The organism is Marinovum algicola, from assembly GCF_900109145.1.
GTDB classification, from domain to species: Bacteria; Pseudomonadota; Alphaproteobacteria; order Rhodobacterales; family Rhodobacteraceae; genus Marinovum; species Marinovum algicola.
This window is the reverse complement of record NZ_FNYY01000017.1, coordinates 57,672-99,336: the sequence shown is the minus strand read 5'-3', so window position 1 is coordinate 99,336 and position 41,665 is coordinate 57,672. Positions and strand designations below refer to the sequence as shown.

Below are 41,665 nucleotides of genomic sequence, written 5' to 3'. Positions count from 1 at the left end.
TGATGCAGCCATAGCCGCGGTTGTCGGTCACCACCACGGTAAAGGCGATGCCCATCATCGCCGCCGTCGCCATCTCGGAATTGGCCATCATGTAGGTGCCGTCGCCGGTAAAGCAGATCACGTCGCGCGCCGGGTCCGCCATCTTGATGCCCATGGCGCCGGCGATCTCGTAGCCCATGCAGGTGAAGCCGTATTCCATGTGGTAGCTGCCCGGGCGCCCGGCCTTCCACAGCTTGTGCAGCTCGCCCGGCATGGTGCCGGCGGCGCAGATCACCACGGTGTCCTCGTTCGCCGCGCGCTGCACCGCGCCGATCACCTGCATGTCGGTCGGCAGCTGATTGCTGTCCTCAGGCGCCGCGGTCAGCGGGTCGACCTTGCCGAACCAGTCGGATTTCAGCCCGTCGGTCTTGCCCGGCGCGGTATAGCCGTCGAGTGCCGCGCTCAACTCCGTCAGCCCGACCAGGGCGTCCGCCAGCAACGGCGCGGCGCCGTGCTTCATCGCGTCATAGGCCGCGACATTGAGCGAGATCAGCCGCCGCCCGGGATGGGCAAAAAGCCCCCACGACCCGGTGGTGAAGTCCTGGAACCGCGTGCCGACCCCGAGCACCACATCGGCCTCGGCGCAGACCGTATTGGCCGCCGCGCCGCCGGTGACACCGACCGGTCCGAGGTTGAGCGCATGGTCCCAGGGCAGCGCCGATTTGCCGGCCTGGGTCTCGGTCACCGGGATGTTGTGCGCCTCGGCAAAGGCGTGCAGCGCCCCGGTGGCACCGGCGTAATGCACCCCGCCGCCGGCCACGATCACCGGACGGCGGGCGGCGCGGATGATCTCGGCGACCTCGGCCAGCTCGGCCTCGTCGGGGCGGATGCGACGCGGGCGCCAGACCCGGGGCACAAAGAAACTCTCGGGATATTCAAAAGCTTCGGCCTGAACATCCTGACAGAAAGACAGGCAGACCGGGCCGCAGTCTGCCGGATCGGTCAGGACGCGAAAGGCCCGCGGCAGCGCCGTCAGAAGCTGTTCCGGGCGGGTGATGCGGTCAAAATACCGCGTCAGCGGCCTAAACGCATCATTAACGGTTGCCGTGCCATCCTGGAAGTCCTCGATCTGTTGCAGCACCGGGTCGGGGCCACGGGTGGCAAAGACGTCGCCCGGGATCAGCAGCACGGGCAGCCGATTGACATGCGCCAGCGCCGCGGCGGTGACCATGTTGGCCGCCCCCGGACCGATCGAGGAGGTGACCGCCATCGCCCGTTTGCGCCCCGATTGCTTGGCATAGGCAATCGCGGCATGCGCCATGGTCTGTTCGTTGTGGCCGCGCCAGGTGGGAAAGCTGTCCTTCACGGCATGCAGCGCCTCGCCGAGCCCGGCCACATTGCCATGGCCGAAGATCGCCCAGCACCCGGCAAGGAAAGGATCGCCATCCTGGTTTTTCTGCGCCGCGATATAGCGCACCATCGCCTGTGCGGCGGTCAGTCGGATCGTTGCTGTCATGTGGCCTCCTCCATGGCCCGGGCGCGGGCCTTGTCCCAGATGGTGCACAGGCGGCTGTAGTTCTCGGCCATTTCGGCCACCGCCTCGGCATCGGTGATCTCGCCGGCCAGCCAGCGCCGCGCGGCCGGGCCAAAGATCGTGCGCCCCACGGCAAAGCCCTTGACCAGCGGCTGTTTCGCGGCCAGCGCAAAGCTCTCCGCCAGCGCCTCTTCCGGCGCGTCGAGCCCCAGCACCACGATGCCGCGGCTGCGCGGATCGTTGCGGGTGATGGCTGCCACCGCATTCGCCCAGGCCGCCTCGGTTCTGAACGGCTCCAGCTTCCACCAGTCGGGAAAGACGCCGGCATCATAGAAGCGCTGGATCAGCCTGGCCGAGGTCTCGTCATCCACCGGCCCGACCTTGGACGGGATGAGTTCCAGCAGGAATTCCAGCCCGTTGCGCCGCGCCGCCGTGAACAGGCGCGTCACCTGCCCGACCTGCGCGGCCATCGTGTCGGCAGCGTCGTCGGGGTGGCAGAAGACCAGCAGCTTGACCACATTCTCGCGGGCCCATTCGCGGAACTGGCCGAGATCGGCGCCCAGTTCCGGCTCGAAGGCGATCGGCCGCGAGCCCGGAAGCTCCGTCGGCCGCCCGATCCACAGCCCGCTGCCGGAGGCCCGGTGCAGCGCCGCGCGCCCGATGCGGTTGTCGCAGAGGATGCCGTAGCCCGGCCGGCCGGCCTGCACCCGCAGCGCGGCCTCAAGGCAGAGTTCCTTGAACCGGCCGCCCTTTTCCAGGGTATAGCCGTCCATCTCCTCGAGCTGAAGGCGGTGGTCGAAGGCAAAGGTCTTGACCTGCGACCAGTCGCCCCCCGATCTGGAAGAGCGGGTGGTCGCCCAATGCACCTGCTCCAACGCGGCATCGTTCCTGAGGTCGGGCCGTTGCAGGCCCCGGTCGAAGAAGAATTGCAGCTCTTCCCAGCTGGGATAGGCCGGGGTACAGCCATGGCGGCTGACCGCGAAAGCGCCGCAGGCATTGGCGTATTTGAGCGCGGTGGGCCAGTCCTCTCCATCGAGCCAGCCCTTCAGCAACCCCGACATGAAGCCATCGCCCGCGCCCAGCACGTTGAACACCTCGATCGGGAAACCGGGGCCTGTCTCGCCCTCATCGAGGCTGTCGGGGATCGCGCCGGTGAAGGCCACCGCGCCCGAAGCGCCGCGTTTGCAGACCAGCGTCGCACCCGAGACCGCCCGCACCGCGCGCAGCGCCGCGACCGTGTCGGTCGAGCCGCCGGCGATGTGGAACTCTTCCTCGGTGCCGACAATCAGGTCGAACAGCGGCAGGCTTTCCTGCAACTTGGCGGTCACCGCGGCGCTTTCGACAAAGCGGCGCTCGCCCGCGCCATGGCCCGCCACCCCCCAGAGGTTGGGCCGGTAATCGATGTCCAGCGCGCATCTCGCCCCCGCCGCCCGCGCGATCTCCAGCGCCTTCAGCGTCGCCGCCTCGACCTTGGGGTTCGACAGATGCGTGCCGGTCGCCACCACCGCCCGCGCCCGGCGGATGAAATCGGGGTCGATGTCATCCTCGGTCAGCCCCATGTCGGCGCAATTCTCGCGGTAGAAGATCAGCGGAAACTGCTCTTGGTCGCGGATGCCCAGGAGCACCAGCGCGGTCAGCCGCTCCGGGTCGACCTTGACGCCCTCGGTGCTCACCCCCTCACGCGCCAGCTGCTCGGTGATGAAGCGGCCCATATGCTCGTCCCCCACCCCGGTGATCACGGCCGAACGCAACCCCAGCCGTGCCGTGCCGCAGGCGATATTGGTCGGCGAGCCGCCAATGTACTTGTCAAAGGACCCCATGTCCTCCAGCCGCCCGCCAACCTGCGCGCCGTAAAGATCCACCGACGACCGGCCGATGGTGATCAGGTCAAGTGTCTGTGTCATATCCGTTCCTTCCCGGTCGCCCGTGGCTCACGCGCCGTCGAGCACCTCGGCGAGTTTCACCGCACGGCCCTCGGCCACCGATTTCAGCGCCGCCTCCGCCAGCGCCAGCGCCATCAGCCCGTCCTGCCCGGTGGTGGGCGTCGCGGCACCCTGGGCCACCGCGGCGACGAAAGCCGCGATCTCGTTGGCATAGGCCTGGGTGTAACGCGACATGAAGAAGTTGAGCAGCGGCGGGCGGTGGAAGCCCTCGGCATCGGCGATCTCGATATTGGCCTCGCGGTGGTTCTCGGCCGAGACCGCACCCTTGGAGCCCAGAACCTCGATCCGCTGGTCATAGCCATAGGTGGCGCGGCGCGAATTGGTGATGGTGCAGTGCTTGCCGCTGGCGGTGGTCAGGATGACGTTGACGCTGTCGTAATCGCCGAGCGTGCCGATTTCGGGATCGGTCAGGACCGAGGCGGCGGCCTGCACGGTCTCGATCTCTTCGCCGAGCAGCCAGCGCGCCACGTCGAAGTCGTGGATCGTCATGTCGCGGAAGATGCCGCCGGAGACCTTGATGTAATCGGCCGGCGGCGCGCCGGGGTCGCGGCTGCTGACGGTGACCATCTCGACCGCGCCGATACGGCCCTGGTCGATCGCGGCTTTCAGCGCCATGAAGTCGGGATCGAAGCGGCGGTTGAAGCCCACCATCAGGGTGGCCTTTTCCGCCGCCACGGTGTCGAGGCAGGTCTTCACCCGGTTCAGGTTCAGGTCGATGGGTTTCTCGCAGAACACTGCTTTGCCGGCGCGGGCGAACTGCTCGATCAGGTCGGCATGGGTGTTGGTGGGGGTGCAGATCGCCACTGCCTGCACGTCGTCGCTGGCGGCAATCTCGTCGATGCTGCGGATATCGCAGCCATAGGCCTCGGCGACTTTTCCGGCGGCTTCGGCCATCGGGTCGGAGATGGCGACAAGGCGGGCGCCGGGGGTGGCGGTGACGGCGCGGGCATGGACCTGTCCGATGCGGCCGGCGCCGAGAATGGCGAAGTTGACTGTCATGTTGTCCTCGTTGGGCGTAATCGCGGACGGGCCGCATCTGTTATGCGCGACCGGCGGAAGAGGGTTCGCCGGCCGCGTCGGGAAGAGGGCGGATGCCGGGGGCCGATGCAGGGAGCATTGACCGGCCCCGGAAGCGTCAGGCGGCCTCCTCGTATTCGGGCTGGGTCTTGGCGCCGGTGATATAGGCCACGACATCTTCGCCGTTGGTCTCTTCCTTGCGGAGGTTGGCGCAGATCCTCCCGCGGCGGAACACCACGATCCGGTCCACCAGATCCATCACCTGCCGCATGTTGTGGCTGATCAGGATCAGCGGCTCGCCGGCTTCCTTGAGCGTGCGGACGATGTTTTCCACCTGCGCGGTCTCCTGCACGCCGAGCGCCGCTGTGGGCTCGTCCATGATGGTCAGCTTGGAGTGGAAGGTGGCGGTGCGGGCAATTGCCACGCATTGCCGCTGGCCGCCCGACATCCGCTCGATCGAGCCGCGGATGTTGGGGATCTTGACGCCGGTCTTGACCAGCGCATCCATGGTGCGCTGGCGCATCGCCTTGTAATCCAGCATCCGGAAGGGGCCCAGCCAGTTGTACTTGGTGATCTCGCGCCCGAGAAAGAGGTTGTCGGGCACATCGAGCTGATCGGCCAGCGCCAGGGTCTGGAACACCGTCTCGATGCCGGCATTGCGCGCCTCGAGCGGGCCGGCAAAATGCACCGGCTTGCCGTCAAAGATGATCTCGCCCCGGGTGCGCTGTTCGACGCCGGTGATCTGGCGCACGAAGGTCGATTTGCCGGCACCGTTGTCGCCCATGATGGCCACGTGTTCGCCACGCCGCAGGGTGAAGTTGGCACCTTCGAGCGCATGCACGCCGCCGTAGTGCTTGGTCAGATCGCGGGTCTCGAGGATGATATCGCTCATGTCGGGTCTCCCTATGCTCTGGCCGCGGCGCGTTGCTGCCGCCATTGGTCGAGGACCACGGCCCCGATGATGATCGCCCCCATCGCCATCAGCTGATAGAAGGCGTCGAGCTTGATGAAGGTGAAGCCGGACTGGATCACGCCGAAGACCATGGCGCCAAGCACCGTGCCGATGATCGAGCCGCGCCCGCCGGTCAGGCTGACCCCGCCGATGACGGCCATGGCGATGCCATAGAGCTCGTAGAACTGGCCCATGCCGGCCTGCGCGGTGAGGTTCTTGGAGCTCAGCACGATAGCGGCAAAAGCGGCGAGGATCGAGGCAATCATGTAGACCATGACCTTGTGCCGGCGGATGTTGATGCCCGACATCCGCGCCGCATCCTCGTTCGAGCCGATGGCATAGGTGTGTTTGCCGTAGACGGTGTAGCGCATGATCAGTTGCAGCACGACCGCAAGGCCGATGAACCAGACCACGGGCATCATGCCGCTACCGATCCAGGCATAGCTATCGGTCGGGAAGGACACCGGCTGGCCCTTGGTCCACCATTGCGAGATGCCGCGGCAGACGAGGAACATGCCCAGCGTGGCGATGAAGGGGGGAATGCGGGCGAAGGCCACGAAGAACCCGTTGATCGATCCGATCAGCGCGCCGAAAGCAAGCCCGACGATCACCGGCACGATCACCGGCAGATCCATCGCCCAGAGACCGAAGACCGCCTTGGGGTTGGGGTTGCCATTGACCAGCTCGGTCTGGGCGAACGACATGGCGATCATCGCCGTCGCGCCGACCAGCGGGCCGGAGGACAGGTCGATGCCGCCCGAGATGATCACCTGGGTCACGCCCAGCGAGATGATGCCGATGATCGCCACCTGAAGGATAATGATCTTGATCCGCGCCATGTTCAGGATGGTACCGTCGCGGGCCTCGTTGAAATCGAACAGCATGCTCTGGCCGTTCATGTAAGGCAGCACCTGGCCCAGCACCTCGAACAACAGGGTGATCAGGATCAGCGCCAGAAAGACGTTGAATTCATTGGGCCAGGCGCGCTTCTTGTGGTCGAAGGTCAACCCGCCTACGCCTTGCGATGTCTGGTCGGACATGTCCCGTCTCCTCCCGTGGAAAGGGCGCTTTCACAGTCGGGAACGGCGCGTCGCGCGCCGCTCCCGGGGTTTGGTCTCGTCAGGCTCAGTTCTTCGACATGTAGCTTTCCATGTTGTCCGGGGTCACCAGCTCGAAGGGGATATAAACCTTCTGGTCCACCGCCTCGCCCCGCGCCAGTTGCAGTGCCGCCTGAAGCGCGCCGCCGCCTTGGGCCGCCGCATTCTGGAACACGGTCACGTCCAGCTCGCCCGCCTGCATCGCCGAGAGTGCATCCTGGGTGGCGTCGACGCCGCCGACAACCACGTCCTCCATCGCGATGCCAGAGGCCTTCATCGCCTGGATCGCGCCGATGGCCATTTCGTCGTTGTTGGCGATCACCGCGTCGAAGGGCTCTCCCGAGGACAGCCAGTTGGTCATCAGGCTGGTGGCCTGTTCGCGCGACCAGTTGGCGGTCTGACGGTCGATTTCCTCGATCTCCACGGCGCATTTACCGGCGGCGATCACGTCGTCGATGTCCTTGGTCCGCATCACCGCAGCCTGGTTCGACAGCTCGCCCATCAGGATGTAGACCCGCGCCGGATCGCGGCCCATATTGGCCAGGATGTTGCAGATCTCGATGGTTTCCAAAGTGCCGGATTCCGCCTCGTCAGAAGCCACGAAGGCCTGGCTGTCGGGCAGGGTGTCGACGTTGATCGGCTCGCGGTTGACATAGACCAGCGGCACGCCGGCGGCCTCGGCGGCCTGGGTCATCGCCTGGGTGGCCGAAGTGTCGACCGGGTTGACGATGATCGCGTCCACGCCGGAGGCTACGAAGTTGTTGATCTGGTCGAGCTGGCGCGCCACGTCGTTCTGGGCGTCTTCGATCTGGACATCGACGCCTTCCATTCCGTCGGCCTGTTCCTGAATGCCGTTGCGCAGCACGGTCAGGAAATTGTCATCAAAGAGCGCCATCGACACGCCAATGTTTTCGGCCATTGCGGTGGATGACATGAGCACGGTCAAGGCCGCGGCAGTCAGGGTCTTTTTCATTGGGTTTCCTCCCTTGTGTGGTGTCCGGCGCACCGTTCTCCTGGCCGGAAGCCCCGTTGCGGGGCCCGTCTTGCGCAGTCAGGCGGCGCGCGCCTGAAGTTGCGATGCGATAAAGTCGAACGAGCGCCGGATCTCGGAATAGGGATCCGGCATCGCCTGGGTCTCGGGCGAGAAGCATTCGTAGGAAATCGGTCCGTCATAGCCCGCCGCCAGCAGCGCCGCGATCTGGTCGACATTGCCCAGCCGGTCCTGGCCATCGACCAGCACGCGGTGTTCATCCTCCATCTCGTGGACCGCCAGCGCCGGGTCGGTCACTGCCGAGATATGCACGATGCCGGTCTGCTCGGGATAAAGCGGCCCGCCCTCGGCCAGCTTGTGGTGGAAGGTGTCATGCACCAGCTTGAAATGGTCTTCGCCACCGATCGCCGCGATGGTCTCGACCAGCTCGGCCTTGGAGCGCAGCGAAGAGCGCTGAAAACCCAGCGGCTCGACCAGCGCGGTCATCCCGGCGGCCTGAAGCAGCGGCAGCACGCCTTTCAGCGCGATGCGCAGATTGGCCTGGCGTTCGCCGTTGCCAAGCCCCGTGCCGTCGTTTCGCGGGATCAGGCTGATGGTCTCGGCTCCCGCCGCCTTGGCGATGTCGATCAGCGCCTGCACTTGGGCTTCACGCTCGGACGTCCAGTCGTTGAACGGGTAGACCTGGCTCAACCCGACCAGTCGCAGCCCCTTGTCGCGGGCGATCTTTCCGGCCTCCTCCGGGGCGATGCCGTCGAACAGCGGGCGGGCGATGTCGTTGCGCACCTCGACGCCGATGCAGCTCAGCCGCGCGGCAAGATCGAGAAACTCGGCATAGCCCAGACCGGGCACCGTCATATGGTTCAAAGTTGTCTTCATGGTGTACCCCCCCGCCGCAGGGCTGTCAGCGCCCGTCGGATGCGCTCACTTGCGCAGTTTGGGGAGATTCGGTCAATCTGAGCTGGCAGATATCGCGTCATTCATGACGCATTCATTCGGTACTTGATGACGTATTTATGTCATCACACCATTTCGGGCAAATAGAGCCGTGGTTCGAGGAAATGCTGCCCCGCCACGCCGTCGTCATCGGCGCCCACCGATTTCACCATCATCTCGATCAGGTCCGTACAGAGGTCCGTCAGCGGGGTGGAAATCGCCATGACCGCATAGCCGTCGATCAGCGCCGCGCGGCTGTCCGCCGTCAGCTCGTTGACCGCCAGCGAGATCCGCGGCGCGGGGTGTTTCTCACGCAGCGCGGCAATTGCGCCCTCCATCCCGCCGCCGGCGACATAGATGCCGCGCAGGTCCGGGTGACGGTCGATCAGGTCAAGCGTCGCCTCGTAGGTCAGCTGCCGGGTCTCCAGGTTGACCAGCGTGTCGAGCACCTCGAACCCGGCACCGGCGCCGCGCACAAAGGACCGGAACCCGACCTCGCGCAGGTCATGGCCGTGCCAGCGGTTGCCGCCAACAAAAATCGCCAGCTTTCCGGGGCTTTTGACTGTCCGCGTGATCAGCCAAGCTGCCAGCCGCCCGACCTTGATGTTGTTGAGCCCGACGTAATTCTTGCGGATGCCCTGGGCGAAATCGTTCAGCAGGGAAAACACCGGGATGCCGTCATCCTTGAGGTCCTGCACGATGCGGTCGAGCTTCTGGTCGTTGACCGCAGTGGCGGCGATCACGTCGCAGCTTTTGCCCAGATCGGTCAGCAGTGCGGCAAATTCCGCCGGCGATTGCGAGGTGGAATAGCGGATCACCGCGCGGCCGCGAATGTCGGTCCTGGCGGCAACCGCGCGTTCGATCTCGGTGGCGAAGTTGCGATAGAACTCCTGCGCCTGCTTCAACAGCACAAAGCCCAGCGTCACCTCGGGTAGATGCGCGGTCAACCGGCCCTCGAACAGCCCCTTGCCGTGATAGCCGATCCGATGCGCCGCATCGGCGATCTTTCTCAGGGTCTCGGCGCGCACCTGGGCGCGTCCATTGATCGCGCGATCGACGGTCGTGACACTAACGCCAGCCGCCTTTGCGACATCTTTGATGGTCGGTCGGTGCGCCAAGGTGACCCCATTATGGCGGTTTTTCGTCAGCATAGGCACTCGCGTCTGCGGGTGCAATTGTCTTATGTTGTCAAAGTGAGCCGGGACGCCATCGCTGACGGTCTTCGCATAATCCGCCGGCGCGTCCTGAACCTTGGTCACGCGGCGTAGCTGCGCCAGGGTCTTTGTCTGTGTCTCTGGCCGCATCGACCGTCACAGCCCAGGAACCCGGGAAAAATCTGACGTCGCGATCTGACGCTGCGGGTGTTGACCGCACGGTCCGGGCGCCAGGATCGGACCCGCCCCACCCATGCCGCATTGCAGTACATGCATGGCGGCATGGCGGAAACTGCGCGTTGTTAGCGCAATCATTCGCCATTATCTGAGTGTCACTGAGGAAACAAAACCTCACCGGGGAATACGCCCGACACATCAAAGGACGCTGAACATGGCATACGCACTGTCCAATACCCACGCCCGATCCAATCTGTCGGCCACGCTGCACCGCGCGGCCGAGACCTGGAAAACCGCCCGCGCCAAGCGCGCAATTTTCGACCGGACCTACAACGAGCTGAACGCGCTCGACGACCGCGACCTGACCGATATCGGAATCGCGCGCCGCGACATCCGCGCCTTGGCGCAGGACGTCGCCAACAAGGCGGTCTGATCCCGGAGATTTCACGAGGGTGCCCAAAGGTGCACCCCGAAAACGCGGGCCGTCCCACCGGCCCTATATCACCCCCAAGCCTTATCCAGGCCGATACTGGCTTTCCACGCCAAGCGGCTTGGGCGTCGCGTCGCTCCAGGCCACACCGCTCGCCACAATGCAGGTCAGCCCTTCGGGGGTCACGACGAGAATTGTCCAATTGCCTTGCTCGCTGGCGCGCCAGACTTCGACCATACGCGTGGAGGACTGAAGGCCGCGGCCAACCAAGCTTTCTTGGTAGACAGTTTCCAGCGTGCCCCGGATGGTCTCGCGAGACCCGCAGGTCATCTGAGCGGAGGCGGGGGGGCCAAGAGCTGCCAGTCCAAAGGTCAGGCTCAGGCTGATCAAACGCTTCCACATGGTATTTCTCCTTCCCCTTGCTGGGGCGGAGAACATGAAAGCTACGACCCCAGCTCCAAGTTGCTTTGTAAATATGGTATCTCAAACCTGCTCGTGCACTATTCGTTACCGAGGAATTGAACGCCTTCGGGACTATGCTCGGGCGAAACTCCAATAGCCTCTTACGGGGGTGGCACCAGTTACAACTGAATCTAATCAGCCATGTGTGCACACCTGCACGAATGCAACGTCATAGGCGGCGCTCATGTGCGGAATAGCTCAACGTCAAGGACGCGTTGATCGAGGCTGACATTCCTGATGCGCCGCATCGCAGCCGAAGCGTCTGCGTCAGGGCTTCGGAAACAATGCCACGGTGAACGGCGTTTCGTAGCACATCGTGCAGAAATGGATGGGCCACGCGCAGCTTACCATGACGGCGATCTATACCGACCCCGTGGGCAAAGAAGAGCAGGGTATCGCCTCGAGGCTGTGTGGGGGTAGGCTGCGGCGAACTTCACCTTTGCGTAAGATCAAAAGAATGCGACCCGCAGTCCACACCCCACATGGCTTATTGTTGCCTCCACCGCGAAAACTTTGCGGATCAGCTCTTCATCCAGCACGTCCTCTGGCGCGCCTTGTTTGACAAGCTGACCGTGATGCATGACAGCGATTTCGTCGCAAAAGGCGGCCGCCTGATTGAGGTCATGCAGGGCAACGACGATGCGGGTGCCTAAGTTGCCAAGGAGGCGCATGAGGTCCAGCTGATGGCGGATATCCAGATGGTTTGTCGGTTCGTCGAGCAGAAGTTCCTGCGGCTCTTGTGCCAAGGCCCGCGCAATCAGGATTCGCTGTCGCTCGCCGCCGGACAGCGTGGACCATGGCTGGGCGGCACGGTCGATCATGTCCGTGCGCTGCAACGCCGAGGCCACGGCATCTTCGTCACGAGTTGACCAGCCGTTCCAGGCGCCTCGCAAGGGAAGGCGCCCGAGCGCGACCACCTCGCGCGCAGTCAAGGAGATGTCAATGTCCGACTGCTGCTCGACATGGGCAAGGCGGCGGGCAATCTCTTTGCGACGGAGGCTCTCGATGGGGCGATCCTCCAAATAGATCGCGCCTCCCGTCCCTCGGCGCAATCCTGCGAGTAGCCGCAGAAGACTGGATTTACCCGATCCGTTCGGCCCGACAAGTCCGAGAACACCTTGTTCGGGCAGTCGCATTGTAACCCCACGCACAATCGGGGCGCCTCCGGCCGCCCAAGACACATCTTCCGCCCTGAGCGTCATCTCCCCCTCCGAGACTGCCAAAGGATAGCAGCAAAGGCCGGAGCACCAAACAGCGCAGTGATGACACCAATGGGCAGCACCTGTCCCGGCAAAACGATGCGAGACAACACGTCCGCCGCGACCATGAAGACTCCTCCAGCCAAGGCTGAAGCCAGTATCAGGCGGCCATGTGCAGGGCCGACCAGAAAACGAGTCGCATGGGGAATGACCAGCCCGACAAAGCCGACAGCACCCACCATGCTGACCACCGTCGCGGTCAGAAATGCGGTGACCGCAAAGAGTTCAAGGCGAACGCGCGCGACGTCCACGCCCAGCGAAGCAGCGGCGTCCTCGCCGAAGGCGAAGGCATCAAGCGCCCGGGAACGGTAGAGACAGATGGCCAAGCCAATGACCATGATCGGGAAGGAAAGCCAGGCATCCGGCCAACGGATGCTGCCAAGGCTTCCCAAAAGCCAGAACAGGATCCCTTGCGTCTGTTCGGCATTGGCCGAAGACGTGACGATGAAGGAAGTTACCGCATTGAAGAGCTGCGAACCCGCAATACCCGCGAGTATAATGCGCTCGGTCCCGCCACCGGTTTCACGCACCAGGATTGCGACGAAGAGAATGGCCACCGTCGCGCCCACAAAGGCACCTGCGGAGACGGACAGCGCCCCCGCGCCGAGCGCCAGAACAATCACCGTGACCGCGCCGGTCGATGCCCCTGCCGAAATACCAAGCAAATATGGTTCGGCCAGCGGATTGCGCAATAGAGCCTGAAGAACGGTGCCACAAACCGCCAGAGCCGCGCCGACACAGATCGCAACGGCGGCACGGCTGAGACGGTAGTGCCAGATGATGCCTTCCCGGATCGGATCGACTTCCAGATCCAAGCCCAGAATACGGTTGGCCAGCGTTCGGGTCACGTCACGGGGCGTTACCGCAATCTCGCCCAGCAAAATGGCCCCCGCCGTAGCAAGGACCAGAGCCACGGCCGAGAGCAGCAAAAACGGCCCAAGGGCCATCCTGCGCGACCTGGGCGCGGGGCGCGCCTCGGCGATCACCGTGCTTGGCCGAAGGCTCGTAGGCCGGCGGCAAGCGTTTCGACCCCATCTACCGCTCGCAGAGTCGGGTTCATCGACTGAGCGTCCATTTCAATCAACCGGCCATTGCGCACTGCGCTCAGCTGACTGGCCACAGGATCGCTTTGCAGGAACGCGCGCTTGGCGGCGACGTCATCGGCCGGCAGACGGCGCCGATCCATCTTTCCCAGCACGATTACATCCGGGTCGAGGCCCGAAATTGTTTCCCATCCCACCAGCGGCCATTCTTCTTCCGAGGTGATGACATTGCGAACCCCGACGACATCCGAGATCCAAGCCGGGGCCCCGTAACGGCCGGCCACATAGGCTTCTCCCTCGGTCTGCGGTGAGGAAAACCAGAAGAGAACCGAAACGTCGCGTGCTTGCAGCCCGCGTACATGTGCCTTTGCGGTTTCGATCCGCGCCGCGTTGCGTTCGATCAGAGCCGCACCGGCGCCCGACACATCGAAAATGCCGGCAAGCTCAGCAATCTCGCGGGATAGTAGGTCCATGGACCAGGCCTGAGACCGGGCTCCGTCACCGCTGCCGGTGCTGAAATCGCTTTTGGCGCATTCGGCCGGCGACACATAGGTGGCAATGCCGAAATCTCCGAACTGGGAAAAGGTGCCGACCCGCGCCTGTTCGGGAGCGATGTCGTTGATCCACTGACTCGCGACGAAATCGGGGCGGGTGTCCAGCACCGCTTCGAAACTGGGCGAGTTATCCGCCAGCCGCGGCAAGGCTTGGCCCTGCTCGGCCAATTCCTCTGGCAAAGGCGCCAGCCAGATTGCGCTACCGACGATCTTGTCGGCCAGGCCGAGCGAGAGCAGGATTTCGGTTGTGCCCTGTCCGATCGCCACCACGCGCTCCGGAACTGCATCCAGGATCAAGTCCCTCTGGCAGTTGCGGATTTCAAGAGGATAGGTGGTTGCCTGGGCCTGAACCCGCAAGGCAGTTGATGCGAGAATGGCAGTTGCAAGCACACAGAGGATACGACCGCGGCCGCGAGCTATTTGGATCATTGACGCTCCTTTTCCGGACACCCCGTCCGGTGCGCATTGAAATTTCGGCTCTGCTCCATCGCAGGCCGGAACGGCAGGTCTCCTGACTCGCGGCCATCGTTCCAACCCGCCTTCCCGTGCCCGTTCTGTGACACAGTGGCATCGCCCGACGGGCGAATGGGTCGAAACGGCCGCCTACAGTTGCGGGGGCAGTCCCGGAGTTCAAGCCAGAAGGCTTGGCACCGGGTTCCCTTTTCATCCCGATTGGGAACCGTTCGCGCCGGAAGTTCTTCTTCACAACCTGGTTTGTCAAGCCGGATTATTCCGGTGGCGAATTCAATCACCTGCCTGCAAAGGCGCGCCATTTTAAATCACTGTTTTTGAATGCCTTTTTGCGTGCTACTCCCCCATTTGACAATTGTCGGGGAGTAGCGGCTGCCAACCTGGCAGTCCCGAAACGCTTGCTCTGCTTTTCAACCCCGGCCGCGATAGGGCGGCACGCCTTGATCGGGCAGCCAGAGGCCCTCGGGACGCGGGGCGGTCTGCCAGAACACGTCGATCGGAATGCCGCCGCGCGGATACCAGTAGCCGCCGATCCGCAGCCATTGCGGTTCGAGGAAATCGACCAGGCGGCGCGCGATAGAGATCGTGCAATCCTCGTGAAACGCACCATGATTTCGAAAGGAGGTCAGGAACAGTTTCAGCGATTTCGATTCCACCAGCCAGGCGCCGGGTACGTAGTCGATCACCAGGTGGGCAAAATCCGGCTGTCCGGTCATCGGGCAGAGCGAGGTGAATTCCGGCGCTGTGAAGCGCACATTATAGGCCACGTCGGCCTGTGGGTTGGGCACACGCTCCAGTTCAGCCTCTTCCGGGCTGGCGGGAATGCGGGTTTCGCCGCCAAGCTGCTTGAGATCGCTGTAGATATTTTCGGACATGGGGGCTCCTTAAGGTCAGACGCCGCGCTTGTTGCCCCAGATCAGGACATGAAGCTGCGGCAGGATGCGGGGGGCGAACCAGCCGTCGGCCATCGCGGTGTCGGTCAGCCATTCCAGCCGGGCGGCCAGGGCCCGCAGGTCGACCGGCGTGTCGGGGTCGACCTCGGCGTTGCCCGGCTGGAGGTAGAGCGGCAGGTCCGGGTGGCGGGCATGGGCGGCTTTGGCCCATTGGTAATCGGTCTCGTCGAAGACGACGATCTTCATCACCGACTGCCGCGCCGGCTTGCCGGCGGAGACACAGCCATCGAAGGCATCCCAGTCCACCGTTTCGCCGCTCGAGGGCGGTTTCGGCGACAGAACCAGCGTGTCGAGCTCCGCAAACCAATCTCTGGCCAAGGAACCTTGTGTCTCGCAGGCGAAGCGATACCCCGCCGCACGTCCCCGCGCGATCACCGGAGCGAAATCCTGGATCGCCGGATTGCCGCCGCTGATCGAGACCGTCAACGGCTGGCCGTTCGACAAACGCAGCACCTCGTCCCAGATTTCCACGTCGCTCAACGGCGCCCAAGTATGGCGATACCGGCTTTCAACGGCATGCAGGCTGTCGCACCAGCTGCACCTGTAGTCGCAGCCCCCGGCGCGGATAAAAACCGTGGGCTCACCGATCAATGCGCCCTCGCCCTGGATCGTCGGCCCGAATATCTCGGCGATGCGCAGGGTCATGGCCGGTACTCTGCCCAGGTCTTCGGCGTCTCGCTGATCATCACGGCGCTGGTCTCGGGCCAACGCGCGGCACACCAGTCGTAAAAATGGCGGGCCATGTGCTCGGCGGTGGAGGGCACATCGAAAATGTCATTCAGATGGCGATGGTCGAATTGATCGTCGATATAGCTCTTGAGCGGTTTCAGATCGTGGTAGTCGCGCACGAAACCGTCGTCATTCAGCGTTTCGGCGGCCAGTTCCACCACGACGACATAGTTGTGCCCGTGCAGCCGCGCGCATTGGTGGTCGGGCGGCAGATGCGAAAGCTGGTGCGAGGCGGAGAAGTGGAATTCCTTGCGGATGCGGAACATCAGGTGGCCTCCCGCTCGGCAATTGCCGTCGCCCAATACTCGGGATCGGCATAGGCGGTAGGGTCCGGAACTCCGGCGATGTGAAACGCCTCGCGGCGCTCGACGCAGGTGCCGCAGCGGCCGCAATGCAGCGCGCCGCCCTTATAACACGACCAGGTCTCGGCGAAGGGCGTGCCGTGGCGGGCGCCCTCGCGCACGATGTCGGCCTTGCTGCGTTCGACGAAGGGCGTGTGGAGGTGCACCTCGGCATAGCCGTCGAGCGCAGCCTGCTGCATGGCGTCGAAGGCGCGGGCGAAACCAGGGCGGCAATCGGGATATATGAAGTGATCGCCGCCATGCACGGCGGTCGCAACAGCCTCATCGCAGTTGGCGGCGGCAACTCCGAAACCGATCGCCAGCATGATGGCGTTGCGGTTCGGCACGACGGTGATGCGCATCGTGTCCTCGGCGTAATGGCCGTCAGGCACATCGATGTCGTCGGTCAGCGCCGATCCGGAGAGCGCGGCACCGATCCCGCGCATGTCCATCAGGTGATGCGGAACGCCGAGCCGCTGCGCCGCCGCGGCCGCGAAGTCGAGCTCCTTGCGGTGGCGTTGGCCGTAATCGAAGGACACCAGCCGGGTGAGTTGATGCTCATCGGCGGTGATATGAGCGAGCGACACGGAATCGAGTCCGCCCGAGCAGATGACGAGAGTTTTCATGTTGGGCCCTTGTTTTGGTGTCCGGGTAGGCTGCGACCGGAATGGGCACCGTTTAGCCGAACCTCGGGTGGATGGCAATCCGAGGGGCGAGGTGGTCTCCCGGCGCTCTGCTCGACGCGCTGGATGAGACCGATCTATTTCTGACCAACACGGTGCATTCCGATCAAGCCTTCCAGTTCACCAGCCGGGAATGGCAGATGTTGCTTCGCCCGCCCAAGCCGAAACTGACATGACCCAGCCCTCCCACTCCTGAGACGGTTGAGCCAGAAGTTCATAGCATCCGCAACTGTAGTACTAGGCGAAGACCTCGCGCGGAAAACGCAAGCCCTTCTGCCGCGGCCCGGACGCATAATCGGTCATCTCAGAACGCCATCCGATCCAAAGTACCATCATCAACCTGGCAATGTCCCTGACACCGCCCTCCCGCGCGGACATTGTCAGCTGGAAATTCCTGTCCAACCCACGCGGACAGGGCCTACATTCCCGGTCACTGGGACATTTTCTGCACAAGGCGGGTTTGCCGAACTGACGATCGGGATCGATGGGACTTGCGCCGGGCTGCGCCTGGCGTCCTCGACGGCCGTGAAGGAGCGCCGAAAGACGATCTTTGGCTCCGCCCCGGACCGCTCGGAGAGGCCCCGGAGGGATTGCCCGAAGCGCTGCGTGCCGCTGGCCATGGGTGGGGCAGGGGGCTGCGGCCCCGGGCCGGGTGGATCAGGGGCCGTTCCTTCGATGGCAGGCACCTAGTGCCATCAGGCCTGTCCCATGTCGCTTTAGGCCCCAAAGCCCCGAAACTGGACTTACCATAAATACAGACTTGGCAGGAAAATTCGGATATTGACGCCTTGTATCGTTATTTGGTAAGACCAAAATGACAGGAGGAGCCAGGTACATGCCCAAGATAGAAGCCGTCACCGCCGAATTGTTCACCTTGCCGCTGGCAGAGGTTCTCAGCGATGCCATGCATGGGGATCATACCCATTTCGAACTGGTGATCGTGCAGGTCCGGCTGGACAATGGCAGCCGCGGGACTGGCTATACCTATACCGGCGGCAAGGGCGGCCACGCGATCCTTGCCATGATCGAGCACGATTTCGCGGGATGGCTGACCGGGCAAGAGGCCGGTGACATCGAAGCGCTGAATGCCGCGATGGGCCGGCACATCCATTATGTCGGCCGCGGCGGCATCGACAGCTTTGCCATCGCCGCAATCGATATCTCGCTCTGGGACGCCAGGTGCCGCGAACTGGGCCAGCCGCTGTGGAAGGTGGCCGGCGGCGCCTCGGACCGGTGCCGGGCCTATCGCGGCGGGATCGATCTGAACTATTCGCAGGACAGGCTTCTGGCCAGCGTACAGGGCTATCTCGATCAGGGGTTCGATGGCGTCAAGATCAAGGTCGGCAAGCCCGATCTGGCCGAAGACCTGGCCCGCGCCCGCGCGGTGCGCGCGCTGATCGGGCCGGATATCGACTTCATGGTCGACGCCAATTACGCGATGACGGTCGATCAGGCCATCGCGGCGGCACGTGGGTTCATGGAGCTGGATATCACCTGGTTCGAAGAGCCCATCGAGCCGGACGATTATGTCGGCTATGGCCACATCGCCGAGACCACCGGCTGCCCGCTGGCGATGGGCGAGAACCTGCATACCGCACAGGAATTCCGCCACGCCTTCGAGAATTCGAAACTGGCCTTCATCCAGCCCGACGCCTCGAACTGCCGGGGCATCACCGGCTGGTTGCAGGTCGCCGAGATGGCGCGCGAGGCCGGTATCCCGGTCTGTAGCCACGGCATGCAGGAGCTTCACGTCAGCCTTGTTTCCGCCCGGCCCAATGCCGGCTGGATCGAGGTGCACAGTTTTCCAATCGACGAATACACCCACCGGCCACTGGTGCTTGAAAACCGCCGGGCCGTTGCGCCTTCGACGCCGGGCATCGGTGTCGAATTCGACTGGGACAAGCTGCGCCGCGCCAACGATGTGGCGGCCTGACGTTGCACCCACCCCAAACCATGAAATTCCGGAGGAGAGAAATGAAGATCACCAATGTCATGGGGCCCGTTGCCCTGGCCGCGAGCCTGATGGGCAGCGCCGCCTTTGCCGATGTGCTGAAGTTCGCGCATGTCTACGAAGTCGGCCACCCGTTGCAGGCCGCCGCCGAAAAGGCCGCGGAGCTGTTCGAGGAGCGCACCGAAGGCCGCCATTCGATCGAGGTTTTCCCGGCCTCGTCGCTGGGCAAGGAGACCGACCTGAACGAAGGCCTGTCGCTGGGCACCGTCGATATCATCTATACCGGCGCCGGCTTTGCGGGGTCGTTCTATGGCCCGGCCTCGATGACCGATTTCCCCTTTACCCTGCGCAATCTCGATCACTGGAAAGCCTATTTCGGCAGTGACGTCTTTGCCGAGGTGGCCCGGGGCTACGCCGATGCCACCGGCGGCAACGAGATCGCGGCGGTCAGCTATTACGGCTCGCGCCACGTGACCGCCAACAAGCCGATCCTGACGCCCGAGGACATGCAGGACCTGAAAATCCGCGTGCCCGGCGCGCCGGCCTATATGCTGTTTCCGGCCGCCGTCGGGGCCAACCCGACACCGCTGGCCTTTGCCGAGGTCTATCTGGCGCTGCAACAGGGCGTGGTGGATGCCCAGGAAAACCCGCTGACCACGATCAAGGCCAAGCGTTTTCACGAGGTGCAGAGCGACATCAGCCTGACCGGCCACATCATCAACTCGACCTATACCGTGGTGTCCGGCTTCCGGCTGGGGATGCTGTCGGACGAGGACCGGCAGATCCTGGACGAGGTGCTGAAGGAAACCGCCGACGACGCCACCGCCGCCATCGTGCAGGCCGAGACCGAGCTGGCCGACTGGTTCCGGGGCGAGGGGGTCACCGTCAACGAGGTGGACCGCGCGCCCTTTATCGCCGCCGTGGCGCCGGCGCTGACCAATGGCGATCAGCCGTTCCCGACCGAGCTTTACGAGCGCTTGCAGGCGGTGCCGGACGCCGAGTAAGGCGAGATCGCACGCCGCCGCGGCCCGAGGCTTGCCGGGCCGCGGCACCCCAGGGAGGAGGACCCGATGACCCGGAAAGACCAGATCGACGCGCTGATCGGCGAGGCGGAGGAAGTCACCGACGATATTTCGGATGTCAGCTGGATGGACATCCCCGTATTGCTCGTCTTTGCGATCCTGTTCGTGATTGTCGCGCTGCAATTCTTCACCCGCTACGTGTTGAACGACAGCCTCGGCTGGACCGAAGAGATCGCGCGCTATTTCCTGATCTTGCTGGGCTTTCTGGGGGGCGTGACCTGTGTTCGCCTGGGCAAGCATATCTTTCTCGAATTTGCCTATCACTACATGGCGCCGAGGGTGATCAAGCCGGTGGTTCTGGGGGTCGAGGCGCTGGTGACGGTCTTTTGGGGCTATGCCGGCTGGCTTGGTGTGGAGCTGGCGCAGCGGACCAATTCCAGCATGGTCTCGGTGCAGATGCCCAAGGCCTATCTTTATTACGCCGTCGCCCTGGGCTGCGCCGGCATGGCGGGTCTTTCCGCCGTCATCCTGGTGCGGCAGGCGCGGCGCCCGGCGCAGGACATCGCCGCCGCCAAGCTCCCGTTCATCTCGGAGGACACCTGACATGGCTCTGACCGTGCTTTTCATCCTGCTCGCCGTCTTCCTGATCCTGGGCGTGCCGGTCGCGGTCGCCCTGGGCGGCGCCTCGCTGGCCTATATCATGATCAAGGGGCTGCCCGATGTGCTGTTGATCCACCGGATGATCGGCGGCATCGACAGTTTTCCGCTGCTGGCCATTCCGTTCTTTATCCTTGCCGGGCATCTGATGAACACCGGCGGCATCACCACCAAGATCTTTGCCTTTGCCCGGTCGCTGGTGGGCTGGCTGCCCGGTGGGCTGGGGCATGTGAACGTCGGGGCCAGCGTGATCTTTGCCGGCATGTCGGGGGCCGCGGTGGCCGATGCCGGCGGGCTTGGCAATGTCGAGATCAAGGCCATGCGCGAAAGCGGCTATGACACCGATTTCTCGGTCGGGGTCACCGCCGCCTCATCGACCATCGGCCCGATCATTCCGCCTTCGCTGCCGCTGGTGATCTATGGCGTCATGGCCTCGGTCTCGATTGGCGAGCTGTTCGCGGCCGGTCTGGTGCCGGGGCTGCTGATGGCGGTGTCGCTGATGGTCATGGTGGCATGGTATTCGTGGAAGCGCGGCTATCCGCGCGACGGCCGGATCAGCGCCTGCCGCATCTGGGAGACCTTCAAGCAGGCCTTTCTGCCGCTGCTGACCCCGGTGATCATCGTCGGCGGCATTGCCACCGGCGTCTTTACCCCGACCGAGGCCGCGGTGGCCGCCGTCTGCTATGCGCTGGTGCTGGGCCTCCTGGTCTATCGTTCACTGAACTGGCGGCACCTGGTGCGGGTGTCAATGGACACGATCATCACCTCGGCCGCGATCCTGATGATCATCGCCTCGGCGGCGGTCTTTGCCTGGATCCTGACCTCGGAGCAGGTGGCGACCAAGCTGGGCGCGGCACTTCTGGGCATCACCGACAACACGCAGATCCTGCTGTTGATCATGATGGGGATCGTCCTGTTGATCGGGTTGTTCATGGAGACCATCGCGGCGATCACCATCCTCGTGCCGGTGCTCATGCCGATCGCATTGAGCGCCGGAATCGACCCGGTGCACCTGGGGATCCTGCTGATCCTGAACCTGATGCTGGGGCTGCTGACGCCGCCGGTGGGCATGGTGCTCTTTGTCCTGGCCGAGGTTTCGGGCGTGCGTTTCGAGCGATGTGTGCGGGCCACGATGCCCTTTCTCGTGCCGCTGGTGATCGTGCTGCTGCTGATCACCTTCATCCCCGGCATCGCGCTCTGGCTGCCGAATGCGGTCTATCGCTGAGCCGGCGGCCCGGATGGGCGAGGCCTGAGCGAAGTTCGGACCGGCGCGGTGGAGCCGGGATCGCGGCGCCGCTTCGGCCCGTTTCGGACCGTGGCCCGGCGGCCGCCGGCGGGTTGCTTCCCCGCCCTTCGTCGGCGGTTGGCCGGCAACGGTGGATCTTTGCGCGTCGGATCCGGGGTGCTCTTGCGGGCAAATTCCCGGTGATCCGCGCGCGGCGGCATGCCCGGCGCCCCGAAAAAGGCCCAGGCTTTTCAAGTGCCTGCGGATTGGGCGGCGCCGGTCTGGCCTGCCCTCGATAGACTTTTTTTTCCCTGTCACAAAAGTTTTGGATTGGACGGCGCGGGGGTTCCGCGTGTCCGATGACCCCAGGCCACCGCGCCGGGTTCGGCCGGTCTGATCCGGGCCGTTCCGGGCGGAGCGGGCAGGGGGCCAAATGCCTCCGGCCGGGTCGAGCCGGTGCCTATCGCAGAGTGCAGAGCAGGGAAAGCGCGAAAATGAAGGATGTTACCGACACGGCGGATGGTCTGGCGCAATGGCGCGTCGGGGTGGATTCGGGCGGCACCTTTACCGATATCTGCCTGTTCGACGAGACCTCGGGCAAGATGGACGTCTGGAAGGTGTCTTCGACCCCCGATGATCCGTCGCGCGGCATTGCCCGTGGCGTCGAGGAGGCGATGCGCGAATGCGCCGGCGCCGAGACCGATCCGGCGGCCGCGGTGGCCTATCTCGGCCATGGCACCACGGTGGCGACCAATGCGCTGATCACCCATCGCGGCGCCCGCGTCGGGCTTTTGACCACCGCCGGCTTTCGCGATCTGCTGGAGATCGGCCGCCAGAAACGCCCGGATCTCTACGACATCTTTGCCGACAAACCGCAGACGCTGGTGCCGCGGGCGCTGCGGTTCGAAGTGCCAGAGCGGCTGCTGCACGACGGCAGTGTCGAGACCGCGCTTGACGAGGACGCGGTGCGCCGGGCCGGGGCCGGGCTGCGCGCGGCAGGGGTCGAAGCGGTGGCGATCTGCTTTCTTTATGCCTTCGTCAACCCGGCGCATGAACAGCGCGCCCGGGCGATCCTCGAACAGGAGCTGCCCGGGGTCTTTCTCTGCGCCAGCCATGAGATCGCACCGGAGTTTCGCGAATTCGAACGGCTTTCGACCGCGACGGTGAATGCCTATCTCGGGCCGATCATGCAGCGCTATATCCGCCGCCTGACACCGCGGCTGGACAATCTCGGTCTGACAGTGCCGCCGCATCTGACCCAGTCGAACGGCGGCGTGGTGCGTTTCGAGGTGGCGGCGGAGACGCCGGTGCGGGCAGTGCTCTCGGGGCCGTCGACCGGCGTGGTGGCGGCGCAGGTGATCGGTGCGGCGGCCGGCGCGCCCGACATCATCACTTTTGACATGGGCGGCACCTCGTCGGATGTGGCGCTGATGGCCGGTGGGCAGACCGCGCGGACCCATGAAAGCCAGGTGCACGGCTATCCGATCAAGGCGCCGATGCTCGACATTCACACCGTCGGCGCCGGTGGCGGCTCGATCGCGCGGATCGACGCCGGCGGGCTGCTCAAGGTCGGCCCCGACAGCGCCGGCGCCGATCCCGGCCCGGTCTGCTACGGGCGCGGCGGGGCGGAGCCGACGGTGACCGACGCCAATATCGTGTTGCAGGTGCTCAATCCGACGCATCTGCTGGGCGGCCGCATGGAGGTGCGCCGCGATCTCGCCCTGGCCGCCATCGACCGCATGGCCGAACGGCTGGGCATGGACACCATGGCCACCGCCCAAGGCATCATCTCGGTGGTGACCGCCAACATGGCCAAGGCGATCCGGGTGATCTCGGTGCAGCGCGGCCACGATCCGCGGGTCTATGCGCTGATGGCCTTTGGCGGCGCCGGGCCGCTGCACGCGGTGCGTCTGGCGCAGGAGCTGGGCATGCCGCGCGTGTTGATCCCGCGCACGCCGGGCACGCTCTGCGCCATGGGGCTGCTGCTCACCGATCTGCGGGCGGAATTCCCGCTGACCCGGCTGATGCCGCTCGAAGAGGCGTCGCTGGCCGAGATCGGCGCCGCCGCCGCGGCGGTCACGGCCGAGGCCGAGGGCTGGTTCGCCGCCGAGGAGATCGCCGCCGACAAGCGCGGGCTAACCCGCCGTGTCGACATGCGCTATGAAGGCCAGAATTACGAGCTGTCGATCGACCTGCCCGCCGGGCCGGTCACCTCCGAGACACTGGCGGCGCTGCGCCAGGGCTTCACCGAAGCGCACAGGCGCATGTATGGCTTTGCCGTGGAGCAGGAGCGCATTTTCTGCGTCACGTTCCGCGCCGAGGCGGTGGGGCTGGTGCAAAAGGCCGAGCTGCCGCGGGCGGCGCTTGGCCCCGAGGCGGCCGACCGCGCCATCATCGGCGCGCGCCGGGTCTGGTATCCGGAAACCAGCTGTTTTACCGAGACCACGCTTTATGCCCGCGACCGGCTGCGGCCGGGGATGCGTTTTGACGGGCCGGCCATCGTCGAGCAGATGGACACCACCACATTGATCCCGCCGGGGGTTTCGGCCCACGTCGACGAAATCGACAACCTGATTTTGGAGCTTGGCCAATGACCGACACCGCCCCCGCGCTCGATCCGATCACCGTCGAGGTCATCGGCGCCGCGCTGTCCTCGATCGTCGAGGAAACCGGCGAGGCACTGGTGCGCGCCTCCTATTCCACCAACGTCAAAGAGCGCCGCGACTGTTCCACCGCGCTGTTCGACCGGGCCGGCCGCACGCTCTGCCAGGCCGAGCATATCCCGGTGCACCTGGGCAGTTTCCTCGATTTCATCCCGATGGTGCTGTCGCTGCATGACGCGGCGGGCATCCGCCCCGGCGATGTGTTTGTCGGCAATGACGCCTATCAGGGCGGCGGCACCCATCTGCCCGACATCGTGCTGGCCGAGCCGGTGTTTCATGGCGGCCGGCTGGTGGCCTGGACGGTGAACCTTGCGCACCATTCAGATTTCGTCGACCGGGCGCATGCCCATATCTATCAGGAGGGGCTGCGCATCCCGCCGATCCGGCTGTATCGCGAAGGGGTGTTGCAGGAGGATGTGCAGAACCTGATCCTGCTGAACTGTCAGGTGCCGCGCGAACGGCTGTCGGATCTGCGCGCGCAGATGGCGGCGAACCGGGTCGGCGTGCAGCGCTTTCAGGAGCTGTGCGCGCGCTATGGCGCCGAGACGGTGCTGGCCTCGGGGCAGGCGCTGCTGGACTACGCCGAGCGCAAGATGCGCGCCGGCCTGGCGGCGCTGCCGGACGGGGCGTGGCGGTTCGAGGATGTGTTCGACAATCTCGATTTCGACGCGCCGATCCCGCTGGCGGTCACGGTGACCATTTCCGGCGAGGACATCGCCCTGGCCTTCGAGGCGCCGCCGCAGGTCCGTGCCGGCATCAACATGACGCGCACCGCGCTTCTGGCCACGGTCTATTACATCGTGAAATCGGTGGTCGATCCGACGGTGCTGCCCAATGCCGGGCTGGCGCGGCCGATCACGGTGACGGCGCCGGACCGATCGATCCTCAATTGCGCCCATCCGGCGGCGGTCAACGGGCGGGTGCAGACCTGCCAGCGGGTGGCCGATCTGATCCTTGGCGCGTTGGCGCAGGCGGCGCCCGAGCGGGTCTCGGCCTGCACCAATTCGACCTGCACGGTGGCGCAGTTCTCGGGCACCCGGCAGAGCGGGCCGGAGGCCGGCGCCTACTGGGTCTATCTCGAGACCATCGGCGGCGGCGGCGGCGCCCGGCCCGCGGCCGACGGGCTGGACGGCATCCATGTGCATGCCACCAATACATCGAACCTGCCGGTCGAGGCGCTGGAAGTCGAATATCCGCTGATCCTCGAGCGCTACGAGCTGGTCGACGGCTCGCAGGGGACCGGCCGCCAGCGTGGCGGCATGGGGCTGCGCCGGGTCTACCGCGCCACCGAGGATTGCCTTGTCCGGGTCGATATCTCGCGCAACCTGTCGCGCTCCTGGGGGCTGGCGGGCGGCGGCGAGGGCGGCCACGGCAGCTATGCCACCGGCCCCGGCACCGCGCCTTTCGATCGCGGCCAGGGTGCCCTGCGCCGGGGCGAATGGCTGGAGGTGGTCACCCCCGGCGGGGGCGGCTATGGCCATCCCGAGGAACGCCGCGTCGCCGCCGAGTGACGCGACCCCGAACCTTTACCCACCCGAAGGGCCGCAAAGAGCCCGCCACAACCGACAAGGAGACTGCAATGACCAATGGACTGAACCGCCGCGGCTTTCTCGCCACGACACTCGGAGGCGCCGGGGCGCTGAGCTTCCTCGGCCCGCGCGCGCTGATGGCGCAGGAGGGCGGCACGCTGCGCTTTGCGCTGTCGACCTTTCCGCCGAGCCTCGCGGCCTGGACCTCGGCCGGAACGGCGGCGGGGACCATCAAGCTGATGATGCACCGCGGGCTTCTGAGCTACGGAGCCGACGGCATGCTGCGCGGCGAGCTGGCCGAGGATTGGTCGGTGGATGACGCCGGGGTCTGGACCTTCACCCTGCGCGAGGCGCAGTGGCACGACGGCACGCCGGTCACCGCCGAGGACGTGGCCTATACCATCGCCGAGGTCGCCAAGCCCGACAGCGCCGCTTTCAGCCAGGGCCAGATGTCGCTGATCACCAAGGTCGAGACGCCCGACGCCCGCACCGTGCGGCTGCATACCTCGGAGCCGCTGGCGACCCTGCCGGGCTGGTTCGCGCATTACCACATGCCGATCATCAAGACCGGCGAAAGCCCCGAAACCGAGATCGGCGCCGGGCCCTTCACGCTCGACAGCATCGAACGCGGCGTGTCGCTGAGCCTCACGGCCTTCGACGGCTATTACAAGCCCGGGCTGCCGAAGCTCGCCGGGGTCGAGGCCATCGTCTATGCCGACGAGAACCTGCGCGTTGCGGCGCTGGAAGCGGGCGACGTCGATCTTGCCGAATACGTGCCCTGGCAGGCCATGGCGCAGGTCGAGGACAATGACGCGCTGAGGCTCGATGTCACCGACGGGCCGTTCATGTATCTGACCTTCAACGCCAGCAAGCCGCCGTTCGACAACCCCAAGGTGCGGCAGGCCGTGGCCCATGCCATCAAGCGCGAGGATATCGTTGCGGCGGCCTTCTACGATCGCGGCGGGGCGCTGACCCATCTGCCGATCGCGGAGAAATCGGAATTCTTCAACCCCGACCTGGCCGACGCCTGGTCTTACGACCCGGAAAAATCCAAGGCGCTGCTGGCCGAGGCCGGTTATCCCGACGGTTTCTCCTGCACCATGCTGTCGACGGCGCAATACGGCATGCACCAATCCACCGCCGAGGTCTGTCAGGCCTATCTTTCGATGGTGGGCATCAACGCGCAGCTTGATCTGCCGGAATGGTCGAGCCGGGTGAAGAAGGGCAACGAAGGCCAGTACGACCTTGCCGTGATGGGCACCACCGCCGACAACAACGACCCCGACGGGCTGGTCAATGTGCTTGACGGCTCGCTGCCGCCCTCGTTCGTGCGCAGCTATGACATGCAGACGCCGGAAATCACCGAGCTTTTCGCCAGGGGTCGGGCGACCTTTGACACCGAGGAACGCAAGGCGATCTACCACGAGCTGGAAAGCACCGCGATCGAAACGGTGCCGCTGGTCGGTCTCGCCTGGCGGGCGCAGGGTTATGGCATGAAGGCGGGCGTTTCGGGCTTTGCCAACCTGCCCGGGCAGCTGACCTTCTATTCCGGCATCACGCTGGAAGAAACCATGCTGGGCTGAGCGGTCCCCGATGGTCAGATACATAGCCTACCGCAGTCTCGTCGCGATCTTCCTGGTCTGGGTGGTGGTGACGCTGGTCTTCCTGTTGCTGCACCTGATCCCCGGGGATCCGGCGGAACTTCTGCTGAGCCAGGGCAGCATCGCGCCCGACCCGCAGGCGGTGGCCGCGCTGCGCGAGAAGATGGGGCTCAACGCCCCGCTGTGGCAGCAGTATCTCGACCATCTGGGGGGGCTGCTCTCGGGCGATCTCGGCGCGTCGTTCCGTGACGGCGCGCCGGTGATGGAACAGATCGCCACGCGCCTGCCGCGCACGCTCGAGGTGATCTTCACCGCCGCCCTGCTGGCCAGTCTGGCGGGGGTGCCGCTGGGCACCTGGGCGGCGATCCGCGCCGGCGGCAAGGCCGACGGTTTCGTTTCGTTGCTGGCCTCTGCGGCGCTGTCGACGCCGGTCTTCGTGGTCGGCTCGGTGGTGATCCTGATCTTTGCGCAACAGCTGAAATGGCTGCCGGCGGGCGGCTTCGTGCCGTTCTCGGAGGATCCGGTGCAACACCTGAAACTGCTGATCCTGCCGGCCGGCACCGTGGCGCTGAGCCTCTGGGCGGTGATCACCCGGATGACCCGCGCCTCGGTGCTGGAGGTGCTTGAGCGCGACCATGTGCGCACCGCCCGCGCCAAGGGGCTGGGCCGCAACACCATCCTGCGCCGCCATGTGGTGCGCAATGCGCTGATCCCGGTGCTGACGGTGCTGGGGCTCGAGATGGGCACGCTCATCGGCGGCACCGTGCTGGTCGAATTCGTGTTCAACTGGCCGGGTCTGTCGGGCTATCTCGTCGCCGCCGTCGACGCCCGGGACTATCCCGAGGTGGTCGGTATCGTGATGACGATCTCGGTGCTCTTTGTCTTTCTCAACCTCGTGGTGGACGTGGTCAATGCCGCACTCGACCCGCGTATCTCGCTGGTGACGCCATGAGCCGATCGACCCGAAAACTGCTGCTGCCCGGCGGCATCGTCCTCGCGCTTGTCACCGTGCTGCTGCTGGCGCCGCTTCTGCCGCTGCACGACGTGCGCGCCATGGACATCCCGAACCGTTTCGCCGGCCCCTCGGCCGCGCATTGGCTGGGCCAGGACGAGTTCGGCCGCGACGTGCTGGCGCGGCTGATCTGGGGCGGGCGGGCCTCGCTGTTCATTGCCGTCGGCTCGGCCCTGGCGGCGGCCACGATCGGCACCCTGCTGGGCCTGCTCGGCGGCTATTTCCGCGGCGTCGTCGAAGTGCTGACGGTGCGCGCCGCCGAGGTGCTGCTGTGCCTGCCGCCGCTGTTGCTGGCGCTGCTGGTGGTGACCATCCTCGGCGCCGGCACCTGGCCGCTGATCCTGGCGCTGACGCTGCTCTATACCCCGAATTACGCCCGCGTTGCCTATGCCGCGACGCTTCAGGTGCGCGGGCTGGATTACGTCACCGCGCAGCGCGCCATGGGCGCGCCGCCGCTGACCATCCTCGGCCGCACCATCCTGCCCAACGTGCTGCCGCCGCTGCTGGTACAGATGTCGCTGGTGGTGGCCTCGGCCATGGTGATCGAGAGCGGGCTGAGCTTCCTCGGCCTGGGCGTGGTGCCGCCGACGCCGTCCTGGGGGCTGATGATCCGCGCAGCCCGGGGCGCGATGGAACAGGCGCCGATGCTGCTGGTCTGGCCGTCGCTGGCGCTGGCCGGCACCATCCTGACCTTCAACCTGCTCTGCGACCGGCTGCAAACCGCGCTCGACCCGCGCGAGGTGACGAAGGGCGGCGCGCTGTGGATGCGGCGGCCGGGGCGGCGCAAGACGGCGGCGGCGCGGCGGCCCGGGGCCGCGGACGACAACGGGCCGCTGGTCGAGATCCGCAACCTCGCCATCTCGGTCGGCCGGACGCCGCAGATCGACTTGGTGCGCCGTGCCATGCTGACGGTGATGCCGGGCGAGACCGTGGCGCTGGTCGGCGAGAGCGGATCGGGCAAGACGCTCACCAGCCTGGCGCTGCTCGGGCTTCTGCCCGACCAGCTTCGGGTGAGCGCCGGCGAGATGCGCTATCGCACCCGCGACGGCGCGGTGCTCGACCTGGCGCAACTGGACGAAGAGGCGTTTCGGGCGCTGCGCGGGCCGGAGGTGTCGATGGTGTTTCAGGACGCCGCCGCGGCGCTCAACCCGGTGCACCGGGTCGGCGACCAGCTGGCCGAGGCGCTGCGCGCCGGCGGGCTGACCGGCGAGCGCGCGGTGCAGGCCCGCGTCGTCGAGCTGCTGCGCCATGTCGGCATTCCCGATCCCGAACGCCGCCGCCGCGCCTATCCGCATGAGCTTTCGGGCGGGCAGCGCCAGCGCGCGATGATCGCCCTGGCGGTGGCCAATTCTCCCCGGCTGCTGGTGGCCGACGAACCGACCACCGCGCTCGACCCGACGATCCAGGCCCAGATCCTCGACCTGTTCCGCAAGCTCAAGACCGACACGCCGGACATGGGGCTGATCTTTGTCACCCATGACCTTGCGGTTGTCTCGGAACTGGCCGACCGGGTGGTGGTCATGTACGCCGGAGAGGTGGTCGAGACCGGGCCGGTGGCCGAGGTCTTTGCCCGGCCGAAACACCCCTATACCGCGGCGCTGATCGCCTCGGTCCCCGAGGGCGCGGCAGATCAGCTGCGCGCCATTCCCGGCAGCGTGCCGCCGCCGCATGACATGCCACCGGGCTGCCGGTTTGCGCCGCGCTGCGATCATGCGCTGCCACAATGCACCAGCCGGGTGCCGGAAACCAGCCACCCGGAGGCGTCCCGCAGCTCGCGCTGTATCCGCTGGAAGGAGGTCTGCTGATGTTCGACATGGGAGCCAAGCCCGCCCCACTGGTCGAGGCCCGGGGCCTCGCGCGGAACTTTCCCGGCCGGCAGGGCCTGCTGGGCCGGGTGCGCGATGTCTGGGCGGTGCGCGATGTCACCCTGGCGCTGGCGCCGGGCGAGACCGTCGGCGTGGTCGGCGAAAGCGGATGCGGCAAATCCACGCTCGGCCGGATGATGATGGGCCTCGACCGGCCCACCGAGGGCAGCGTCAGCTTTGACGGCCGCGATCTGGCGGCGCTGTCGGCGGCCGAGCGGCGAAAGCTGTCGCGGCGCATGCAGATGGTGTTTCAGGATCCCTTCGGCTCGCTCGATCCGCGGCGCAGCATCGGCGCGCAGATCACCGACGGGCTGCGCATTCACCGGCTGGTGCCGCCCGGCGAGATCGAGGCCGAGCTGTTTCGCCTGCTCGATCAGGTCGGCTTGCCGCGTTCGGCCGCGTCGCGCCGGCCGCATGCCTTCTCCGGCGGCCAGCGCCAGCGCATCGCGGTGGCCCGCGCCCTTTCGACCCGGCCGGATTTCATCGTCGCCGACGAGCCGGTCTCGGCGCTCGACGTGTCGATCCAGGCGCAGGTGGTCAACCTGCTGATGGACCTGCGCCGCGATCTCGACCTCGCGATGCTGTTCATCAGCCATGATCTGCATGTGGTGCGCCATCTCTGCACCCGGATCGTGGTGATGTATCTTGGCCGGGTTGTCGAAGAGGGCCCGGCCGAGCGGGTGTTTGCCACGCCGGCGCATCCCTATACCCGGGCGCTGCTGACCGCGACGCCGAGCCTGAAGCCGCGCCCGACCGGCGGCGCGCCGCGAATTCTGCCCGGCGAGTTGCCGAGCCCGGCGAACCCGCCCTCGGGCTGTCCGTTCCGCACCCGCTGTCCGCTGGCCGAGGCGGCCTGCGCCGAGGCGGTGCCAGCGGCACGCAGGATCGAACCGGGGTGGCAGGCCGCCTGCATCAAGGCGGCGCCGGAGGCGGTGGCATGAGTGCGCCGGTGGCGATGATCACCGGCGGCAACCGCGGCATCGGGGCGGCGATTGCGCAGGCGCTGGCGGCGCGCGGCTACCGGCTGGCGCTGGGGCTGCGCCGCGCCGGCAGCCTGCCGCCCGAGATCGCCGCGCTCGATCCGCTCGAGGTGCCTTACGATGCCGCCGATCCGGCCGCCGCCCGCGCTTTTGTGGCAGCGACCGAGGCGCAGTTCGGCCGCATCGACGTGCTGGTCAACAATGCCGGAACCGGCGGCCCGCTGGAGCTGATGCCGGAGGCGCCGCAGCCCGATGACGAGATGGAAACGGCGCTCGAGCAATTGCTGGCGGTGAACGTCAAGGCGCCGTTCCGGCTGACCCGGGCGGCGCTGCCGGCGCTCTGCCGGTCGGGGCAGGGCCGGGTGATCGTGCTGGCCTCGCTCTCGGGCAAGCGGGTGCTGGGGTTGAACGCCGGCTACCAGATGACCAAACATGCCGCTGTAGCGCTGTCTCATGCCGCCCGCCGGGCCGGCTGGGACAGCGGCGTGCGGGCCTGCGCCATCTGCCCCGGTTTCACCGCCACCGACATGACCCTGCGCCACGATCTGCCGCGCGAGGAGATCACCCAGCCCGCGGATCTGGGCCGGCTGGTAACCGAGATCGTGCGCCTGCCGAACAGCGCCAGCGTCTCCGAACTGGCGGTGAACTGGCGCTACGAGCCGGGGCTGTGATGCGGCCCTGGGTGACGACGGTGGCGGGCGACGCCGATCTGCCCGAGGCGGTGGACCTGGTGGTCATCGGCGGCGGCATCATCGGCTGTTCGGCGGCGCTCTGGGCGGCGGAGCAGGGGCTGCGGGTGGCGCTGCTGGAAAAGGGCCGGATCGCAGGCGAGCAATCGGGGCGCAACTGGGGCTGGGTGCGGCGCATGGGCCGGGCGGCGGCGGAATATCCGCTGGGCATCGCGAGCCTGACGCTCTGGGCCGGGCTGAACGCCCGCATCGGCCGCGACACCGGCTTTCGCCGCTGCGGCATCGTCTATGGCGCCGGCAGTGCGCGCGAGGAGGCCTGGCTCGACCGGGTCGAGGCCGAGGCTCGGCGTTTCGGCCTCGGGGTCACGCGGCTGGATCGCGCCGGGCTGGCCGATCACTTTCCCGGCGCGCGGCTGGCCGCCACGACGGCGCTGATGACCGCAGACGACGGCCGCGCCGAACCGGCGCTGGCGGCGCCGGCGCTGGCCGAGGGCGCGCGCGACGCCGGGGCCGCCGTGCTCACCAATTGCGCCGTGCGCGGGCTGGAGACCGAGGCCGGCCGGGTGTCGGCGGTGGTGACCGAGCGCGGGGTGATCCGCTGCGGCGCCGCCATCCTTGCGGCCGGAGCCTGGTCGCGGCTGTTCTGCGGCAATCTCGGGATCGATCTGCCACAGGTGCGGGTGCGCAGCTCGGTGCTGCGCACCGCGCCGGTGGCCGGCGGCCCGGCGCTGGCGCTCGGCACCGGTCGTTTTGGCATCCGGCCGCGGGCCGACGGTGGCTATACCGTGGCGCGCCGCGGCCGCACGCCGGTGCAGCTCACCCATGATCTGCTGCGCCAGGCGCCGCGCTTTGCCGCCGGGCTGCGGCAGAACCGCCGCGAGATTTCCCTGACCGTGGATCGCAGCCTGATCGACACGCTGGTCACGCCGCGGCGCTGGCGCGGCGACGAGATCAGCCCGTTCGAGCGCTGCCGGGTGCTCGACCCCGCGCCGCAGGACCGGCTGCTGGCGGCCGCGCTGCGCGACGTCTGCCACAGCTTTCCGGCGCTTGCCGGCGTGCCGGTGCGCGAGCGCTGGGGCGGGATCATCGACGTGACCCCGGACGGGGTGCCGGTGATCGACCAGGCCCCCGGGATCTCGGGGCTGGTGATCGCCACCGGCTTTTCCGGCCATGGTTTCGGGCTGGGCCCCGGCGCCGGGCAACTGGCGGCGGAACTGGCCACCGGCGCCGCGCCGCTGGTCGATCCCGCGCCATTCCGCCTTGCCCGGCTGCCCGGCGCGCGCCGGGCGGCGGCCGCCGCCGGTCCGCTCCACGAGGGCGCCTGAGAGGCGCCGCCAAGCCTCTGGCGGCACGGCAAAAATTTTCTCTATCGGCTGACAAACCCTTTGAATTGGACGGCGCCGCCCGCGACCGGTTCACTGCATGTGACAGTGACAAGCATTTCAAGGAGCCCCTCATGATCAACAAGATCCGCATGGCGGAACTGACCTCGGAAGAGGCGCGGCAGGCCCTGACCGCAGAGGCCGTCGTGCTGCTGCCGATGGGCTCGCTCGAGGATCAGGGCATCCATGCGCCGATGGGCGATTATCTGGCCGCCGACCTGATGGCGGTGGAGATCGCCAAGGCGGCCCGCGCCGAGGGCGTGGCGACCTTTGTGGCGCCGGTGATCCCCTTTGGCGGACGCGATTACTTTGACAGCAGCCATGGCGGGATCTCGATCAGCCATGCCACGTTGTGCGGCATTCTCGACGACATGTTCGCCTGTCTCAACCGGCACGGCATCCGCAAGGTGATGATCGTCAACGGCCATGGCGGCAATGTGCCGGCGATCACCGAGGTGACGCTGCGCTGGCGCCAGAAGGCCGGGCTTTTCGTGCCGTCGATGTATCTGTGGCAAGTGGCCTATGGCGAGCTGCCGGGATTGATCGGCCCGGAGCAGGCGGCGAAATCCTCGGGCCATGGCGGCGATCCGCTGACCTCGGTCGGGCTGCATTTCTATCCCGACCTGCTGCGCCCCGACCTAATCCGGCCGGCTCCCGAAGGCGCCGAGATCAAGGGGCTGGCGATTTCCGGTTTCAACACCGTCACCGTCGACGGCGCCAGGATACAGGTGCCGATCGAGGCGCTGGAGGCCACCGAGACCGGCGCCTTCGGCTGCGACCCGACGCTCTGCTCGGCCGAGACCGGCGACAGGCTGGTGGCGCGGCTGGCCGCCATTGGCGCCACGCTGGTGCGCGACCATGTCGCCCCGGGCCTGCACGACTGACCGACCCCATCCCGCGGACCGGCCGACACCGAACCGCCAACCCCCGGCTGCCAAGCAAAGACATCATGAACCGGACAACCGGTCGCGCAGCCCCCAACACGGAGAGAAGACCATGACCAAGACGATGCGACTGACCCTGACCACCGCGCTGGCGCTGGCGCTGGCCGGCCCGGCGCTGGCCGAGACCACCTGGCGCATGGCGACCAAGATGCCGGTGGACAGCCCCGAGGGGCAGGTGTTCGCCAAGTTCGCCGAGCTGACCGAGGAATACACCGATGGCGAGCTCAAGATCGATGTCTTTCCGAACGAGCAGCTCGGCAAGGAAGACGCGGTACTCGAGCAATTGCAGGCCAATATCATCCAGGTCTACGCCGAGGGCTTCGGCTACATGAAGAAATGGGAGCCGGCGCTGGCTTGGGTCGCCGCCGCCTTCGCCTTTGACGATTACGATCACTGGCAGCGGTTCATGACCTCCGAGACGGTGACCGGCTGGTTCGACAACGCCGCTGAACAATCCGGCGTGCGGCCGCTGGGAGATCCGACGCAGGTGCTGCGCGGGCCGTACCGGGTGATGGTGTCCAACGTGCCGATCGAGAGCGCCGCCGACATCGCGGGCGTCAAGCTGCGGATGCATGAGAACAAGGTGGCCATCGAGACCTGGGACCACCTTGGCGCCGAGGTCATCACCCTGCCGTGGACCGAGGTCTATCAGGGCATCTCCAAGAGCATCGTGCAGGCCGTGAACTCGCCGATCGCGCTGGTCGAATCGATGCGCTTCAACGAGGTCGCGCCCTATATCACCCGCCACGACGAATATTGGCAGTCGATCGGTTTCATGGTCAACGAACAGGCGCTTGCCGCGCTTGACGAGGAGACCCGCGCTGGGCTGCTCAAGGCCTATGAGGAGGCCGGCGATTATTCGCAGGAGGTGATGTTCGGCGTCGCCGAAGAGAGCATTGCGCGGATGGAGGAGGCCGGCGCCACCTTCAGCGTGCTCGACACGGCACCGCTGGTCGAGAAGATGCAGAGCTTCTACGACGATATGGCCGCGCAGGGCGAGCTGCCCGAAGGCTTCATGGCGGCGGTCGAGGCCAGCCGGGCCTCCGGCCAGTGACGCCTTACGACTATACTCCCGGGGGCCCGCGACAGCGGGCCCTCAACCGGATCGACCGGCTGAACTGGGATCTGGGCGGCATCTTCATGTGGCTGTCGAATGTCTGCCTGCTGGTGATGCTGGGACTGACGGTGGCCACCATCATCCTGCGGCCGATGAGCCTCGCGCCGTACTGGATGTGGCCCTGGACCATGGTGTTTTTCATCTGGCTCAGCTTCTTCGGCTTTTTCGCCATGTACGTGCGGCTCAAGGATGTGCGCGTCGATTTCATCGCCGGTCTGTTCGGCCCCGCCGGCATGGCCGTCACCCGGCTTCTGAGCGATGCCGCGACGCTTTCGGTGACCGGCGTGCTGCTGTGGCAATTGCCCAAGGTCATCGCCACCTCACGCGGGGTCTATGACGGTGCGATCCTGCCCGCCGGTTTCGAACTGCCGCGGCTGGCGCTGTCGATCCCGCTGTTCGTCTCGGCCGCGCTGGTAACGCTGACCGCGCTTCTCGACCTGGCCAAGATCGGCGCCGGGATGCCCGAGAACGTCGCCGACCATCACCCGGAGAGCTGACCCATGGCCTGGATCCTGATCGGAACCTTCATCGCGTTGATCCTGGTGCGCGTGCCCGTTTCCATCGCCATCGGCGCGGCGACGGTGCTGACCTTTGCCACTTCGGATTTCTCCTCGGCGATGCAGATCATCCCGCAGCAGATGCTCGAGGGGGTCAACAAGGCCTCGCTGACCGCGGTGCCCTTTTTCATCATGGCGGGCAACCTGATGAACGCCACCGGCGTGACCGAGCGCATCTTTGCCTTTGCCAATGCGCTGGTCGGCCATCTCAAGGCCGGGCTGGCGCAGGTCAACATCCTGTCGTCGATGATCTTTGCCGGCATCTCGGGCGCGGCGGTGGCCGATTGCGCCGGGCTGGGCGCAATCGAGATCAAGGCGATGCGCGAACGCGGCTACAAGGCCGATTTCGCCGCGGCGATCACCGTCGCCTCTTCGGTGATCGGGCCGCTGATCCCGCCGTCGATCGGGCTGGTGATCTATGCCTTTCTGGCGCAGCAGAGCATCGAACGGATGTTCCTTGCCGGGCTGGTGCCGGGGCTGACCGTCGGGCTGGCGCTGATGATCTATGTGCGGCTGCGCGCCGGTTTCGAGCAATTTCCGACCCAACCCCGCGCCACCCCGCGGCAGGTGGTGGGCACCGCCCGTCACGGCTTTGCCGCGCTGATCGCGCCTGGCATCATCCTGGGCAGCATCCTGTTCGGCTTTGTCACCGCCACCGAGGCCGGGGTGCTGGCCTGCCTCTACTGCATCGGGCTTGGCATCTGGTATCGCGAGCTGACCCTGCGCAACTTTGTCCAGGCGCTGTCGGATACAGCGATGATGACTTCGGTGATCATGATCATCATCGCCTTTTCGATTGCCATGGGCTGGTTGCTGGCGATCGACCAGACGCCGCAGAAACTGGCCGACTGGACCTTTTCGCTGACCGAGAGCCGGCATGTCTTTCTGGCGCTGCTGCTGATCTTCATCGTGCTCGTCGGCTGTGTCGTCGAGGGCGTGCCGGCCAAGCTGATCCTGGTGCCGACGCTGCTGCCGCTGATCGACGCCTACGGCATCGACCGGGTGCATTTCGGCATCATCATCCAGCTGGGCCTGCTGATCGGCATCGCCACGCCGCCGATGGGCATCGGGCTCTACATCGTCTCGGAGGTCGGCCGCGTCCGCTTCGAGCGGGTGACCCTGGCCGTGCTGCCGATGCTGCTGCCGCTTTTCGCCGTGCTGATCCTGCTGACCTATGTGCCGCAGATCGTGACCTTCCTGCCCAACCTCGTGCTGGGCCCGCAATAAGGACGAACCATGACCAACCTGACCTACAAAATGAACCCGATGCCGACGCCGATCGCGCAGGACAAGCTCGACCGTCTGGCCAAGCTGGAAACCGCGACCATCGGGCATTTCTATCACTTCGGCTTTGCCGCGCCGGCGATTCAGCCGGTGCTGCCCGGCAAGGTGGTGGCGGCGACGGTGGCGACATTGGCCATTCCCGGCCTCGATTCGACGCTGCTGCACCATTGCCTGAGCCAATGCGGGCCGGGTTACTTCCTGGCCGTCGACCGGCTGGGCGACAGCAAATATGCCTGCTGGGGCGGCGGCGTGACCCGGATGGCGGCGATGATCGGGCTGGAGGGCGGCTGCGTCGACGGCCCGCACACCGACACCGCCGAGATCGAGGAACAAGGCTTTGCCATGTGGTCGCGCGGCGCTTCGCCGGTGACGACGCGGCTCTACAACACCGGCGGCGGCTTCAACGTGCCGGTCTCGATCGGCGGCGCGGCGGTGCTGCCCGGCTATGCGGTGCTGGCGGATGCCTCCGGGGTGCTGTTCATCGCGCCCGAGGATCTCGATGCGGTGCTGGAAGAGGGCGAGCTGAAGACCGAGCGCGGCCGCATCAGCGAGGTCAAGGTCAGCGACGGCACGCATCTCGGCCAATTGTCCGGTGCGACGAAGATGGTCGAGGGCAAGCTGGCGGGCTGACCCCCGTTGCCTACGATGTAACCTGACCCTAGTTGCCCTCGATGTAAGAGGTATAGCGCGGATGATCCCGACACCAGGCCTGCGCGCTGTCGCGTGCCAGTTCCAGAACCAGCTTGACCTGCTTGCGCCGCGCCCGGTTGGCGTAGGTGCAGGCGAGGTCGAGCGGCGGGATCTTGTCGGTCACCTCGAGCTGGACCAGCCGGCCGTCGGCCAGCTCCTGCTCGACGCCGGCCAGGGCCAGCGCCGAGGCGCCATAGCCCCGCCGCAGCATGTCGTACATCGTCGACAGCGAATTGCCGTAGTGCCGCGCCGCCGGCTGCGAGCGCATCTCGTCGATGACCTCGGCCACCGGGTTCCACATCGGCGAGGTCTTGGGATAGAGCACCAGCGGCAGATTGCGCAGCGCCTCGGGCGTCAGCGGCTGCACCACGCCCTGCACCAGATCCGGCCGCGCCACCCAGCCGACATCGAAGCGGGTGGTGAAGGCGGCCTCCGGCACCCTGTCGCCGCCGGCGGTGAAGGCGAGATCCAGCGTCCCGGCATCGATGAAACGCGCCAGTTGCAGATCCGAGCTGGAATAGACGTCGAGGGTGATCTCCGGGAGTTCGTCGCGCAGCCGTTGCAGCAGGATCGGCCCCCAGGTCAGCGCCGCCATACCGGCCAGCCCGATGGTCAGCCGCTGCTTGTGCTTGTCCAGAAGCCGGGTGTTCATCGTCTCGCGCAGGTTCAGGAACTGCAACGCGAAATCCGCCACCTCCATGCCCTGATCGGTCAGCCGGAAGGCCGGGGCGTTGCGGTCGATCAGGGTCTTGCCGAGATCGGTCTCGAGGGACTGAATCCGCGCCGAGACCGCCGGTTGCGTCAGCCCGAGGCGCTGCGCGGTCTGCCGGTAGTTCTGAATCTGGCTGAGCCAGTAGAAGGCCTCGAGCTGTTTGAAATTCATCCCCTAACTCCCCGACACGAACAATGAAGGACAGATCCATGAAAGCCGCCGTCTACCTGCCCCTCGAAGACAAGATCCAATGGTGGGTCGAGATGCTGCAAGGCCTGCTGCCCGGCTGGCAGGTCGTCGCGATGGATCAGGCGAGCGAGCCGGAAAGCATCGACGTCGCCGTGGTCTGGCGTCCGCGCACCGGCGATCTCGCCCGGTTCGCGAACCTCAAGGCCATCGTCTCGATCGGTGCCGGCATCGACCATGTTCTCGCCGACGAAAATCTCCCCGTCGGCGTACCGATCATCCGCACCGTCGGCGACGACCTGACGCAGCGGATGCGCGAATACGTCGCCCTGCACGTGCTTCGCCATCACCGCGACATGCCGCGCCAGCTTCAGGCCCAGGCCGAGGCCGACTGGCACGCCATCGTGGTGCCGGTGGCGCCGAACCGCACGGTCGGGGTGATGGGGCTGGGCAATCTCGGTGCGGCGGCGGCGCAGACGCTGGCCGGGCTGGGCTTTGCCACCCGTGGCTGGTCGAAATCGCCCAAGGAGATCAGCGGCGTGACATGCTATTCCGGGGCCGAGGGCTTTGACGCCTTCCTCGACGGCTGCGAGATCCTGGTCAACCTGTTGCCGCTGACCGAAGCGACGCGCGGCATCCTGAACGCCGAGCTCTTCGCCAAGCTGCCGCGCGAGGCCTGCGTGATCAATTGCGCCCGTGGCCCGCATCTGGTGGATGACGATCTCCTGGCGGCGCTTGACAGCGGCCAGGTGAAACAGGCCACGCTCGACGTCTTTCACCAGGAGCCGCTGCCCGCCGATCACCCGTTCTGGAGCCATCGCGGGATCACCGTGACGCCGCATGTCGCCTCGCAGATCGATGCCGACACCGGCGGCCGGATCATCGCCGAGAACCTGCGGCAGTTCGCCGAGACCGGCACCTGCCCCGATGTGGCCGATGCGGCGCGCGGCTACTGACATCCGGCGGGGGCCCTCAGACATGTTGGCCCCCGTTCACGTCGATCGAGCTGCCATTGACATAGCCGGCCTCGGCTGAACACAGGAACAGCACGACGCGGGCGACCTCGTCGGGCTGGCCGAGCCGGCGCATCGGGATCAGGCTGGCCATCTCCTCGGTGCCGGGTGACAGGATTTCGGTCTCGATCTCGCCCGGGGTAACCATGTTGACCCGGATGCCACGCGGGCCGAGCTCGGCCGCCGCCTCGCGGGTCAGGGCCGCCAGCGCCGCCTTGGAACAGGCATAGGCGGTGCCGGCAAAGGGGTGCACGCGGGTGCCGACGATGGACCCGACATTGACCACCGCGCCCGTACCACGCGCGAGCTCGGGCATCAGGTCGCGCATCAGCGCCGCGGGGCCGATCAGGTTGACCGCAAGCACCTGCCGCCAGATCTCGTCGCTGCTGGTGGCCACGCCGAGGCGCTCGCCCTGCGGCCCCTTCGGCGAGATGCCGGCATTGTTGACGATGGCGTTGAGACCGCCGTCGCCCAATGTCTCGCGCAGGCGCGCCACCAGATCGGCGCGCGCGGCCGGATCCGCCAGATTGCCCTGGAAATGATCGGAGGTGCCGGCGTGCCAGGGGCACCGCGCATCGAAGGCGCTGCGCGAGACCGTCAGCACCCGCCAACCGGCGGCCTGAAACAGCTTAACCGTGGCGTGGCCGATCCCACGGCTGGCGCCGGTGAGCAGGAGTGTCTTCTGGGTCATCCGGTGCCTCCTTTGCGGTCTTGTCGGCTCAGATATGGAAGGAGACGCCGGCCTCGGCCAGCCCGCCGCCCATCGCCGAAACCGTGCCGTCGGCGCGCCAGCAGGCGGCGCCGGTCATCTGCCCGCCCGGCCCGAAGGCGATGGCGTTCATGCCGCCGCCGACATGCGGCACCAGGGCGACTTCGTGGCCCCTGGCTTCCAGCGCCTCCCGGTGATGGGCGTAGTCGGGTTCGAGTTCGACATGACCGCCTTCGGTCCAGATCCGCGGCGCCTCGACCGCCTGTTGCGGGGTGAGGCCGAAATCGATCAGGTTGACGATGGCCTGCATCGCCGAGGGGAAGATGCGGAGCGCGCCGGGCAGGCCGAGCGCAAAGCGCGGCACGCCATCCTTGAGCACCATCATCGGCGCCATCGAGGTCGGCACCCGCTTGCCGGGCTGGATCGACAGCGCCTTGCCGGGGTGGGGGTCGAAATTGTACATGTAGTTGTTGGGGATGATGCCGGTGCCCGGCACCATGATCCGCGCCCCGAACAGGCCGTTGATGGTATGGGTGGCGGAAACCACGAAACCGTCGCGGTCGGCCACGGTGACATGGGTGGTGTTCCGGCTCTCATGGCCCGGCGGCACCGGCCCGGCGCCCCCGGCATCGCGCAGCCGGGCGCGGCAGTCGCGGGCGTAGTCCTTGGAAATCAGCCGCTCGACCGGGATGTCGACGAAATCCGGGTCGCCCGAGGCGGCGCGGCGGTCCTCGAAGCCGACGCGGATCACCTCGGCCAGAAGATGCAGCCGCGCGGCGCTGTCGAAGCCCATGGCGGCGAGGTCGTAGCCTTCGAGGATGTTGAGCATCTGCGCCACATGCACGCCCGAAGAGGCCGGCGGCGGCGGCCCGGCGATCTGATGGCCGCGATAGTCGGCAAAGATGGCATCGCGTTCGCGCGCCCGGTAGTCGCGAAGATCATCCAGCGAGACGCTGCCCTCGGCGCCCAGCCTTTCGACCAGCGCCGCGCCCAGCGATCCGCCGTGCAGCGCGGTGTCGCCCTCGCGGGCGATCTGTCTCAGGCTCTCGGCATAATCGCCCTGCACCAGCCGGTGGCCGGGCGTGGCGGGGGCGCCGCCCGGCAGGAACAGCGCGGCGATCACCGGGTCGCGGGCCAGATCAGCGGCATGGCGCTGGATCGTGCCGTTGAGATAG

General features: G+C 66.4%; 38 protein-coding genes and 1 riboswitch (1 of these 39 running past the window's edge). Of the genes, 19 read left to right on the top strand and 19 right to left on the bottom strand.

Going from position 1 to position 41,665, the window contains the following annotated elements; all coding sequences use genetic code 11:
* From iolD to BMW90_RS19460, 8 genes are all read right to left on the bottom strand, one after another.
* Window positions 1-1,495, bottom strand: a 1,495-nt coding sequence (iolD, locus tag BMW90_RS19495) for a 3D-(3,5/4)-trihydroxycyclohexane-1,2-dione acylhydrolase (decyclizing) (RefSeq protein ID WP_074837288.1), incomplete at its 3' end; no start/stop codon positions are given.
* Window positions 1,492-3,417: a bifunctional 5-dehydro-2-deoxygluconokinase/5-dehydro-2-deoxyphosphogluconate aldolase gene (locus tag BMW90_RS19490; RefSeq protein WP_074838241.1), complete on the bottom strand. Its 1,926-nt coding sequence runs from the start codon at window positions 3,415-3,417 to the stop codon at window positions 1,492-1,494. The genes BMW90_RS19490 and iolD, both read right to left, overlap by 4 nt.
* Before the next feature lie 27 nt (window positions 3,418-3,444).
* Window positions 3,445-4,455, bottom strand: a complete 1,011-nt coding sequence (gene iolG / locus BMW90_RS19485) for an inositol 2-dehydrogenase (protein ID WP_074838239.1) — start codon at window positions 4,453-4,455, stop codon at window positions 3,445-3,447.
* A gap of 136 nt (window positions 4,456-4,591) precedes the next feature.
* Window positions 4,592-5,365: an ATP-binding cassette domain-containing protein gene (locus BMW90_RS19480; protein ID WP_074838237.1), complete on the bottom strand. Its 774-nt coding sequence runs from the start codon at window positions 5,363-5,365 to the stop codon at window positions 4,592-4,594.
* A gap of 11 nt (window positions 5,366-5,376) precedes the next feature.
* The gene (locus BMW90_RS19475) at window positions 5,377-6,465 is read right to left on the bottom strand and encodes an ABC transporter permease (RefSeq protein WP_074838234.1); all 1,089 of its coding nucleotides are present in this window, start codon (window positions 6,463-6,465) and stop codon (window positions 5,377-5,379) included.
* 85 nt (window positions 6,466-6,550) lie between these two features.
* Window positions 6,551-7,495, bottom strand: a complete 945-nt coding sequence (locus BMW90_RS19470) for a sugar ABC transporter substrate-binding protein (RefSeq protein ID WP_074838231.1) — start codon at window positions 7,493-7,495, stop codon at window positions 6,551-6,553.
* Between the two features lie 78 nt (window positions 7,496-7,573).
* The gene (locus BMW90_RS19465) at window positions 7,574-8,389 is read right to left on the bottom strand and encodes a TIM barrel protein (protein WP_074838228.1); all 816 of its coding nucleotides are present in this window, start codon (window positions 8,387-8,389) and stop codon (window positions 7,574-7,576) included.
* A gap of 143 nt (window positions 8,390-8,532) precedes the next feature.
* Entirely contained in the window at window positions 8,533-9,597 is a 1,065-nt protein-coding gene (locus BMW90_RS19460; protein ID WP_074838225.1) for a LacI family DNA-binding transcriptional regulator, read from the bottom strand.
* A 394-nt stretch (window positions 9,598-9,991) separates the two neighbouring features.
* On the opposite strand from BMW90_RS19460, the gene BMW90_RS26765 reads away from it, so the two are divergent.
* Complete coding sequence (locus tag BMW90_RS26765) at window positions 9,992-10,210, top strand: DUF1127 domain-containing protein (RefSeq protein ID WP_074838221.1); 219 nt, start codon at window positions 9,992-9,994, stop codon at window positions 10,208-10,210.
* An 81-nt stretch (window positions 10,211-10,291) separates the two neighbouring features.
* On the opposite strand, the gene BMW90_RS19450 is transcribed toward BMW90_RS26765, so the two are convergent.
* The 8 genes from BMW90_RS19450 to queC form a co-directional block, all read right to left on the bottom strand.
* Window positions 10,292-10,609: a hypothetical protein gene (locus tag BMW90_RS19450; protein ID WP_074838218.1), complete on the bottom strand. Its 318-nt coding sequence runs from the start codon at window positions 10,607-10,609 to the stop codon at window positions 10,292-10,294.
* Between the two features lie 509 nt (window positions 10,610-11,118).
* Window positions 11,119-11,805: an ABC transporter ATP-binding protein gene (locus BMW90_RS19445; protein ID WP_244526555.1), complete on the bottom strand. Its 687-nt coding sequence runs from the start codon at window positions 11,803-11,805 to the stop codon at window positions 11,119-11,121.
* A gap of 62 nt (window positions 11,806-11,867) precedes the next feature.
* Window positions 11,868-12,875: a FecCD family ABC transporter permease gene (locus BMW90_RS19440; protein WP_074838259.1), complete on the bottom strand. Its 1,008-nt coding sequence runs from the start codon at window positions 12,873-12,875 to the stop codon at window positions 11,868-11,870.
* Window positions 12,876-12,910: 35 nt separating this feature from the next.
* Window positions 12,911-13,954, bottom strand: a complete 1,044-nt coding sequence (locus BMW90_RS19435) for an ABC transporter substrate-binding protein (protein WP_074838213.1) — start codon at window positions 13,952-13,954, stop codon at window positions 12,911-12,913.
* 55 nt (window positions 13,955-14,009) lie between these two features.
* Window positions 14,010-14,224, bottom strand: a riboswitch (cobalamin riboswitch).
* Between the two features lie 182 nt (window positions 14,225-14,406).
* Entirely contained in the window at window positions 14,407-14,871 is a 465-nt protein-coding gene (gene queF, locus BMW90_RS19430; protein ID WP_074838210.1) for a preQ(1) synthase, read from the bottom strand.
* 15 nt (window positions 14,872-14,886) lie between these two features.
* Window positions 14,887-15,594 carry a 7-carboxy-7-deazaguanine synthase QueE gene (gene queE / locus BMW90_RS19425; RefSeq protein WP_074838208.1) on the bottom strand — a complete coding sequence of 236 codons (708 nt, stop codon included), beginning with the start codon at window positions 15,592-15,594 and terminating at the stop codon, window positions 14,887-14,889.
* On the bottom strand, window positions 15,591-15,944 hold the full coding sequence (gene queD, locus BMW90_RS19420) for a 6-carboxytetrahydropterin synthase QueD (RefSeq protein ID WP_048534664.1): 354 nt from the start codon (window positions 15,942-15,944) through the stop codon (window positions 15,591-15,593). Before queD ends, queE begins: the two co-directional genes overlap by 4 nt.
* The gene (gene queC / locus BMW90_RS19415) at window positions 15,944-16,645 is read right to left on the bottom strand and encodes a 7-cyano-7-deazaguanine synthase QueC (protein WP_074838204.1); all 702 of its coding nucleotides are present in this window, start codon (window positions 16,643-16,645) and stop codon (window positions 15,944-15,946) included. Before queC ends, queD begins: the two co-directional genes overlap by 1 nt.
* A gap of 892 nt (window positions 16,646-17,537) precedes the next feature.
* On the opposite strand from queC, the gene BMW90_RS19410 reads away from it, so the two are divergent.
* The 17 genes from BMW90_RS19410 (at window position 17,538) to BMW90_RS19330 (ending at window position 37,810) form a co-directional block, all read left to right on the top strand.
* Window positions 17,538-18,635 (top strand): mandelate racemase/muconate lactonizing enzyme family protein, encoded by a 1,098-nt coding sequence (locus BMW90_RS19410; RefSeq protein WP_074838201.1) that lies wholly within the window; start codon window positions 17,538-17,540, stop codon window positions 18,633-18,635.
* A 41-nt stretch (window positions 18,636-18,676) separates the two neighbouring features.
* Window positions 18,677-19,657 (top strand): sialic acid TRAP transporter substrate-binding protein SiaP, encoded by a 981-nt coding sequence (locus BMW90_RS19405; RefSeq protein ID WP_083416123.1) that lies wholly within the window; start codon window positions 18,677-18,679, stop codon window positions 19,655-19,657.
* A 66-nt stretch (window positions 19,658-19,723) separates the two neighbouring features.
* Complete coding sequence (locus BMW90_RS19400; protein WP_074838196.1) at window positions 19,724-20,278, top strand: TRAP transporter small permease; 555 nt, start codon at window positions 19,724-19,726, stop codon at window positions 20,276-20,278.
* Between the two features lies 1 nt (window position 20,279).
* Window positions 20,280-21,557, top strand: coding sequence for a TRAP transporter large permease (locus BMW90_RS19395; protein WP_074838193.1), 1,278 nt, complete (start codon window positions 20,280-20,282; stop codon window positions 21,555-21,557).
* Between the two features lie 494 nt (window positions 21,558-22,051).
* Complete coding sequence (locus BMW90_RS19390; protein ID WP_074838190.1) at window positions 22,052-24,151, top strand: hydantoinase/oxoprolinase family protein; 2,100 nt, start codon at window positions 22,052-22,054, stop codon at window positions 24,149-24,151.
* Window positions 24,148-25,731: a hydantoinase B/oxoprolinase family protein gene (locus BMW90_RS19385; protein ID WP_074838188.1), complete on the top strand. Its 1,584-nt coding sequence runs from the start codon at window positions 24,148-24,150 to the stop codon at window positions 25,729-25,731. Before BMW90_RS19390 ends, BMW90_RS19385 begins: the two co-directional genes overlap by 4 nt.
* Window positions 25,732-25,799: 68 nt before the next feature.
* Window positions 25,800-27,332 (top strand): ABC transporter substrate-binding protein, encoded by a 1,533-nt coding sequence (locus BMW90_RS19380; protein ID WP_074838185.1) that lies wholly within the window; start codon window positions 25,800-25,802, stop codon window positions 27,330-27,332.
* A gap of 10 nt (window positions 27,333-27,342) precedes the next feature.
* A complete protein-coding gene (locus tag BMW90_RS19375) occupies window positions 27,343-28,302 on the top strand; it encodes an ABC transporter permease (RefSeq protein ID WP_048534675.1) in 960 nt (319 codons plus the stop codon).
* Entirely contained in the window at window positions 28,299-30,167 is a 1,869-nt protein-coding gene (locus BMW90_RS19370) for a dipeptide/oligopeptide/nickel ABC transporter permease/ATP-binding protein (RefSeq protein ID WP_074838183.1), read from the top strand. Before BMW90_RS19375 ends, BMW90_RS19370 begins: the two co-directional genes overlap by 4 nt.
* On the top strand, window positions 30,167-31,168 hold the full coding sequence (locus BMW90_RS19365; protein WP_244526554.1) for an ABC transporter ATP-binding protein: 1,002 nt from the start codon (window positions 30,167-30,169) through the stop codon (window positions 31,166-31,168). The genes BMW90_RS19370 and BMW90_RS19365 overlap by 1 nt, the downstream gene beginning before the upstream one ends.
* Window positions 31,165-31,878 (top strand): SDR family NAD(P)-dependent oxidoreductase, encoded by a 714-nt coding sequence (locus tag BMW90_RS19360; protein ID WP_074838257.1) that lies wholly within the window; start codon window positions 31,165-31,167, stop codon window positions 31,876-31,878. The genes BMW90_RS19365 and BMW90_RS19360 overlap by 4 nt, the downstream gene beginning before the upstream one ends.
* Window positions 31,878-33,221, top strand: a complete 1,344-nt coding sequence (locus BMW90_RS19355) for an NAD(P)/FAD-dependent oxidoreductase (protein WP_074838180.1) — start codon at window positions 31,878-31,880, stop codon at window positions 33,219-33,221. The genes BMW90_RS19360 and BMW90_RS19355 overlap by 1 nt, the downstream gene beginning before the upstream one ends.
* 131 nt (window positions 33,222-33,352) lie before the next feature.
* Window positions 33,353-34,162, top strand: coding sequence for a creatininase family protein (locus tag BMW90_RS19350; RefSeq protein WP_048534680.1), 810 nt, complete (start codon window positions 33,353-33,355; stop codon window positions 34,160-34,162).
* 112 nt (window positions 34,163-34,274) lie between these two features.
* Window positions 34,275-35,276 carry a TRAP transporter substrate-binding protein gene (locus BMW90_RS19345; RefSeq protein WP_048534683.1) on the top strand — a complete coding sequence of 334 codons (1,002 nt, stop codon included), beginning with the start codon at window positions 34,275-34,277 and terminating at the stop codon, window positions 35,274-35,276.
* Window positions 35,273-35,836, top strand: coding sequence for a TRAP transporter small permease (locus tag BMW90_RS19340; RefSeq protein WP_074838176.1), 564 nt, complete (start codon window positions 35,273-35,275; stop codon window positions 35,834-35,836). The genes BMW90_RS19345 and BMW90_RS19340 overlap by 4 nt, the downstream gene beginning before the upstream one ends.
* A gap of 3 nt (window positions 35,837-35,839) precedes the next feature.
* Window positions 35,840-37,123 (top strand): TRAP transporter large permease, encoded by a 1,284-nt coding sequence (locus BMW90_RS19335; RefSeq protein WP_074838173.1) that lies wholly within the window; start codon window positions 35,840-35,842, stop codon window positions 37,121-37,123.
* A 9-nt stretch (window positions 37,124-37,132) separates the two neighbouring features.
* Complete coding sequence (locus BMW90_RS19330) at window positions 37,133-37,810, top strand: RraA family protein (RefSeq protein WP_083416122.1); 678 nt, start codon at window positions 37,133-37,135, stop codon at window positions 37,808-37,810.
* 28 nt (window positions 37,811-37,838) lie between these two features.
* Here the strand turns inward: BMW90_RS19330 and BMW90_RS19325 are convergent, their stop codons facing one another.
* Window positions 37,839-38,753: a LysR family transcriptional regulator gene (locus tag BMW90_RS19325; protein WP_074838169.1), complete on the bottom strand. Its 915-nt coding sequence runs from the start codon at window positions 38,751-38,753 to the stop codon at window positions 37,839-37,841.
* Window positions 38,754-38,791: 38 nt separating this feature from the next.
* Between BMW90_RS19325 and BMW90_RS19320 the strand changes: the two genes are divergently transcribed.
* A complete protein-coding gene (locus BMW90_RS19320) occupies window positions 38,792-39,724 on the top strand; it encodes a 2-hydroxyacid dehydrogenase (protein ID WP_074838166.1) in 933 nt (310 codons plus the stop codon).
* Window positions 39,725-39,740: 16 nt separating this feature from the next.
* On the opposite strand, the gene BMW90_RS19315 is transcribed toward BMW90_RS19320, so the two are convergent.
* Window positions 39,741-40,472 carry an SDR family NAD(P)-dependent oxidoreductase gene (locus BMW90_RS19315; RefSeq protein ID WP_074838161.1) on the bottom strand — a complete coding sequence of 244 codons (732 nt, stop codon included), beginning with the start codon at window positions 40,470-40,472 and terminating at the stop codon, window positions 39,741-39,743.
* Window positions 40,473-40,500: 28 nt separating this feature from the next.
* Window positions 40,501-41,665: the 3' portion of a gamma-glutamyltransferase gene (gene ggt, locus BMW90_RS19310; RefSeq protein ID WP_074838158.1), read on the bottom strand. The gene runs 488 nt beyond the window's last position; only the last 1,165 of its 1,653 coding nucleotides appear in the window; its start codon lies beyond the right edge, outside the window; the stop codon is at window positions 40,501-40,503.

Bases quoted from the DNA above. Each gene is read 5' to 3' on its own strand.
- BMW90_RS19490 (WP_074838241.1), bottom strand. From the start codon at position 3,417: ATGACACAGACACTTGACCTGATCACCATCGGCCGGTCGTCGGTGGAT.
- iolG (WP_074838239.1), bottom strand. From the start codon at position 4,455: ATGACAGTCAACTTCGCCATTCTCGGCGCCGGCCGCATCGGACAGGTC.
- BMW90_RS19480 (WP_074838237.1), bottom strand. From the start codon at position 5,365: ATGAGCGATATCATCCTCGAGACCCGCGATCTGACCAAGCACTACGGC.
- BMW90_RS19475 (WP_074838234.1), bottom strand. From the start codon at position 6,465: ATGTCCGACCAGACATCGCAAGGCGTAGGCGGGTTGACCTTCGACCAC.
- BMW90_RS19470 (WP_074838231.1), bottom strand. From the start codon at position 7,495: ATGAAAAAGACCCTGACTGCCGCGGCCTTGACCGTGCTCATGTCATCC.
- BMW90_RS19465 (WP_074838228.1), bottom strand. From the start codon at position 8,389: ATGAAGACAACTTTGAACCATATGACGGTGCCCGGTCTGGGCTATGCC.
- BMW90_RS19460 (WP_074838225.1), bottom strand. From the start codon at position 9,597: ATGCTGACGAAAAACCGCCATAATGGGGTCACCTTGGCGCACCGACCG.
- BMW90_RS26765 (WP_074838221.1), top strand. From the start codon at position 9,992: ATGGCATACGCACTGTCCAATACCCACGCCCGATCCAATCTGTCGGCC.
- BMW90_RS19450 (WP_074838218.1), bottom strand. From the start codon at position 10,609: ATGTGGAAGCGTTTGATCAGCCTGAGCCTGACCTTTGGACTGGCAGCT.
- BMW90_RS19445 (WP_244526555.1), bottom strand. From the start codon at position 11,805: ATGCGACTGCCCGAACAAGGTGTTCTCGGACTTGTCGGGCCGAACGGA.
- BMW90_RS19440 (WP_074838259.1), bottom strand. From the start codon at position 12,875: ATGGCCCTTGGGCCGTTTTTGCTGCTCTCGGCCGTGGCTCTGGTCCTT.
- BMW90_RS19435 (WP_074838213.1), bottom strand. From the start codon at position 13,954: ATGATCCAAATAGCTCGCGGCCGCGGTCGTATCCTCTGTGTGCTTGCA.
- queF (WP_074838210.1), bottom strand. From the start codon at position 14,871: ATGTCCGAAAATATCTACAGCGATCTCAAGCAGCTTGGCGGCGAAACC.
- queE (WP_074838208.1), bottom strand. From the start codon at position 15,594: ATGACCCTGCGCATCGCCGAGATATTCGGGCCGACGATCCAGGGCGAG.
- queD (WP_048534664.1), bottom strand. From the start codon at position 15,944: ATGTTCCGCATCCGCAAGGAATTCCACTTCTCCGCCTCGCACCAGCTT.
- queC (WP_074838204.1), bottom strand. From the start codon at position 16,645: ATGAAAACTCTCGTCATCTGCTCGGGCGGACTCGATTCCGTGTCGCTC.
- BMW90_RS19410 (WP_074838201.1), top strand. From the start codon at position 17,538: ATGCCCAAGATAGAAGCCGTCACCGCCGAATTGTTCACCTTGCCGCTG.
- BMW90_RS19405 (WP_083416123.1), top strand. From the start codon at position 18,677: ATGAAGATCACCAATGTCATGGGGCCCGTTGCCCTGGCCGCGAGCCTG.
- BMW90_RS19400 (WP_074838196.1), top strand. From the start codon at position 19,724: ATGACCCGGAAAGACCAGATCGACGCGCTGATCGGCGAGGCGGAGGAA.
- BMW90_RS19395 (WP_074838193.1), top strand. From the start codon at position 20,280: ATGGCTCTGACCGTGCTTTTCATCCTGCTCGCCGTCTTCCTGATCCTG.
- BMW90_RS19390 (WP_074838190.1), top strand. From the start codon at position 22,052: ATGAAGGATGTTACCGACACGGCGGATGGTCTGGCGCAATGGCGCGTC.
- BMW90_RS19385 (WP_074838188.1), top strand. From the start codon at position 24,148: ATGACCGACACCGCCCCCGCGCTCGATCCGATCACCGTCGAGGTCATC.
- BMW90_RS19380 (WP_074838185.1), top strand. From the start codon at position 25,800: ATGACCAATGGACTGAACCGCCGCGGCTTTCTCGCCACGACACTCGGA.
- BMW90_RS19375 (WP_048534675.1), top strand. From the start codon at position 27,343: ATGGTCAGATACATAGCCTACCGCAGTCTCGTCGCGATCTTCCTGGTC.
- BMW90_RS19370 (WP_074838183.1), top strand. From the start codon at position 28,299: ATGAGCCGATCGACCCGAAAACTGCTGCTGCCCGGCGGCATCGTCCTC.
- BMW90_RS19365 (WP_244526554.1), top strand. From the start codon at position 30,167: ATGTTCGACATGGGAGCCAAGCCCGCCCCACTGGTCGAGGCCCGGGGC.
- BMW90_RS19360 (WP_074838257.1), top strand. From the start codon at position 31,165: ATGAGTGCGCCGGTGGCGATGATCACCGGCGGCAACCGCGGCATCGGG.
- BMW90_RS19355 (WP_074838180.1), top strand. From the start codon at position 31,878: ATGCGGCCCTGGGTGACGACGGTGGCGGGCGACGCCGATCTGCCCGAG.
- BMW90_RS19350 (WP_048534680.1), top strand. From the start codon at position 33,353: ATGATCAACAAGATCCGCATGGCGGAACTGACCTCGGAAGAGGCGCGG.
- BMW90_RS19345 (WP_048534683.1), top strand. From the start codon at position 34,275: ATGACCAAGACGATGCGACTGACCCTGACCACCGCGCTGGCGCTGGCG.
- BMW90_RS19335 (WP_074838173.1), top strand. From the start codon at position 35,840: ATGGCCTGGATCCTGATCGGAACCTTCATCGCGTTGATCCTGGTGCGC.
- BMW90_RS19330 (WP_083416122.1), top strand. From the start codon at position 37,133: ATGACCAACCTGACCTACAAAATGAACCCGATGCCGACGCCGATCGCG.
- BMW90_RS19325 (WP_074838169.1), bottom strand. From the start codon at position 38,753: ATGAATTTCAAACAGCTCGAGGCCTTCTACTGGCTCAGCCAGATTCAG.
- BMW90_RS19320 (WP_074838166.1), top strand. From the start codon at position 38,792: ATGAAAGCCGCCGTCTACCTGCCCCTCGAAGACAAGATCCAATGGTGG.
- BMW90_RS19315 (WP_074838161.1), bottom strand. From the start codon at position 40,472: ATGACCCAGAAGACACTCCTGCTCACCGGCGCCAGCCGTGGGATCGGC.